This is a genomic window from Paractinoplanes rishiriensis, assembly GCF_016862375.1.
GTDB classification, from domain to species: domain Bacteria; phylum Actinomycetota; class Actinomycetes; order Mycobacteriales; family Micromonosporaceae; genus Actinoplanes; species Actinoplanes rishiriensis.
The window spans coordinates 164569-221950 of record NZ_BOMV01000069.1 but is presented as its reverse complement, the minus strand read 5'-3'; the positions used below and the strand labels follow the sequence as shown (position 1 = coordinate 221950).

Annotated in this window: 53 protein-coding genes and 1 pseudogene (2 of these 54 running past the window's edge); 36 read left to right on the top strand and 18 right to left on the bottom strand. The window is 70.8% G+C overall.

Going from position 1 to position 57382, the window contains the following annotated elements; all coding sequences use genetic code 11:
* A protein-coding gene (locus tag Ari01nite_RS33095; RefSeq protein WP_203786160.1) for a sulfate adenylyltransferase subunit 1 crosses the window boundary here: on the top strand, nt 1-793 show its 3' portion. It extends 506 nt beyond the left edge of the window; only the last 793 of its 1299 coding nucleotides appear in the window; its start codon lies beyond the left edge, outside the window; the stop codon is at nt 791-793.
* Here Ari01nite_RS33095 and Ari01nite_RS33090 read toward each other — a convergent pair.
* The 3 genes from Ari01nite_RS33090 to galE all read right to left on the bottom strand — a co-directional run bounded on the left by Ari01nite_RS33090 (nt 777) and on the right by galE (nt 3839).
* Nucleotides 777-1565 (bottom strand): ATP-binding protein, encoded by a 789-nt coding sequence (locus tag Ari01nite_RS33090; protein ID WP_203786159.1) that lies wholly within the window; start codon nt 1563-1565, stop codon nt 777-779. The two genes, Ari01nite_RS33095 and Ari01nite_RS33090, sit on opposite strands and share 17 nt — an antisense overlap.
* Nucleotides 1566-1652: 87 nt before the next feature.
* Nucleotides 1653-2822, bottom strand: coding sequence for a galactokinase (gene galK, locus Ari01nite_RS33085; protein ID WP_203786158.1), 1170 nt, complete (start codon nt 2820-2822; stop codon nt 1653-1655).
* A gap of 42 nt (nt 2823-2864) precedes the next feature.
* On the bottom strand, nt 2865-3839 hold the full coding sequence (galE, locus tag Ari01nite_RS33080; RefSeq protein WP_203786157.1) for a UDP-glucose 4-epimerase GalE: 975 nt from the start codon (nt 3837-3839) through the stop codon (nt 2865-2867).
* 132 nt (nt 3840-3971) lie between these two features.
* Between galE and trpS the strand changes: the two genes are divergently transcribed.
* Genes trpS through Ari01nite_RS33060 form a run of 4 tightly spaced genes read left to right on the top strand, consistent with a single transcriptional unit; the run spans nt 3972 to nt 6884 of the window.
* Nucleotides 3972-4994 carry a tryptophan--tRNA ligase gene (gene trpS / locus Ari01nite_RS33075; protein WP_203786156.1) on the top strand — a complete coding sequence of 341 codons (1023 nt, stop codon included), beginning with the start codon at nt 3972-3974 and terminating at the stop codon, nt 4992-4994.
* A gap of 6 nt (nt 4995-5000) precedes the next feature.
* Nucleotides 5001-5534, top strand: a complete 534-nt coding sequence (locus tag Ari01nite_RS33070) for a 2'-5' RNA ligase family protein (protein WP_203786155.1) — start codon at nt 5001-5003, stop codon at nt 5532-5534.
* 35 nt (nt 5535-5569) lie between these two features.
* A complete protein-coding gene (locus Ari01nite_RS33065; protein WP_203786154.1) occupies nt 5570-6481 on the top strand; it encodes a YihY/virulence factor BrkB family protein in 912 nt (303 codons plus the stop codon).
* Between the two features lie 7 nt (nt 6482-6488).
* Nucleotides 6489-6884, top strand: coding sequence for a hypothetical protein (locus Ari01nite_RS33060; RefSeq protein ID WP_203786153.1), 396 nt, complete (start codon nt 6489-6491; stop codon nt 6882-6884).
* On the opposite strand, the gene Ari01nite_RS33055 is transcribed toward Ari01nite_RS33060, so the two are convergent.
* Nucleotides 6881-7468 carry a TetR/AcrR family transcriptional regulator gene (locus tag Ari01nite_RS33055; protein ID WP_203786152.1) on the bottom strand — a complete coding sequence of 196 codons (588 nt, stop codon included), beginning with the start codon at nt 7466-7468 and terminating at the stop codon, nt 6881-6883. The genes Ari01nite_RS33060 and Ari01nite_RS33055 overlap by 4 nt on opposite strands.
* Before the next feature lie 100 nt (nt 7469-7568).
* Between Ari01nite_RS33055 and Ari01nite_RS33050 the strand changes: the two genes are divergently transcribed.
* From Ari01nite_RS33050 to Ari01nite_RS33010, 9 genes are all read left to right on the top strand, one after another.
* Complete coding sequence (locus Ari01nite_RS33050) at nt 7569-8555, top strand: hypothetical protein (RefSeq protein ID WP_203786151.1); 987 nt, start codon at nt 7569-7571, stop codon at nt 8553-8555.
* Nucleotides 8556-8585: 30 nt separating this feature from the next.
* Complete coding sequence (locus tag Ari01nite_RS33045; protein WP_203786150.1) at nt 8586-8864, top strand: SCO4848 family membrane protein; 279 nt, start codon at nt 8586-8588, stop codon at nt 8862-8864.
* A 197-nt stretch (nt 8865-9061) separates the two neighbouring features.
* Nucleotides 9062-10156 (top strand): BMP family lipoprotein, encoded by a 1095-nt coding sequence (locus tag Ari01nite_RS33040; protein ID WP_203786149.1) that lies wholly within the window; start codon nt 9062-9064, stop codon nt 10154-10156.
* A 141-nt stretch (nt 10157-10297) separates the two neighbouring features.
* A complete protein-coding gene (locus Ari01nite_RS33035; protein WP_307837802.1) occupies nt 10298-11797 on the top strand; it encodes an ABC transporter ATP-binding protein in 1500 nt (499 codons plus the stop codon).
* Nucleotides 11794-13056, top strand: a complete 1263-nt coding sequence (locus Ari01nite_RS33030) for an ABC transporter permease (RefSeq protein ID WP_203786148.1) — start codon at nt 11794-11796, stop codon at nt 13054-13056. Before Ari01nite_RS33035 ends, Ari01nite_RS33030 begins: the two co-directional genes overlap by 4 nt.
* A gap of 2 nt (nt 13057-13058) precedes the next feature.
* Entirely contained in the window at nt 13059-14318 is a 1260-nt protein-coding gene (locus Ari01nite_RS33025) for an ABC transporter permease (RefSeq protein WP_203786147.1), read from the top strand.
* A gap of 35 nt (nt 14319-14353) precedes the next feature.
* Nucleotides 14354-15067 carry a cytidine deaminase gene (locus tag Ari01nite_RS33020; protein WP_203786146.1) on the top strand — a complete coding sequence of 238 codons (714 nt, stop codon included), beginning with the start codon at nt 14354-14356 and terminating at the stop codon, nt 15065-15067.
* Nucleotides 15068-15079: 12 nt separating this feature from the next.
* Nucleotides 15080-16357 (top strand): thymidine phosphorylase, encoded by a 1278-nt coding sequence (locus Ari01nite_RS33015; protein ID WP_203786145.1) that lies wholly within the window; start codon nt 15080-15082, stop codon nt 16355-16357.
* 6 nt (nt 16358-16363) lie between these two features.
* Nucleotides 16364-17044: a DUF4272 domain-containing protein gene (locus Ari01nite_RS33010; protein WP_203786144.1), complete on the top strand. Its 681-nt coding sequence runs from the start codon at nt 16364-16366 to the stop codon at nt 17042-17044.
* Between the two features lie 4 nt (nt 17045-17048).
* Here the strand turns inward: Ari01nite_RS33010 and Ari01nite_RS33005 are convergent, their stop codons facing one another.
* Entirely contained in the window at nt 17049-17852 is an 804-nt protein-coding gene (locus Ari01nite_RS33005; protein ID WP_203786143.1) for a putative RNA methyltransferase, read from the bottom strand.
* 26 nt (nt 17853-17878) lie between these two features.
* Here Ari01nite_RS33005 and Ari01nite_RS33000 point away from each other — a divergent pair, with 26 nt between their 5' ends.
* The 5 genes from Ari01nite_RS33000 (at nt 17879) to Ari01nite_RS32980 (ending at nt 24387) form a co-directional block, all read left to right on the top strand.
* Nucleotides 17879-18961: an adenosine deaminase gene (locus Ari01nite_RS33000; protein ID WP_438872260.1), complete on the top strand. Its 1083-nt coding sequence runs from the start codon at nt 17879-17881 to the stop codon at nt 18959-18961.
* Nucleotides 18962-19365: 404 nt separating this feature from the next.
* Entirely contained in the window at nt 19366-22920 is a 3555-nt protein-coding gene (locus Ari01nite_RS32995; RefSeq protein ID WP_203786142.1) for a sensor histidine kinase, read from the top strand.
* Nucleotides 22917-23321, top strand: a complete 405-nt coding sequence (locus Ari01nite_RS32990) for a roadblock/LC7 domain-containing protein (protein WP_014447580.1) — start codon at nt 22917-22919, stop codon at nt 23319-23321. The genes Ari01nite_RS32995 and Ari01nite_RS32990 overlap by 4 nt, the downstream gene beginning before the upstream one ends.
* A gap of 99 nt (nt 23322-23420) precedes the next feature.
* Nucleotides 23421-23801, top strand: a complete 381-nt coding sequence (locus tag Ari01nite_RS32985; RefSeq protein WP_203786199.1) for a DUF742 domain-containing protein — start codon at nt 23421-23423, stop codon at nt 23799-23801.
* Nucleotides 23782-24387 (top strand): GTP-binding protein, encoded by a 606-nt coding sequence (locus Ari01nite_RS32980; protein ID WP_203786141.1) that lies wholly within the window; start codon nt 23782-23784, stop codon nt 24385-24387. The genes Ari01nite_RS32985 and Ari01nite_RS32980 overlap by 20 nt, the downstream gene beginning before the upstream one ends.
* Nucleotides 24388-24440: 53 nt before the next feature.
* On the opposite strand, the gene Ari01nite_RS50270 is transcribed toward Ari01nite_RS32980, so the two are convergent.
* Together Ari01nite_RS50270 and Ari01nite_RS51455 are read right to left on the bottom strand one after the other, a co-directional pair.
* Nucleotides 24441-24755 (bottom strand): HAD family hydrolase, encoded by a 315-nt coding sequence (locus Ari01nite_RS50270; protein WP_239163234.1) that lies wholly within the window; start codon nt 24753-24755, stop codon nt 24441-24443.
* Between the two features lie 83 nt (nt 24756-24838).
* A pseudogene (locus tag Ari01nite_RS51455) lies at nt 24839-25171 on the bottom strand (hypothetical protein); the annotation flags it as partial.
* Here Ari01nite_RS51455 and Ari01nite_RS32970 point away from each other — a divergent pair.
* A complete protein-coding gene (locus tag Ari01nite_RS32970; RefSeq protein WP_203786140.1) occupies nt 25170-25832 on the top strand; it encodes a 4a-hydroxytetrahydrobiopterin dehydratase in 663 nt (220 codons plus the stop codon). The pseudogene Ari01nite_RS51455 and the gene Ari01nite_RS32970 sit on opposite strands and share 2 nt — an antisense overlap.
* 220 nt (nt 25833-26052) lie before the next feature.
* On the opposite strand, the gene Ari01nite_RS32965 is transcribed toward Ari01nite_RS32970, so the two are convergent.
* From Ari01nite_RS32965 to deoC, 5 genes are all read right to left on the bottom strand, one after another.
* The gene (locus Ari01nite_RS32965) at nt 26053-28542 is read right to left on the bottom strand and encodes a transposase (protein WP_203786139.1); all 2490 of its coding nucleotides are present in this window, start codon (nt 28540-28542) and stop codon (nt 26053-26055) included.
* A 62-nt stretch (nt 28543-28604) separates the two neighbouring features.
* Entirely contained in the window at nt 28605-29474 is an 870-nt protein-coding gene (locus tag Ari01nite_RS32960) for a SatS C-terminal domain-containing protein (RefSeq protein ID WP_203786138.1), read from the bottom strand.
* Nucleotides 29475-29565: 91 nt separating this feature from the next.
* Nucleotides 29566-30381: an aldehyde dehydrogenase family protein gene (locus tag Ari01nite_RS32955; RefSeq protein ID WP_203786137.1), complete on the bottom strand. Its 816-nt coding sequence runs from the start codon at nt 30379-30381 to the stop codon at nt 29566-29568.
* On the bottom strand, nt 30374-31792 hold the full coding sequence (locus tag Ari01nite_RS32950; RefSeq protein WP_203786136.1) for an aldehyde dehydrogenase family protein: 1419 nt from the start codon (nt 31790-31792) through the stop codon (nt 30374-30376). Before Ari01nite_RS32950 ends, Ari01nite_RS32955 begins: the two co-directional genes overlap by 8 nt.
* Nucleotide 31793: 1 nt before the next feature.
* The gene (gene deoC / locus Ari01nite_RS32945) at nt 31794-32720 is read right to left on the bottom strand and encodes a deoxyribose-phosphate aldolase (protein ID WP_203786135.1); all 927 of its coding nucleotides are present in this window, start codon (nt 32718-32720) and stop codon (nt 31794-31796) included.
* A gap of 60 nt (nt 32721-32780) precedes the next feature.
* Here deoC and upp point away from each other — a divergent pair, with 60 nt between their 5' ends.
* The gene (upp, locus tag Ari01nite_RS32940; protein ID WP_203786134.1) at nt 32781-33413 is read left to right on the top strand and encodes a uracil phosphoribosyltransferase; all 633 of its coding nucleotides are present in this window, start codon (nt 32781-32783) and stop codon (nt 33411-33413) included.
* Here the strand turns inward: upp and Ari01nite_RS32935 are convergent.
* Nucleotides 33410-33895, bottom strand: coding sequence for an NUDIX hydrolase (locus tag Ari01nite_RS32935; protein WP_239163232.1), 486 nt, complete (start codon nt 33893-33895; stop codon nt 33410-33412). The genes upp and Ari01nite_RS32935 overlap by 4 nt on opposite strands.
* Nucleotides 33896-34120: 225 nt before the next feature.
* On the opposite strand from Ari01nite_RS32935, the gene Ari01nite_RS32930 reads away from it, so the two are divergent.
* The 4 genes from Ari01nite_RS32930 (at nt 34121) to Ari01nite_RS32915 (ending at nt 39821) form a co-directional block, all read left to right on the top strand.
* Nucleotides 34121-35719, top strand: coding sequence for a stealth family protein (locus Ari01nite_RS32930; protein WP_239163231.1), 1599 nt, complete (start codon nt 34121-34123; stop codon nt 35717-35719).
* Nucleotides 35720-37957, top strand: a complete 2238-nt coding sequence (locus Ari01nite_RS32925; protein WP_203786132.1) for a bifunctional glycosyltransferase/CDP-glycerol:glycerophosphate glycerophosphotransferase — start codon at nt 35720-35722, stop codon at nt 37955-37957. It abuts the gene before it with no gap.
* Nucleotides 37958-37962: 5 nt separating this feature from the next.
* Nucleotides 37963-39054, top strand: coding sequence for a non-hydrolyzing UDP-N-acetylglucosamine 2-epimerase (gene wecB / locus Ari01nite_RS32920; RefSeq protein WP_239163238.1), 1092 nt, complete (start codon nt 37963-37965; stop codon nt 39052-39054).
* Between the two features lie 83 nt (nt 39055-39137).
* Nucleotides 39138-39821, top strand: a complete 684-nt coding sequence (locus Ari01nite_RS32915) for a GOLPH3/VPS74 family protein (RefSeq protein WP_203786130.1) — start codon at nt 39138-39140, stop codon at nt 39819-39821.
* On the opposite strand, the gene Ari01nite_RS32910 is transcribed toward Ari01nite_RS32915, so the two are convergent.
* Both Ari01nite_RS32910 and Ari01nite_RS32905 read right to left on the bottom strand, forming a co-directional pair.
* A complete protein-coding gene (locus tag Ari01nite_RS32910) occupies nt 39818-41458 on the bottom strand; it encodes a phospho-sugar mutase (RefSeq protein ID WP_203786129.1) in 1641 nt (546 codons plus the stop codon). The two genes, Ari01nite_RS32915 and Ari01nite_RS32910, sit on opposite strands and share 4 nt — an antisense overlap.
* Nucleotides 41459-41486: 28 nt before the next feature.
* Complete coding sequence (locus tag Ari01nite_RS32905) at nt 41487-43391, bottom strand: serine/threonine-protein kinase (protein ID WP_203786128.1); 1905 nt, start codon at nt 43389-43391, stop codon at nt 41487-41489.
* 206 nt (nt 43392-43597) lie between these two features.
* On the opposite strand from Ari01nite_RS32905, the gene Ari01nite_RS32900 reads away from it, so the two are divergent.
* Nucleotides 43598-45163, top strand: coding sequence for an acyl-CoA mutase large subunit family protein (locus Ari01nite_RS32900; RefSeq protein WP_239163230.1), 1566 nt, complete (start codon nt 43598-43600; stop codon nt 45161-45163).
* 294 nt (nt 45164-45457) lie between these two features.
* A complete protein-coding gene (locus Ari01nite_RS32895) occupies nt 45458-46717 on the top strand; it encodes an amidohydrolase (protein WP_203786126.1) in 1260 nt (419 codons plus the stop codon).
* Between the two features lie 35 nt (nt 46718-46752).
* Here Ari01nite_RS32895 and Ari01nite_RS32890 read toward each other — a convergent pair whose 3' ends face one another.
* Nucleotides 46753-47718, bottom strand: coding sequence for a DUF4349 domain-containing protein (locus tag Ari01nite_RS32890; protein ID WP_203786125.1), 966 nt, complete (start codon nt 47716-47718; stop codon nt 46753-46755).
* A 144-nt stretch (nt 47719-47862) separates the two neighbouring features.
* Here Ari01nite_RS32890 and Ari01nite_RS32885 point away from each other — a divergent pair, with 144 nt between their 5' ends.
* The 6 genes from Ari01nite_RS32885 (at nt 47863) to Ari01nite_RS32855 (ending at nt 52706) form a co-directional block, all read left to right on the top strand.
* Nucleotides 47863-48168, top strand: a complete 306-nt coding sequence (locus tag Ari01nite_RS32885; RefSeq protein WP_203786124.1) for a hypothetical protein — start codon at nt 47863-47865, stop codon at nt 48166-48168.
* Nucleotides 48169-48369: 201 nt separating this feature from the next.
* On the top strand, nt 48370-49005 hold the full coding sequence (locus tag Ari01nite_RS32875; RefSeq protein WP_203786122.1) for an MBL fold metallo-hydrolase: 636 nt from the start codon (nt 48370-48372) through the stop codon (nt 49003-49005).
* 1 nt (nt 49006) lies between these two features.
* Nucleotides 49007-49915, top strand: a complete 909-nt coding sequence (locus Ari01nite_RS32870) for a hypothetical protein (RefSeq protein ID WP_203786121.1) — start codon at nt 49007-49009, stop codon at nt 49913-49915.
* 67 nt (nt 49916-49982) lie between these two features.
* Entirely contained in the window at nt 49983-50720 is a 738-nt protein-coding gene (locus Ari01nite_RS32865) for an SCO6745 family protein (protein WP_203786120.1), read from the top strand.
* 48 nt (nt 50721-50768) lie between these two features.
* On the top strand, nt 50769-51749 hold the full coding sequence (locus tag Ari01nite_RS32860; RefSeq protein WP_203786119.1) for a GNAT family N-acetyltransferase: 981 nt from the start codon (nt 50769-50771) through the stop codon (nt 51747-51749).
* Between the two features lie 3 nt (nt 51750-51752).
* Nucleotides 51753-52706 carry a GNAT family N-acetyltransferase gene (locus Ari01nite_RS32855; protein ID WP_203786118.1) on the top strand — a complete coding sequence of 318 codons (954 nt, stop codon included), beginning with the start codon at nt 51753-51755 and terminating at the stop codon, nt 52704-52706.
* Nucleotides 52707-52713: 7 nt separating this feature from the next.
* Here the strand turns inward: Ari01nite_RS32855 and Ari01nite_RS32850 are convergent, their stop codons facing one another.
* Nucleotides 52714-53175 carry a gamma-glutamylcyclotransferase gene (locus Ari01nite_RS32850; RefSeq protein WP_203786117.1) on the bottom strand — a complete coding sequence of 154 codons (462 nt, stop codon included), beginning with the start codon at nt 53173-53175 and terminating at the stop codon, nt 52714-52716.
* Nucleotides 53176-53258: 83 nt separating this feature from the next.
* Here Ari01nite_RS32850 and Ari01nite_RS32845 point away from each other — a divergent pair, with 83 nt between their 5' ends.
* Nucleotides 53259-54704 carry an NAD(P)H-quinone dehydrogenase gene (locus tag Ari01nite_RS32845; protein WP_203786116.1) on the top strand — a complete coding sequence of 482 codons (1446 nt, stop codon included), beginning with the start codon at nt 53259-53261 and terminating at the stop codon, nt 54702-54704.
* Here Ari01nite_RS32845 and Ari01nite_RS32840 read toward each other — a convergent pair.
* A complete protein-coding gene (locus Ari01nite_RS32840; RefSeq protein WP_203786115.1) occupies nt 54634-55392 on the bottom strand; it encodes a DedA family protein in 759 nt (252 codons plus the stop codon). The genes Ari01nite_RS32845 and Ari01nite_RS32840 overlap by 71 nt on opposite strands.
* Before the next feature lie 378 nt (nt 55393-55770).
* Here Ari01nite_RS32840 and Ari01nite_RS32835 point away from each other — a divergent pair, with 378 nt between their 5' ends.
* Nucleotides 55771-57360, top strand: a complete 1590-nt coding sequence (locus Ari01nite_RS32835) for a circularly permuted type 2 ATP-grasp protein (RefSeq protein ID WP_203786114.1) — start codon at nt 55771-55773, stop codon at nt 57358-57360.
* Nucleotides 57354-57382 carry the 5' portion of an alpha-E domain-containing protein gene (locus Ari01nite_RS32830; protein WP_203786113.1) on the top strand. The gene runs 910 nt beyond the window's last position, so 29 of the gene's 939 nt are visible here — the first part of the coding sequence; it begins with the start codon at nt 57354-57356; its stop codon lies beyond the right edge, outside the window. The genes Ari01nite_RS32835 and Ari01nite_RS32830 overlap by 7 nt, the downstream gene beginning before the upstream one ends.

Here is a 57382-nt window from a genome sequence, read left to right as displayed (position 1 = left end):
CGACAAGATCGCCGACGAGTTCACGTCGTTCGCGGCCAAGCTCGACGCCCCCGACCTCACGATCATCCCGATCTCCGCGCTGAACGGCGACAACATCGCCTCCCGGTCGGAGAACAGCCCGTGGTATGAGGGCCCGTCGCTGCTGCACCACCTGGAGCACGTGCACATCGCCTCGGACCGCAACCTGGTCGACGTCCGCTTCCCGGTGCAGTACGTGATCCGGCCGCAGTCGACCACGGTCACCGACTACCGCGGTTACGCCGGCCAGGTCGCCTCCGGCGTGCTCAAGCCCGGCGACGAGGTGATGGTGCTGCCGTCCGGGCTGACCAGCACGATCGCCGCGATCGACACCGCTGACGGTCCGGTCGACGAGGCGTTCCCGCCGATGTCGGTCACGGTCCGGCTGAACGACGAGATCGACATCTCCCGCGGTGACATGATCTGCCGGCCGCACAACGCGCCGGCCGTGGCCCAGGACCTCGAGGCGATGGTCTGCTGGATGGACGAGACCGCCCCACTGCGGGTGGGCGCCAAGTACGCCATCAAGCACACCACGCGCAGCGCCCGGACCGTGGTCCGCGGCCTGCAGTACCGCCTCGACGTGAACACCCTGCACCGCGACGAGGACGCGACCGACCTCCAGCTCAACGAGATCGGCCGGGTCCGTCTGCGCACCACCGTGCCGCTGCTCGCCGACGAGTACCGCCGCAACCGCACCACCGGCGGTTTCATCCTGATCGACGAGGGCACCAACCGCACGGTCGGCGCCGGCATGATCATCGAGGCCCAGTAAGCGTCGCCCAGACCACCTTTCCGGTACGCGTCGGCAGCGACCCCCACGCCGTGGCGGTCGCTGCCACGATCCGCATGCCCTGACCCCGGTCGTCCAGTGGACGGTTGCGCTGGGGCCGGATCGGCGGCAGCAGCCGCGGCGGCGTGTGCACCCCGTCCGACACGCTCAGGTGGACGCCTCCGCCGCGGCGGCAGACGCCGACCGTGACGGTCGTGCGGGCGTGCCCCACCGCGTTGGTGACCAGCTCGGACATCACCAGCCGGGCCCGGTGCAGCAGCTCCGGCAGCTCCCAGGCCAGGCAGGCGTCGCCGACCAGGTTGCGGGCGATGCTGGGCGAGTCCGGCTCGGGCGGCAGGGTCAGGGTCAGCCGCTCGGTGCCCGGCAGGCGGCCGGCGACGGCCACCCGGGCCTGTCGCACCCGGGCGAACACCGGCAGCTGGCCACGCCCGCAGAGCCGCTGCATCCGGTCGGCCAGGGGCAGGCCCGGCGGGATGCACAGGGCCACCGGCAGGACCGGCTCCACGCCGGCCGCGGCCTGCTGCGCGGCCACCCAGGTGGGGGCGCTCTCCGACCGCGGGTCGGTCAGGTCGGAAAGATCGACGATCAGCGCCTCGGGGTGCTCGGCGAGGCACTTGTGCAGGGCAGTGGTGACCACCTGCCGCAGCGCCCAGCTCCAGGCGCCGTGCACGGACATGAGGGCCACCGCGGCGTCGAGGTCGCCCTCGACGTGGACACAATCCTGCAGCGGTGGGCAGGCGGCGCTAACGGACATGACGTCACGGTAATAGCGCCCGGTGGCTCCGTAGCGTGACCTTAGCTCGCCCGGGTGATCGGACGTAAGTACTGCATCGTTGGAAAGCTAACGATCCGGCTCGTCCGAAAGCCGTCCGGCGCCCGGCCCCGCGGTGACCGTCCAGGCGGTCGGCGGGGTGAAGGACCTTTGCGCGTACGCGGCCTCGACCGCCTCGGTCGTGGCGCCCGCCCGGTCTGCGTCGATCAGGGCCAGCACGCAGCCGCCGAAGCCGCCGCCGGTCATCCGGGCACCGTGCGCGCCGGCCGCCAGCGCCGTCTCGACGGCCACGTCCACCTGGGCCACCGTGATCTCGAAGTCGTCCCGCATCGAGGCGTGCGAGGCGGTCAGCAGCGGGCCGATCTCGCGGAGCCGGCCGGTCCGCAGCAGCTCCACGGTGTCCAGCACACGCTGGTTCTCGGTGACGATGTGCCGCACCCGCCGCCGGATCACGGCGTCGTCCAGCCGCTCCAGCGCCGCCGCCAGACCGTCGGCCGGCACGTCCCGCAGGGCCGGCACGCCCAGTTGGCGGGCCGCCTCCTCGCAGGACTTGCGGCGGGCGCCGTACTCGCCGTCGACGTGCTGGTGCGGGGCGTTGCTGTTGATCACCAGGATGGCCAGGCCGGCCGCGGCCAGGTCGAACGGGATCTGCTCGACCTCCAGCGTGCGGCAGTCCAGGAACAACGCGTGGCCCGCCCGGCAGCGGATCGACGCGGACTGGTCGAGGATGCCGGTGGGTGCTCCGACGTAGACGTTCTCGGCGCGCTGGGCGAGCGCCGGGCGGCGGTCCACCGGCAGGTCCAGGCCACCGAGGTCGACCAGGGCGGTGAGCACCGCCGACTCGAGCGCGGCCGACGAGGAGAGCCCGGAGCCGACCGGCACCTCGGAGGTCAGCGCGATCCGGGCGCCCGGCACGTCGAAACCGGCGTCCCGCAGCGACCACACCACGCCGGCCACGTACCCGGCCCAGCCGGTCACCTCGCCCGGCGCGGTGGCGCCGAACGAGACCGGCTCGTCGGCGAACGCGGAGCACACCGTCCACTCGCCGGCCGGTGCCGGACCGGCCGCCGCGACGGTGCGCTGCGGCAGGGCGAACGGCAGCACGAAGCCGTCGTTGTAGTCGGTGTGCTCGCCGATCAGGTTGACCCGTCCCGGCGCGGTCCAGAGGCCGGCGGGGTCGGAACCGAACTGGCGGCGGTAAAGGGCGGCGGCGTCAGAGGCAGCCTTCAGGCCGGTCATGGGCGGTGGGTGGGGCGGTTGGATGGCATGGCGATGATCAGATCACGCGACGTGCGCGCGGTAGAACTGCCAGGCGTCCCCGATCATCGCCTGCAGCGTGTTCTTTTCCGGCACCCAGCCGAGGTCGGCCCGGGCCCGCTCGGACGACGCCACCAGCGTGGCCGGGTCACCCTCGCGCCGCGGGGCGACCTCGACCGGCAGTGCGGCGCCGGTGACCTCGCGGGCCACCTCGATCACCTGCCGGTTGGAGAAGCCGTTGCCGTTGCCCAGGTTGTAGATGCGGTGCTCGCCCGGGGTCGCCGCGTCCAGCGCGAGCAGGTGCGCGCGGGCCAGGTCTTCCACGTGGATGTAGTCGCGGACGCAGGTGCCGTCGGCGGTCGGGTAGTCGTCGCCGAACAGCTGGAGCTTCTCCCGCTTGCCGGCCGCCACCTGCAGGGCGATCGGGATGAGGTGAGTCTCCGGGTCGTGCCGCTCGCCGATCTCGTGCCCGTCCCGGATGTAGGCTCCCGCGACGTTGAAGTAGCGCAGCGAGACCGCGGCCAGCCGGTGGGCGAACGTCTCCGAGGTGAGGGCGTGGTCGAAGGTGAGCTTGGTGGCACCGTACGTGTTGGTCGGCGCCTTCACCGCGGACTCGGTGATCGGCAGTTCGACCGGGTTGCCGTAGACGGCGGCCGTGGACGAGAAGATGAACCGCGGCACCCGGGCGGCCCGCACCGCGTCCAGCAGGGTCAGCGACTTGACCACGTTGTCCTGCCAGTACAGCTCCGGCTTGACCATCGACTCGCCGGCCGCGATCAGGCCGGCGAAGTGCAGCACCGCGTCGAACCCGGCGTCCGGGGTGAGCACCTCGGCGGCGTCGCGAATGTCGCGCTGCACGAAGGTCGCGTCCGGCGCGACCGCCTCGCGGAAGCCGGTGCTCAGGTTGTCGAGCACCACGACCTCGTGCCCGGCGTCGAGCAGCAGCCTGCTGGTGACGCTGCCGACGTAGCCGGCGCCCCCGGTGACGAGCAGTTTCACGTGACTTCCCCTTCGCAGAATCGTCACTCCTAGAATCCACCAGAAACGCTCACGAGTCAACAGTTTCAAACATCAGACCCGCGGGGGCAGGTGGTTCGCCGACCGCCCTACGAGACTGACACAATGGCGCTCATGTCCGACGCCGCCCGCCGACCCCGTGTGCTCTCCGGCATCCAGCCGACCGCCGATTCGTTCCACCTCGGCAACTACCTGGGCGCGGTGCGTAACTGGGTGGCCATGCAGGACACGCACGACGCCTTCTACTGTGTGGTCGACCTGCATGCGATCACCATGGGCCACGATCCGCTCGCGCTGCGCAACCGCACCCGCATCTCGGCCGCTCAGTTGCTGGCCCTGGGGCTCGACCCGGAGCGGTGCACGCTGTTCGTCCAGTCGCACGTGCCCGAGCACGCCCAGCTCGGCTGGGTGATGAGCTGCATCACCGGCTTCGGCGAGGCCGGGCGCATGGTCCAGTTCAAGGACAAGTCGGCCAAGGCCGCCGACACCACGACCGTGGGCCTGTTCACCTACCCGGTGCTGCAGGCCGCCGACATCCTGCTCTACCAGGCCGACCAGGTGCCGGTCGGCGAGGACCAGCGGCAGCACCTCGAGCTGACCCGTGACCTGGCACAGCGTTTCAACACCAGGTTCGGCCGTACGTTCACGGTCCCGTCGGCTTACATCGTGCGCGACACCGCGAAGATCACCGACCTGCAGGACCCGACGGCCAAGATGTCGAAGTCTGCCTCGTCGCCGAACGGCATCATCGAGCTGCTCGAGGACCCGGCCCGTTCGGCCAAGAAGATCAAATCGGCGGTCACCGACACCGGCCGCGAGATCCTCTACGACGAGGAGAACAAGCCCGGCGTCAGCAACCTGCTGACCATCTATGCGGCGCTGACCCAGCGGACCATAGACGAACTGCTGGAGCAGTACGAGGGACGCGGCTACGGCGACCTCAAGAAGGACCTCGCCGAGATCGTGGTGGACTTCGTCCGGCCGGTCCAGGAGCGCACCCGCGCCTACCTGGAGGACCCGGGCTACCTCGACAAGGTGCTCGCGATCGGCGCCGAGAAGGCCCGCGCGGTCGCCGCGGTCACGCTCGCCAACGCGTACCACAACGTGGGTTTTCTCAGCCCGGCCCGCGAGGCCTGACCCGACGTGGTCCACGGTGCCCCGACGACGCGGATCGGCGTCGCCATCGACATCCCCGAGCCGTGGGGCAGTGCGCTGACCCGCCGGCGGGCCGAGGCCGGTGATCCGCAGGCGGCCTACACGCCGGCGCACGTCACGCTGCTCGGTCCCACCGAGGTGGCCACCGAGGCGCTGCCCGCCGTCGAGAAACACCTTGAGGCGGTGGCCGCCGGGCAGCAGCCGTTCACCATTAACCTGCGCGGCACCGGCACGTTCCGGCCGATCACCGAGGTGGTGTTCGTGACCCTCGCGGTCGGCATCAGCGAGTGCGAGTTGCTGGCCGAGGCGATCGCCGCGGCCGCGGACGTCAACCGGGACGCGCGGTTCCCCTACCACCCCCACGTCACGGTGGCGCAGGACGTGCCGGCCGATGCGCTGGACGCGGTCTTCGAGGATCTGGCCGGCTTCTCGGCGAAGTTCCACGTCACCGCGTTCACGTTGTTCTCGCACGGCGGCGAGGGCCCGTGGCGTCCCCGCCGCGACTTCCCGCTGGGCGCCTGAGCCACCTTCGTCGTAAATTCGGTTACGGTCGCCGCGTGAATGCGATCGATCGGGCCTATGACGCCGCCGAGTCGCGGATCATGCGCCTGCGGCATCGATCGCGCTACTTCGACCACTTCTGCCGCGCCGTGCTGCGCTACACCGATCTCCAGGGCGGACGACTCGCCGCGGCGATCGCGTACTACGGCTTCTTCGCGGTCTTCGCGCTGCTGCTGATCGGCTACTCGATCTTCGGCATCCTGCTCACCAACAACGACGAGTTGTTCGACATCGTCCGCGACTTCCTCCGGCAGAACCTGCCGTTCCTGGACCTGCAGGCGATCCTGGACAGCGGCCGGACGGTCGGCATCGTGGGCATCATCGGCCTGACCTTCACCGGCATCGCCTGGGTCGAGGCGATCCGCTCCTCGCAGCGGCTGATCTGGCAGGTCCCCGAGCAGCCCGGCTACATCGGCATCCGGCAGGCGCTCGACCTGCTGGTGCTGATCGGCATCCTGCTGCTGCTGACCCTGTCCCAACTCGCCGTGTACGGCCTGGAACTGCTGGCGACCTGGCTGGCCGAGGGCGCCATTCAGTCGCTGATCAGCCTGCTGCTCACCGCGGCGGTGAACATGATCCTGGCCGCCGCGCTGCTGGCCGCCGTGCCCCGGCTGCGGATGACGGTGCGCCGGCTGGCCCCGCCGGTGCTCCAGGTCGGCCTCGGCATCACCCTGCTGAACACGGTGGGTAAGTCGTTCGTCGGCCTGGTGCAGCGCAACCCGGCCTACGGTCTGGTGGGCTCGGCCGTCGGCGTGTTGGTCTACCTGTACGTCTTCAATCAACTTCTGCTGTTCGGCGCGGCCTGGGCGGCGACCAGTCCGCACGGCCGCGTGGTGGATCTCTCAGCTGACGATAAAAATACCCCGGTGGGGCAAAACACCTGGATTCGGCACAGCCGCCCGGAATGATGGGCGCGTGGGCACACTCGTGACGTTGGACCTGCCGGTCGATTCGCCGGTGGCCGACCTTCCCTGGGTCATCACGATCGGGTCGCTGGGCGACGAGGAGGACTGGGAGCCGGTGGTCTGCGGACCGTACGAGCGGGCCCACGCTCTCGCGCTCGCCCAGGCGGTTGTCGCCGACGAGGACCTCATGGCGGTGGTCGAGCCGCTGCTGCCGAGGGCCGACGCGGAGGCGATAAGAGACGAGGTGGAACTGGCCCGGGCTGCGGCCGAGGACCAGGTGGAGGACCCGGACGGCGACGACGACTACGAGACCAGGCGGGTACGCCCGGGCCGGGCACCCACCGAGGCCGAGGTGCGCGCCGGCTGGGCCCGGATCGCGGCCCGGCTGGTAGCCGAGCCGGCTTAGGCGCGGCCGATCAGGGCACGCACCCCGGCGAGGTAGGTGGCCCGGTCGGGCACGCCGGTCAGCAGTCGCTGCAGCGCATAGCCGGGAATCAGGGAGAAGAACGCCGTGGTGACGGCGTCCACGTCCGTGCCGGCGGGCAGTTCGCCGTCCTCCACCGCGTGCGCCACGAGCGTCCGCACGCTGTTCCGCAAGCCCGAGTAGCGCTCCTTGACGATCTCGCCGATCGTCGGGTCGAGCGTCGCCTCGCCCCACATCTGGAGCGCGATCGGCAGGTTCCCGCCCCCGATGATCTGGGTCTCGATCGCGATGAGGATCGCGTCGAGCGAGTCGACCATCGGCAGCCGCCGCTCGGCCACCTCGTCGATGTGCTGGGTGATGCCGCCCACCACGGTGTCCGCGATGGCGTTGATGATCTCGTTCTTGGATTTGAAGTAGCGATAGACCGCGCCCACCGACAGCCCGGCCTCCTGGATGAGGTCCTGCATCGAGGTGTTGTGCAGACCCTTGGCCAGAAAGCACGTGCGGGCCGCGGTCAGGATCTGCTCGCGGCGGGCGAGGAGATGGTCTTCGGATACGCGTGGCACGGGGCACAGTGTAAAACGAACGCTCGTTCTTGACGAAGCTGTGGCCCATGGCGCACTCTGATGTCAATAAAGAACGAACATTCGTTTTAAGGAGTACGAGATGCGCCGCACCCCAGTGGCCCTCGGTGTCCTCATCGCCGTCGCGGTGGTCGCCGTGCAGGCCCTGCTCATCCCGCTGTTCGCGGGGCCGGCCGCCAATCTGGCCCCGCGGGACCTGCCGGTCGCGGTGGCCGGCCCGCCGCAGGTCGCGGCCCAGGTTGCGGCGCAGCTGGCCGCCGCCCACCCGGGCGCGTTCGTGATCACCACGGTGGCCGACCCGGCCGCGGCCGACGCCTCCATCCGCGACCGCGCGGTGTACGGGGCGATCGTGGTCACGCCGGCCGGTCCCGAGGTGCATGTGGCCTCGGCCGCCAGTCCCACCGTGGCCCAGCTGCTGACCCAGGCCGCCGCCGGCCTCGGCCCGGATGTCGCGGTCCGCGACGTCGTCCCGGTCGACCCGGACGACGCGCGCGGTGCCGGGTTCGGTGCCGGCTTCCTGCCGCTGGCGATCACCAGCCTGCTGGCCGGGGTGCTGGTCTTCCTCCTGGTGTCGCGGCGGGCGGCCCGGCTGGCCGCGCTGCTCGCCTACGCCGGGCTGGCCGGGCTGGCCGGCGCCGCCGTGCTGATCTACTGGCTGGGCGTTCTGCCCGGTGCCTACCTCGCGGTGGCCGGCGCGCTGGCACTGACCACGTTGGCCGTTGCGGCCGCCATGACCGGGCTGGCCGCGGTGCTCGACCGGGGCGGGCTGGCCCTCGGTGCGGTGGTGATGTTCCTGGTCGGCAATGCGCTGTCCGGCATTCCGGCGGCGCCCGAGCTGCTGCCCCAGCCGTGGGGCGAGGTCGGACAGTGGCTGCCGATCGGTGCGGGCGGCACGCTGCTGCGGTCGGTGGCCTATTTCGACGGTCAGGGCGCGGCGGCCGCGGTGACGGTGCTCTCGGCGTACGCCCTCGGTGGTTTGGTCTTGGTCCTGGCCGGACGCCGCGGTCTGAGCCCGCGCCCGGCGGTTGTGGCGGCGGAGGTCGCGCCGGAGCTGGTGCCGGCGCGCTGAGCCGGCGGACTGGGCTGGGATAGTGGTCCGATGGTGATCACGCGGCGATGGGCGGTCTTCCTGACGGCGGTCGGGGTGTGGACGTGGCTGATCTGGCCCCGGTTCGCGCTGGCGATCTATCGGGACGACCGCTCCTTCGTCGACGGAGCCCCGGCCGCGTTCTTCTGGATCCATGCCCTGCTGATCGCCGCGTCGCTGACCATAGGAACCGTGGTGGGCGTGCTCGGAGTGCGAGCCTGGCGGGCCTCGGGCCGGCGGCGAATCGCCGAAGAATCCGTGGCCGGTACGCCTTCGAGGCCGCAAGATTAACGGCATGTTACGTCCCCAGCAGGGCAATTCACTCGTAGATTGACCTAAACCGACGTTCAAGGCGAGTCCCGGTTGCGGCGAGATAACGGTGCGCCAACAGTCCGGGACAAACCTCCGCCGCCGTTCTGGCCTGCGGCTACGCTCCCGATTCTGAAGACTCACCGACGCCGGTCGGTGTGCATTGGAAGGAGGGCGTTTTGCGCCCAGTACGTGGGAAGCGAATCGTTGCGATTCTCGCGGCGGGTGGGCTGACGCTCGCCGCCGCCGCCTGTGGCGACGCCCCGGCCGAAACTCCCAGCGGTGGCTCCTCGAGCGCTGCCGCCGCCGCTTACCAGGCGTGCATGGTCACCGACACCGGCGGCATCGACGACAAGTCCTTCAACGCGTCCGCGTGGGCGGGTCTGCAGGCCGCCAAGGCCCAGGCGCCCAACGTCGACCCGAAGTACGTGGCGTCCACCGCCGAGGCCGACTACGAGCCCAACCTGCGCGGTTTCGTGACCAAGAAGTGCAACTTCATCCTGTCGGTCGGCGGCCTCATGGGCGACGCCACCAAGGCGGTCGCCACGGCCAACCCGACCCAGCAGTTCGGCATCGTGGACAGCGGCAGCAGCGGCTCCAATGTCTACCCGATGCAGTTCGCCACCCACCAGGCCGCCTTCCTCGCCGGCTACCTGGCCGCGGGCTACTCGAAGTCGCAGAAGGTCGCGACCTACGGCGGCCTGAAGATCCCGCCGGTCACCATCTTCATGGACGGCTTCGCCGACGGCGTGGCGCACTACAACAAGACCAAGAGCAAGAGCGTGCAGGTGCTCGGCTGGGACAAGGCCAAGCAGGCCGGCAGCTTCACCGACGACTTCGCCAGCCCGGCCAAGGGCAAGGCGCTGACCAACACGTTCGTGGCACAGGGCGCCGACATCATCTTCCCGGTCGCCGGCGGCACCGGCCTGGGCGCGGCCGACGTGGCCAAGGGCTCCTCCGGCAAGGTCTCGGTCATCTGGGTCGACCTGGACGGCTGCCAGAGCGCCGCGCAGTACTGCGACGTGTTCCTGACCACGGTCGTCAAGAACATCACCGACGCGGTGGAGCAGGCGGTCGTCGCCGGCGCCACCGGTCAGCCGCTCGCCGCCAGCCCCGGCTACCTGGGCACGCTGGACAACGAGGGCGTCTCGCTGGCCCCGTACAACCAGTTCGAGAGCAAGGTCGACGCGGGTCTCAAGGCCGAGGTCGAGAAGCTCAAGGACGACATCATCGCGGGCACCGTGAAAGTCGAGTCCGCCAACGCTCCCAAGTGAGCATTTACTAGGTAACATCCTGGCCGCCGCGCGGCCGCGAGAATCTCTCGCGGCCGGGCGGCGGTTCCCCATGTCCGCCCGAGCTGAGGAGATCCGCTGAGACTCGAACTGCGCGGCATCACCAAGCGCTTCGGCGACCTGGTGGCCAACGATCACATCGACATCACGGTCGAGCCGGGCGAGGTGCACGCGCTGCTCGGCGAGAACGGTGCCGGCAAGTCGACCCTGATGAACCAGCTGTACGGCCTGCTCCAGCCGGACGAGGGCGAGATCCTGGTGGACGGCGAGGCCAAGGTCTTCCGCAGCCCCCGGGACGCCATCGCGGCCGGCATCGGCATGGTCCACCAGCACTTCATGCTGGTACCGGTCTTCACCGTGGCGGAGAACATCGCGCTCGGCGCCGAGGAGGTCCGCGGCGGCCCGCTCGGCATCCTCGACCGCCGCCGCAACCGCCGCGACGTGCTGGAGACCTCCAGGAAGTACGGGCTGCCGGTCGATCCGGACGCCCTGGTGGAAAACCTCCCGGTCGGCGCGCAGCAGCGGGTCGAGATCGTCAAGGCCCTGACCCGCGACGTCGACCTGCTGATCCTGGACGAGCCGACCGCGGTGCTCACCCCGCAGGAGACCGACGAGCTGCTCAGCGTGATGCGGTCGCTGGCCGAGACCGGCAAGTCGATCGTCTTCATCACCCACAAGCTGCGCGAGGTCAAGGCCATCGCCGACCGGATCACCGTGATCCGCCGGGGCAGAACAGTGGGAACCGCGGCCCCGGACACCTCGGAGGACGAGCTCGCGGCGCTGATGGTCGGCCGGGACGTCAGCCTCGAGGTCAGCAAGGGCCCGGCCGAACCCGGACGCGAGGTGCTCAAGGTCGCGGGCCTGGTGGTCGACGACGACCGCGGGGTCCGGGCGATCGACGGCGTCGACCTGGAGGTGCGGGCCGGCGAGGTGCTCGGCATCGCCGGCGTGCAGGGCAACGGGCAGACCGAGCTGGTCGAGGCGATCATGGGGCTGCGCCCGATCCGGGCCGGCGCGATGGCGCTGGACGGCGAGAGCCTGGTCGGCATGGGCACCAAGAGGATCCTGCGCTCCGGCGTCGGCTACGTGCCCGAGGACCGCAGCCTCGACGGGGTGGTGAAGGAGTTCACCGTCGCGGAAAACCTGGTTCTGGACATGTACGACCGGCCGCCGTTCGGCAACGCGGTGCGGCTCAACCCTAAGGCGATCGTCGAGTCGGCCCGGGAACGGGTGACCCAGTTCGACATCCGTACCTCGTCACCCGAGGCCACGGTCGGCACCCTGTCCGGCGGCAACCAGCAGAAGGTCGTGGTGGCCCGGGAGATGTCCCGCCCGCTGCGCCTGATGATCGCCAGCCAGCCCACCCGCGGCGTGGACGTCGGCTCGATCGAGTTCATCCACAGCCAGATCATCCGCGAGCGGGACAACGGCACCGCGGTGCTCGTGGTCTCCAGCGAGCTGGACGAGGTGGTCGGCCTGGCCGACCGGATCGCGGTGATGTACCGCGGCCGCGTCCTCGCCACGGTCTCGCCCGACATGCCCCGCGAGGAGATCGGCCTGCTGATGGCCGGCATCACGGAAAGCCCGACCGCCGCCGCCCCGCAGGAAGAAGACCCCCAGTGAGCACCGACACCGAGGCGCCACCGGCCAAGGACGACAAGAAGCCGGACGACGCGTTCCTGAGCCTCTTCCTCCGCAACCTCTGGTCGGCCAACACCGTGACGGTCACCGTCCTGTCGATCTTCCTGGCGCTGGTCATCGGCGCCGTGCTGATCGCGCTCTCGGACCCGAACGTGCTGGCCACGTTCGCCTACTTCACGGCCCGGCCGAGCGACGCCGTGGAAGCCAGCTGGACGCTGATCAGCGCGGCTTACGCCGACCTGTTCAAGGGCGCCATCTTCGACCCGGCCGCGGTGCAGGCCTGGGCCAACGGCACCGGCACCTGGCAGGCGGCGCTCAACCCGATCTCGGAGACCCTCACCTACGCGGCGCCGCTGGTCTTCACCGGCCTGTCGGTGGCGATCGCGTTCCGCGGCGGCCTGTTCAACATCGGTGGCCAGGGCCAGGCGATCCTGGGCTGCGTCGTGGCCGGGGTGGCCGGTTTCGCGTTCGGCCTGCCGCCGGTCGTGCACATGCTGGTGGCCCTGCTCGGCGGCGCGATCGGCGGTGCGCTCTGGGGTTTCCTACCCGGCCTGCTCAAGGCCCGCACCGGCGCGCACGAGGTGATCACCACGATCATGCTCAACTACACCGCGCTGCTGTTCCTGAGCTGGCTCATCCTCCAGCCCGGCGTGCAGGACCCGGAGCGGTCCGACGCGATCAGCAAGACCATCGACAGCTCGGCCGCGCTGACCTCGATGCCGGCGCCGCTGCGGATGCACCTCGGCATCGTGTTCGCGGTGCTGGCCACGGCCGGGGTGGCCTGGCTGATCAACCGGTCGGCGTTCGGCTTCGAGCTGCGCGCGGTGGGCGTCAACCCGCCGGCCGCCAAGACCGCCGGAATTAGCGTCGCCAAGACGTACACCCTCCTCATGGTTGTCGCCGGCGCCCTCGCCGGCCTGGGCGGCGCCACCCAGGTGCTGGGCACCGCCGACAAGCTCACCGCCCAGGTGGCCGGCAACATCGGCTTCGACGGGCTGCTGGTCGCCCTGCTCGGTCGCAACCGGCCGTGGGGCACGCTGTTCGCCGCGATCCTGTACGGGGCGCTGCGAGCCGGTGGCAACCTCATGCAGGTCGACGTGGGCATCTCGCTCGAACTGGTGACCGTGCTGCAGGCCCTCATCGTCATCTTCATCGCCGCCCCCGCTCTGGTGAAGGCGATCTTCCAGCTCCGCGCCGCCCGGTCCGCACGGCTCGGCGCCTCGATGGCGAAGGGCTGGTGACCATGTCGACCACGACGACCGTTGAGGTTGCGGCGCCGGACCGGTTCTGGAACCGGGAACGCCGCCTCGGCGCCGGCATCGCCGCCATCGGCCTGTTGGCGACCCTGGTGTTCGGCTCGGTGGCCGAGTCCGCGACGGCCCGCTTCACGCTGAGCACGGACGCCAGCGGCGCCGCCCTGTCGATCAACGGGCAGGTCGGCACCATCATCTTCGGCCTGCTCACCGTGGTGCTGGGCGTGATCATGCTGATCGGCCGGGCGCCGCGCTGGCAGACCGCGCTGCTCAGCTGCGGCATCGCGTCGTTCGTGCTCTCCTTCCTGTGCTGGCAGGTGGCCGGCAAGTTCCTGCCGCTGGTCGACACCATGAGCGGCAGCCTCGAGTACGCGCTGCCGCTGATCCTCGGCGCGCTGGCCGGCGTGCTGGGCGAGCGCTCCGGCGTGGTGAACGTCGCCATCGAGGGCCAGTTCCTGATGGGCGCGTTCGGCGCCGCGCTGATCGGCACGCTCGCCACCAGCGTCTGGGCCGGCCTGGTCAGCGCGATGGTGGGCGGCGTGATCATCGCCGCCATGCTGGCCGTGCTGGCCATCCGCTTCCTGGTCGACCAGGTGGTGGTCGGCATCGTGCTCAACCTGTTCGCGCTCGGCGTGACCGGGTTCCTGTACGAGCGCCTGATGCAGCCGGACGCGCTGAAGTACAACCAGCCGCCGCCGCTGCCCCGGTGGGAGGTGCCGCTGCTGTCCGACATCCCGGTCATCGGCCCGGTGCTGTTCCACACCCACCTGCTGGTCTGGGCCGCCCTGATTCTGGTGGTGGTGATCCACTTCGCGCTGAAGTGGACCCGCTGGGGCCTGCGTACCCGCGCGGTCGGCGAGCACCCCACGGCGGCCGACACGGTCGGCGTCCGGGTGCGCGGCCTGCGCTACGTCAACGTGCTGCTGGGCGGCCTGATCGCGGGTGCCGGCGGTGCCTACTTCACGCTGGTCTCGACCGGTGCCTTCAACAAGAACATGACTGCGGGCGCCGGCTTCATCGCGCTGGCCGCGCTCATCTTCGGGCGGTGGACCCCGTTCGGGGCGCTGGGCGCGGCGCTGTTCTTCGGGTTCGCCCAGAAGCTGGCGTTCTATCTGAGCGTGGCCGGCAGCCCGGTGCCCAACCAGTTCCTCAACATGCTGCCGTACATCGCCACCATCATCGCGGTGGCCGGCCTGGTGGGCCGGGTGCGTGCGCCGGCGGCGGACGGCGTGCCGTACACCAAGAGCTGACCGGCCCGCGGGTGGAGTGGGGCAGAATCGGCGGCATGGAGATCGACTGGGCCGCCTTGCGGGCGGCCGCCATCGAGGCCATGCGGCACGCGTACGCGCCGTACTCCGACTTCCCGGTCGGGGTGGCGGGGCTGGTGGACGACGGCCGGGTGGTCGTCGGCTGCAACGTGGAGAACGCCTCCTACGGCGTCGGGCTGTGCGCCGAGTGCGGGCTGGTCAGCTCGCTCGCGGCGACCGGTGGCGGGCGGCTGGTGGCGGTCTCCTGCGTGGACGCCAACGGCAACCCGCTGATGCCGTGCGGGCGCTGCCGTCAGCTGCTCTGGGAGCACGGCGGCGCGGACTGCCTGGTCGAGGCCGTGCCGCGGCCGCTCACCATGGCCGAGTTGCTGCCACACGCGTTCGGCCCGGAGGACCTCGACAAGGTGAACGGGCCGGCGTCCGGGCCCGAGGTGCCGGCCGCGCTGGCCAAGTGGCGCGGCCGGGGGACGGTTTTCGTGCACCCGGACCTGTCCGGCGGCGCGACGGTCTGGACCGGGTACTGGGAGCGGTCCGGCGGCAGCCCGCAGGAGAGCGACGTCGCCAAGGGCGTGCTCGAGGAGGGCCCGAACTTCCCGACCGCGGCGGAGGCGGTGGCCTGGGGGCAGGTGCGCACCCCGCGGATCGTGGTGGTGGCCGCGGACGGCGGCCTGACCTGGGCCGGCGAGGGAGAACCGCCGGAGGGCATCCCCGACCGGTGGCAGCAGGACTGACGAGAGGCCCCGATGACCGAGTTCGCAGCAGTTGACGTAATCCGGGCCAAGCGGGACGGCCACCGGCTCAGCGACGCCCAGATCGACTGGGTGGTGGACGCGTACACCCGCGGTGTGGTGGCCGACGAGCAGATGTCGGCCCTGGCCATGGCGATCCTGCTGCGCGGCATGGAGGCCGGCGAGATCGCCCGGTGGACCGCCGCGATGATCGCCAGCGGGGAGCGGCTCGACCTGTCGACGGTGACCCGGCCGACCGCCGACAAGCATTCCACCGGCGGCGTCGGCGACAAGATCACCCTGCCGCTCACCCCGCTGGTGGCGGCCTGCGGCGCGGCCGTGCCGCAGCTGTCCGGGCGCGGGCTCGGGCACACCGGCGGCACCCTGGACAAGCTCGAGTCGATCCCGGGCTGGCGGGCGTCGCTGGCCAACGACGAGTTCAAGCGGCAGCTCGACGACGTCGGCGCGGTGATCTGCGCGGCCGGCGAGGGCCTGGCGCCGGCCGACCGCAAGCTGTACGCCCTGCGCGACGTGACCGGCACGGTCGAGGCCATTCCGCTGATCGCCAGCTCGATCATGAGCAAGAAGATCGCCGAGGGCACCGGGGCGCTGGTCCTCGACGTCAAGGTCGGCTCCGGCGCGTTCATGAAGGACCTGACCGCCGCCCGCGAGCTGGCCGCCACCATGGTGCAGCTCGGCAAGGACAGCGGCGTCACCACGATCGCCCTGCTCACCGACATGAACACCCCGCTCGGGCTGGCGGTCGGCAATGCGGTCGAGGTGGCCGAGTCGGTCGAGGTGCTGGCCGGCGGCGGTCCGGCCGACGTGGTGGAGCTGACCCTGGCGCTGGCCCGGGAGATGCTGGCCGCGGCCGGGCTGGACGCCGATCCCGCCCAGGTGCTGGCGTCCGGTGCCGCCATGGACACCTGGCGGCGGATGATCCGGGCGCAGGGTGGCGACCCGAACGCGCCGCTGCCGGTGGCGCGCGAGACCGAGGTGGTGCGGGCGGCGGCGGACGGCGTGGTGACCGCGGTGGACGCGTACGGCATCGGGGTGGCCGCCTGGCGCCTGGGCGCCGGCCGGGCCCGTAAGGAGGATCCGGTCAGCTTCGGTGCCGGGGTCGTGTTGAAGGTCAAACCAGGGGATCCGGTACGCGCCGGCGACGCGCTGTTCGAGCTGCGCACCGATGATCCGGCCCGGCTCGCCCCGGCCCGGGAAACCGCAGCTCAGGCAGTGACGGTCGGCGATGCCCCGCCCGCCCTTACACAGCTGGTACTGGACCGCATAGCCTGACGCACCATGACGAAGGCCGCACCCGACCCGCGCGCGGTCCGCGAGGCCAGCCTCGACGAAGTCGCGCGCCTGGGCCTGCCGGTGCCACCGCCCGGATTCCCGCTGATCTGGGAGCTGGGCGACACGGTGGAGCTGCGCCCGACCGCCGACCTGGAGGCGCGGGCCGCGGTGCTGCACGTGGTCGTGGCGCGGTGCTTCGGCATGCCCACCGAGATCGCGATGAGCTGGCTGCTGGCCGCGCACCTGGTCGATCTGGTCACACCGCCCGAGTGGCAGTTCGTGATCGGGGCCAAGGGCGATCACCGGTCCTTCGTGCTGCACCACGACGCGGTCTTCGCGCTGGCCTGGCTGCTCGGCCTGAGCCGGCACCTCGACCCCACGGCCCCGCCGGAGGGCCGGATGATGTCGCAGATGCCCGATCTGCCGGCCGGTGAGACGTTCGTGAGCTGGCGCTCCCGGTCGCTGATGTCGCCGCGCGACCCGGTCGAGGCGGCCGTCCTGCTCGACCTCTACTACTGCCTGGACTGGGCGTTCCAGGAGTCGGAACGCGTCGGCATGCGGTTGCCGGGCGAGATCAACGCGAACGCGATCGGCCAGCGCCGGTGGGCCCTGGAGTGGGCGGTGATCTTCCACGGCCCGTACCACGACAAGCCCCCGGAGTGGGAAGAGGTGGACCTGTCGGTCTAGCTGGTCAGCGCGGCCGATAGACGGTCAGGTCGACCGCGGCGGTCACCTTGACCGCGGCGGTGGGCAGCGTCGCCACCGGGACGTGGTGCGCGCTCGGCGTCATGCCGATCAGCGTGCGGGCCTCGGCGGCGCTCAGGTCGAGGCTGTGTTCCAGGGCGGTGACCGACTCCACCGCGAAGTGGTCGTCGAGCGCCTCGCGGACCCGGGCCGCCTTGTCCGGTGCGACCCGGATCAGCCCGTGCGCCGCCACCAGTTCGTGCAGGTGCCCGGCTGCGGGCGTGACCACCAGCAGGCGGCCGTCCGGGCGCAGGACGCGGCGGAACTCGGCGCCGTTGCGCGGGGCGAACACGTCCAGGATCACCGCGGCCGCCCCGTCCACGATCGGCAGCGGGCGCCACAGGTCGGCCAGCACCGCACCGGCCCGGGGGTGGCAGCGGGCGGCCCGGCGCAGTGCCGGTTTCGACACGTCCAGCCCCAGCCCGGTCGCCGCTGGTGCGGCCGCCAGCACCCGGGCCAGGTAGTCACCGGTGCCGGTGCCGGCGTCCACCACCAGGCCGTCGGTGGCGGCCGCCGCGGCCAGCGCCGACCCGATGAAGTCGTAGTGCCCGGCGGCCAGGAACGCGGCCCGGTCGGCCACCATGTCGGCGGTGTCGCCGACGTGCGGCAGCCGGCCAGCGCTCAGGTCCGCGTACCCCTGCCTGGCCAGGTCGAAATTGTGCCCGCGGGGGCAGCGCAGTGCCCGTTCGGCGCGAGCCAGCGACTGTTCGCAAACCGGGCACCGCAGATACGGGATTGCTCCATCGATCATTCGGTCCGGCCCCCTAAGCTCGGCTGATGGCCGCACTCATGCACTCCGACATCGTCAAGGCACCGAAGGCGCTGCTGCACGACCACCTGGACGGTGGTCTGCGCCCCGCGACCATCCTCGAACTGGCCGACGCGATAGGACACCCCCTGCCCGCCGGCGATCCGCAGGCGCTCGGTGAGTGGTTCGTGGCGGCGGCCGACTCGGGCTCGCTGGAACGGTACCTGGAGACGTTCGCGCACACGGTGGCGGTCATGCAGACCGAGGCGGGGCTGCATCGGGTGGCCAAGGAGTGCGCGCTCGACCTGTCCGCCGACGGCGTCGTGTACGCCGAGGTCCGCTACGCCCCGGAACAGCACCTGGAGCGCGGCCTCACCCTGGATCGGGTGGTCGACGCGGTGAACTCCGGGTTCGTCGACGGCGCCGCCGAGGCGGCCGCGCAGGGCCGGCCGATCCGGGTCGGTGTGCTGCTGACCGCGATGCGGCACGCGGCCCGCTCGCAGGAGATCGCCGAGTTGGCCGTGCGCTACCGGGACCAGGGCGTGGTGGGCTTCGACATCGCCGGCGCCGAGGCCGGTTTCCCGCCCACCCGGCACCTGGACGCGTTCGAGTACCTCCAGCGGGAGAACTTCCACTTCACCATCCACGCCGGCGAGGCGTTCGGGCTGCCGTCGATCTGGCAGGCCATCCAGTGGTGCGGGGCCGACCGGCTGGGGCACGGCGTGCGCCTGGTGGACGACATCACCGGCCACCGCGGCGAGGGTGCGGTGCTGGGCCGGCTGTCCGCCTACGTCCGGGACAAGCGGATCCCGCTCGAGCTGTGCCCCTCGTCGAACGTGCAGACCGGTGCCGCCCGCTCGATCGCCGAGCACCCCATCGGCCTGCTGCACGACCTCCGGTTCCGGGTCACGGTCAACACCGACAACCGGCTCATGAGCGGCACCTCGATGTCCCGCGAGATGGCACTGCTCTGCGAGGCGTTCGGCTGGGGCTGGGCGGAACTGCGCTGGCTGACCATCAACGCGATGAAGTCCGCCTTCATCCCGTTCGACGAGCGGCTCGCGATCATCGACGAGGTGATCAAGCCGGCATATGCCAAGTTGCTCGCCTGACTCCCCGCCGGGCCTGGCGGTTCGGTGGGGCCGATCATCCGTTCGGTCAGAATGGTCCCTACAAACACTGCAAAATCCGGCATCTCACCTTGCTCTGGAGCCGGGACCGCGCCATCGTCTGTCCTGCCGCGATCCATTACGATCGGGCCCGATCGGCTGGCGACACCCCCGAGCCGCGCCGATCGGCGGAGTGACACAGAGAGATACATGCCTGCACAGGTAGTGATATCGAACCGGCGAAGTCCAACTGCGACGGAGCAACATTCCGTCACACAACCGGTCCGTGTCCGCCTGCTCTTTCTCTTTGACACTCGTCGTGATGGAATCTCGGGGGCCCGACGCGGCAGTCGGCCGTGCGGTGTCCGGCGACCCGAAGGCCGGGCCCGAATCAGGAGGACGGTGACGTGAGCAAGCGCCCCAAGACGGCGACCGGCGTCATGTCGCGTCTCCGTCGGCCGGCCGATCGGCTGCGAGACCTGCCGATCTGGTCGAAGCTCGGCCTCATCATGCTGGTGCCCACCCTGGCGACGATCATCGTCGGCGTCAGCGGCCTGGTCGACCACATCGAAGAGGCCAGCAACGCGGAGCGCGCGCGAAACCTGTCGGTGCTGTCCGAGGCCGCCGGCGGTCTCGTCGACCACCTGCAGAACGAACGCGCTTTCGGCGTGATGCTCGTGACGAATGACCCGAAGAGTCCGGTCCGTGCGGCTTCGCTCAAGGCTTACAACGAGGAGCACGCACAGGTCGACCAGGCCAAGGTGCCCTATTCCCAGCAGAAGGCCGCGCTCGACGACGTACCGGCCAAAGTTGGCACGCTGCTGCTGCGGCTCGACCGCAACCTCGAGGACCTGCCGGCCAAGCGCAGCCAGATCGCCAACGGCAAGCTCAAGGTCGACGACGTCGAGGACACCTACAACAACCTGATCGACGACCTTCTCTCGGTCCGCGACGCCTCGGCCCAGCTGGCCGCCGACACCTCGCTGAGCGATCACCTGCGCGCCGTGGCCGCCGTGGCCCGCGCCAAGGAGTACGCCGCCCAGCAGCGCAACGTCGGCCACGAGGTGCTCGGCGACGGCGACTTCAACGCCACCCTGCGCCGCAAGTTCCTGCTCACCGACACCGGTTTCCAGCTGGCCGGCACCACGCTCCAGACGGTCGGCACCGACAGCGAGAAGCAGCTCTTCGAGCGGATCAAGGACGTTCCGGACGGCCGCGCCGCGACCAACCTGACCGGTCAGCTCCAGTCCCTGCAGGGCGCCAACACCAGCAACATCCCGTTCGACTCCCAGTCCTGGGAGGCGGCGATGACCGGCTACAACAAGCTCTTCCGCCAGGTCGAGCAAAAGATGGACGCCGACATCGTGGCCCAGGCGACCGAGCTGCGTAACAACGTGAACCGCCGGGTCTTCGTCGAGACCAGCGTGCTGCTCGCGATGCTGCTGCTGGCCATCCTGTTCGCCTGGCTGGTGGCCCGGTCGATGGCCCGCTCGCTGCGCGAGTTGCGGCAGGGCGCGCTCTCGGTGGCCCAGTTCGGCCTGCCGCACGCGGTGAGCCGGCTGCGTGACCCGGCGCTGTCCAGCTCGCTCACCCCGGCCCAGGTGGCCGACCAGATCGCCGAGCCGCTGCCGGTACGCAGCCGGGACGAGTTCGGCCAGGTGACCGAGGCGTTCAACGCGGTCCACCTGGAGGCGGTACGCACCGCGGCCGAGCAGGCCGCGCTCCGCTCCTCGGTCGCCACGATGTTCGTCAACCTGGCCCGTCGTTCGCAGATCCTGGTCGACCGGCTCATCGGTCACCTCGACCGGCTGGAGCGCGGCGAGGAAGACCCGGACCGCCTGGCCGAGCTGTTCCAGCTCGACCACCTGGCCACCCGGATGCGCCGTAACGACGAAAACCTCCTGGTTCTCGCCGGCGCCGACTCCACCCGTGTGCAGCGCGAGCCGGCCGCCCTGATCGACGTGCTCCGTGCCGCGCAGTCCGAGGTCGAGCACTACACCCGCATCGAGTTCGGCATGATCGACCGGGACATCGAGGTGGCGGCGCACGCCGTCAACGACATGGTCCACCTGGTCGCCGAGCTGTTCGACAACGCGACCGCGTTCTCCCCGCCCAACTCGACGGTCATCGTCGAGGCCCGGCGGCTGGGCGACGGCGCGCTGCTCTCGGTCGAGGACCGCGGCATCGGCATCAGCCGCGAGCAACTGCGCGACCTCAACGAGCGGCTCGCCAACCCGCCCATGGTGGACGTGGCCGTCTCCCGGATGATGGGCCTGGTCGTGGTCGCCCGGCTGGCCAACCGGCACGGTGTCAAGGTCGAGCTCCGGCCGGCCGACGCCGAGCGCGGCACGGTGGCCGAGGTCAGCATGCCGGTCCAGGTCCTGATCGCGGGCGCCGCGGTCGGTGGCCGGCCGCCGCAGCCGGCGGTGGCCAACCCGCCCGCCCGCCCGGCCATGCCCGAGCCGCTCGCCCTGGAGAGTGGTCGCGGTGGCTACCCCGGTGGCCGCCCGTTCGACCCCAACCCGCCGATGAACAACGGTGGCATGCTCGGCACCGGCGGTGGCCGCGCGGTGCCGGCCTGGTCCGACCTCACCGGCGCGCCGGGCTCCAACGGCAACGGTTTCGGCCCTAACGGCCTGCTCAACGGCGGCAGCAACGGCACCGGTGGCAACAACACCAACGGTGCCAACGGCTTCTACGGCCCGCGCAGCAACGAGCCGATCCCGCCGCTGCCGTCCGGTCCGGTGTCGCCGTCCGGCCCGCAGGGCTTCGCCGGCCCGGACGGGCTGCCGCGCCGCACCACCGAGACCCGTGAGGGCGACGGCGGCTTCGGCGCCAGCATCCCGCGCCAGCTTCCGGCCAACCCGGAAAACCAGGGCCGCGGCACGTTCGTCCCGCCGGTGTCGGCCCCGCCGGTACCGCCGGTCTCCGCGCCGCCGGTGCCGTCCGCGCCGCCGTACGCCCGGCCGACCTCGGTGCCGCCGTCCGCCGAGACCCCGGTCTCCGGCGCTCCGACGTCGCCGTCCGCGCCGCCGGCCTGGCCGCCGGCTCCGGAGCGCGACCCGAACGCGGCACCGCACGTGCCGGAGAGTCTGGCCGCGGCGCTCGACATGACCGCCGAGATCCCGCGGTACCGGCCCGACGCGACCCAGCAGCAGCCGCAGGTGGAGCGCCCGACCAACCCGCAGACCGCGCCGATCCCGTCGTCCGCGCCGGTGTCCGGCATGCCCACCTCGGGCGGGCCGCAGACCGAGGCGCAGCGGGCTGCCGCCGCGGCCAAGGCCGCGCACGAGGCGGCCGCCGCCGAGGCTGCCGCGGCACAGGCCACGGCCGCCGCGCAGATCGCCGCGGCGCAGGCCGCCCGGCAGCGCGAGGCCCAGGGCCAGTACACCGACGAGACGATGGAACTGCCGATCTTCCGCGAGTTGGAGTCGGCCTGGTTCACCACCACGACCGCCCAGCCGGCCGATCGGGCCACCACCGGTGCCGGCGACGAAACGGTGACCACACAGCGGATTTCGACCGGTGAGCCGGCTCGTACGGTTGGCGTGCCACACCAGGCCGGTTCGCCCGAAACCCGCGAAATGGACCCCGCGACGGTGGGCGTCGGCGCGGCGAACGGCTACGGTTCGAATGGCTCGGCAGGTGGCGTGGCGACCAACCCATGGCGCACCGCGGCCGACGAGGGCTGGGAGGCTGCTGCGGCGGCCGCCGAGCGCTCGGTCGAGTCGACCACGAACGCAGGGCTGCCCAAGCGCACCCCCATGGCGCAGCTCGTACCCGGCGGTGTCGACCGGGGCGGTAACTCCGTCCAGCGTCGTACCCCCGAGGGTGTCCGCGGACTCCTGTCCGCGTACCACCGGGGTGTGCAGCGCGGTCGCACCAAGGAACAATCGACCAACCCGGAGGAGACTCCGGGAGGGCAGCAGTCCTCGCAGGCTGGCAAGGAGCATGAGGCATGACATCTACGCAGGATCTCGGTTGGCTTCTGGCCAACTTCGCCGACCGCGTTCCCGGAGTCGCACATGCGATCGCGGTCTCCGCCGATGGTCTGCTCCTGGCAGCATCGCGGGACCTACCGCGTGACCGTGCCGACCAGCTGGCGGCTATCGCCTCCGGCCTGGTCAGCCTCACCCAGGGCGCCGCGCGGTGCTTCGAGGGCGGCGCGGTTCTCCAGACGGTCGTCGAGATGGACAACGGATTCCTTTTCCTGATGTCGATCTCCGACGGTTCGTCGTTCGCGGTGCTTGCGGCGCGCAGCTGTGACGTCGGCCAGGTGGGCTACGAGATGGCCCTCCTCGTCGACCGGGTCGGCGAGGCACTCACCCCGGCGCCGCGGTCGGCGGCCGGGGTCCTCGGCTGAACGGGCGGTGGACCGGCCTCGACAGCTCGGCCGGCGACTGTCCAAAACATTGACGACAAGAGACACTTCTAGGGTTCGAGGAAGGGGTGAGCTGTGACGATGCCCGAGCGCGATGAGCCGACCGGCGCGCTGGTCAGGCCGTACGCCGTGACCCGCGGTCGGACCCGGCCGAAGCTTGAGATAGCGCTGGAAGCGCTGGTCGAGACAACCGTGCGCGGTCGATCAGGAATGATCCGCGGCGGGCAGGGTGGAAGCGAGCATCAGTACATCGCGGCTATGTGCGACGGCGGCCGTGTGCAGTCGCTCGCCGAGATCGCCGCACGCATGCAACTGCCGCTCGGTGTGGCTCGAGTGCTCGTCGCCGACATGGCCCACGACGGCCTTGTCGCGGTGTATGAGCCCACCTCGCTGGAAGACGAGACCGACGCGGTAGGCACGGAACTGCTGGAAAGGGTGCTGAGTGGACTTCGCAGGCTCTGAGTCGCACCGTCCCGCTGCGGGGCGCGTGACATCGGCGAAGATTGTCATCGCCGGTGGGTTCGGCGTCGGTAAAACGACGCTCGTCGGGTCGGTCTCGGAGATCACCCCGCTGACCACCGAGGCCATCATGACCTCGGCCGGTGTGGGTGTCGACGACAACCGGCAGGTTCCGGGCAAGATGACGACCACCGTCGCCATGGACTTCGGCCGAATCAGCATCGACCGTGATCTGATCCTCTACCTGTTCGGCACGCCGGGCCAGACGCGGTTCTGGTTCATGTGGGACGAACTGGTGCGGGGTGCGATCGGTGCCGTGGTCATGGTGGACACGCGTCGTCTCGCCGACTGCTTCGCCGCCATCGACTTCTTCGAGCATCGTCGCCTCCCATACCTGGTGGCGATCAACTGCTTCGACGGCATGCAGTACCACAACGCCCAAGACGTCCGGGACGCTCTCGCGATCTCCAGTGACGTGCCGGTGGTGAGCTGTGACGCCCGTAACCGCGAGTCGACCAAAAACGTCCTCATCTCGCTCGTCGAGTATGTGCTGACGATGCGTCGCTCGCGCGCGGTAGCGCCCGCCTGACCTTCGGTAGAAGCCCCGCTCCGACCGGCCGGAGCGGGGCTTCTGCGCGCCCGTCAACGGCCGATGAGGGCCGGCAGCCCGGCGAGATCGTCGATCACCAGCTCCGGACGGTAGGTGTCGGGGTCGGCGCGCAGGCCGGCGGCCCCCGGGTAGGCCGCGTTGGTGACCAGCACCGGGCGCATCCCGGCCCGGCGGGCGCCGTCGTGTTCCCGGCTCCCGCCGTCGCCGACATACCAGCACTCGGTGGGGGAGACCCCGAGACGCCCGCTGACAGCCGCGTAGAGCCGCGAATCGGGCTTGCGGTACCCCCCTCTTGCCAGGAGAACACCGCGGCGTCGATTCTGGCGGCGTACGGCGTCTGCGGCCACGCCTCGCAGAGTTCGCTGGAGCAGTCGCTGAGCAGCCCGATCCGGTAGCCGTCCCGGCGCAGGCGGTCGAGCAGGTCGAGAACCCCCGGCCGGGGCGGCCGGACCCGCTCGGCGGCGGCCAGATGCAGAGCCAGCGCCGCGTCCAACTGGCCGGCCGTGGGTTCGGCGCCGCATTGCCGGGCCATCGCCAGCAGTGTCTCCCGGGTGCCGCCGTGGCGACCCACGATCCGGTCCGCGAAGCTGCCGCCCATCACCTGCCAAAACCGATGACCTGGTATGCCGAGGGCCGCGCCGGTCGCCTCGTAGAGTTGCTGCCGGCCGGCCTCGGCGCCCGGATCGGTAAGCGTTCCGAAGAAGTCGAAGACCACCGCGCGCACCGCGTCATGATGCCAAGCGGAGGGGCAGGATGGTGACATGACCAAGCTCACTGGACCGCAGATCGCCGCCGAGGGCCTGACCGGCTGGGCGCTTCTGATCAACGGCCTGCAGACGCGCCTCGAGACGAGGGACTTCACGACCGGCCTGACCCTGGTCAACGCGATCGGCGCGGCCGCCGAGGAGATGAACCACCACCCCGATGTCGACCTGCGCTACGCCCACGTCGACGTGCGCCTCACCAGCCACGACGCGGGCGGGGTCACCGAACGCGACATCCGCCTGGCCCGTGCCATAGCCGAGATCGCGGCGGGCGCCGGGGTGCCGCTGACGCTGACCGGGGTGGCCCGCCTGGAATTGGCCCTGGACACACCGGCCGCCAAGTCGGTGCTGCCGTTCTGGGCCGCGGTGTGGGCCGCCGAACCAGCCAGCGGCCCGGACTTCGACGACGAACTGCGGGACCGGGCCGGCCTGTTGCCCACCATCTGGTTCCAGGAGTCCGGCAGCGAGGAGCCCCGCCAGCGCTGGCACCCGGACATCTGGGTCGACCCGGCCGAGGCGCAGCCCCGCATCGACGCGGCCCTCGCGGCCGGCGGCACGCTGGTCAGCGACGAGGAGGCACCGAGCTTCTGGGTACTGGCCGACCCGGAGGGCAACCGCGTCTGCCTGTGCACCTGGCAGGACCGCGCTCCCGCGTCCTGATCATCGCGCCGGCGCTGGGAGACCCGGAGGTTTGCACGCCAGGACGCCGCGTCGGAGCGGAAGTCCCTGGACGCCAGATCGACGTCAAGCAGCGTCTGCGAGACCTGCTGTGCGAGGCCGGTGTCGAGCCGGAGCCCGCGCGGGTCGCCGGCGATGGCCTGCGCGAGAACGGTGCCGGCCCGCCTCGCGTGGGGCGAGACGAGCCGGTTTCGGACCCTGGTCAGCGGGTGCTGTAGCCCGCGTTGTCGTTGCGGTATTCGTCGGCGCCTTGGCCGTCGCGGGTGAAGTCCCAGCCGCCGGCGGACTCGCGGCCCGGACGGCCGCCCATGGCGAAGCCGCCGATTTCCTGGCCTCGCCGCCAGCCGCGGAAGTAGCCCGTGGTGTGTGCGGCGATGCTGGCCGCGTCGCGGACGATGCGCAGCGGGCGTTCGTCGCGCAGCGGGGAGCCGGGCACCAGGTTGGCCTGCGGGACGCGCTTGGGCAGGCCGGCCGGGGTCTCGGCGGCGATCGACGGGGTGGCGGCGCGCTGGGCCGCCTTCCAGCCGCTGTCGTTCGGGTTGGTCCAGTCCAGGTTGGACGACGAGGAGTCGTCGTGGCCGGTGAACCAGGCCGAGCGGGCGGCCGCGAAGATCAGCAGGTCGCCGTCGTTGCCGTCGGCGGGCACCGGCGGCGTGGTGCTGCGGTCCAGGGCAGTCAGCGTGGTGGTGCTGGTGCCCGGCGCGGTGCCGTTGCGCCGCGGCATGGCGCCGGGACGGCGGCTGTCGCCGTCGATCAGGCGCAGCGGGGGCGTGCCGCTGATCGCCGGCAGGTCGGTGACCGTGGCGTCCAGGCTGCTGGCACCGCGCAGCTGCGAGTCGACCAGGCGCAGGGCCGGCGGCTCCTTGGGCATGTCCTGCCACGGCGGCTTGACCCGGCCGTTGTCACCGGGCGGCGAGCTGACCGAGGCGGCCGGGGCGGCGCCCGGGTCGTCGCCGCCGGTGTTGAGAAGCGGCCAGTTGGCCCGCGAGCCGGGCTCGGGCGTCGGCTCGGGCATCTGCCGTGGGGCCGGCATCGGCAGCGAGTAGTCGGTGGCGCTGCCACCGGCCGGCGACGACGAGGCCAGCGAGGAGGGTGCCATCGACGACGAGCCCCTCGACGAGGAGCCCATTGTTGACGAGCCCATTGTTGACGAGCCCAGCGAGGACGAGCCCAGCGAGGACGGGGGCGACGACGACGGGGCCGCCGGCCGGTTGGAGCGGGGCGGGATCACCGTGCGCTGGCGTTCGGCGCGGGCGCTGTTGATCGCCGCGTTGGTGAGCGTGGCCCGGAACGGCTGACCGCTCTCGGCGGGGGACACGGACGCCGGCGAGAGGGAAGCGGCCGGCGACCTCGTGGGCGGCGGCGGCATCGACGCCGGCGACAGCGGGGCCGGCGGCATCATCGACGGCGCGGCCGAGGCGGCCGGCGCGGACGATGCCGGTGCCGACGGCATCGGAGCGCGCGACCCCGGCATCGGCCGGGAGCCGGGCGTGATCGGCGTCATGCCGGGCGGAGGCGGCGGCACCGACACCGGGCGGTTGCTCGGTGCGGGTGCGCGGTTGGGGAAGGCCGCGGCGGCCGCCGGAGCGGACGGCTGCGCGGCGGCCGGCCGGGTGCTGACCGGCCGGGGTGCCAGCGGGGGCGCGTTCAGCGGGTCCGGAGCGACCGGCGGCGTGGTCATCGGGCGCGGCATGACCGGGCCGTTGCCGGCGCTGACCGGCTCGCGGCGGCCGCGGCGTCCGCGGTCACCGTGGGCGACCGGCTGGAGCGGCGCCGGCTCGACCGGGCGGCGGCGGGTGGCCGTGCCGGTGGCGGACATGCCGCTGCGGGCCGCGATGGTGCCGATGAGCGAGGCGCAGGCGGCGTCGCAGGAACGGACCGCGGCGATCGCCTGGCGGACCGTGTTGGCGGCGGCGGGCGCGAGCGACTTGTTGACGCCGCCGCGCCGGGGCGACTCGCTGATCGCCACGTGCAGGGCGGTGACCGCGGAGATGATCTCGTCGTCGCTGCCGGCCCCGGACCGGATCAGGTCGGCGGCGATCTGCTCGGCCATCCGCTCGGTGTCGTTGCCGGCCACGGTGAGGCGGCCCGGCTCGGGCAGGGCGTCGAGCACGGCGAGGGCGAGCGGGTGCGCGGGGTCGGGGTATGCCCGCAGGGCCGCGGGATAGAGCTCGCGGAGCACCTCGCGCAGCGCCACCGCGGAGGCGTGCCGGCCGCCGAGCAGCGCCACGTGGGCGGCCAGCACCGGTTTGTAGCTCACCAGGTCGCGCGGGGTGGGGAGGGTGACCGCGGCGATGGCGCCGGCCTGGAGTGCCCGGGCCAGGCCGACCGCCCGGCGGGCGGCCGGCGGGGCCTGCATCTCCTCGACCGAGTCGTCGTCGGCGAAGCGCTCGGCGAAGTCGTCGGTGGTGTCGTCATCGGTCACCACCAGCGGCCGTCCCGCCGCGGTCAGCAGCGACGTGACCAGATGGTCGTCGCTGTCGGCGGCCACCGCGGCGTCGGTGAACCCGCTCGTCCGTTCCACGAGCAGCATCCCCAGCTCGGCATAGCCGCCCGGGTCGTCGCTGATCTCGTGAACGCCGAGCAGCCGGCCTGCGTCATCCACCACGGCGATGGTCAGGAACGCGGGTGAACCCCCGCGGACCGAATCATCAGCCGACGCCAGACCGCAGTACACGCGCACGAGCGCCACGGCGTCGTCCTCCTCCCCGGGAGAGCTGTTTTGGCCAAGCACTGATGGTCCCTGGTGAGGGGTCAGTCGCGCCAGTCCACAGCAGCAGAGATCTTGCCGATTACGGAGCGCCACCCGAGACTTGCCTGTTGTGCCCCGATTTTCTTCAAGCGGCGCCGACCGAAGAATCCACCCATGCCACCGCTCTCCGCGGATCGGAGGGACTCGTCCAGGTCATCGAGCGGCGAGCCGGGCGACAGGGCGAGGATCACGGGCTTGAGCCGGAGCGCAAATCCCAGGTCGCGGGCCACCTCACCGGCGGCGATGAGCAACGGCAGGTCCCAGGTGTCGTGCCCGCCGCGCAGATTTTCCACCACGAGGTCGAGCTCGTAGCGGTCCTCTGCCTGCGGGTCGATGTCGGTCGACTGTATCCGCTCGGCCAGGGTGTCCCAGGTGTCGAGTTGTGCGAGATCGTGCGGTGCACCCGAACGAATGAAGGAGACGAGCGACTCGGGCGTCTTGAAGGCGAGCAGACGGCCCTTGTGGCTGAGGAACATGGGTACTTCCTCATCGGCCGGCTTCTTGTCGGCCTCGTCCTTCTCGTCCTCGAACTCTGCCGGGTCGGGCTCGTCGGCCGCCTTGGCGTCGGGGTCGTCCTCGCCCTCGGCGAGCAACGCCTGGTATTCCTCGTCGACGATGACCTCTTCCTCGTCATCGTCGACGGCGCCGCGCTTGCGGGCGTCGAACAGGTCCTCCTCTTCGGCGTCGATCTCGGTCGGGGTGAGCTCGGACGACATCCGGTAGGCGCGCAGGGTGAGCCCGACGCCGCCGGGCAGTGCGATCTCGACCGGTTCGATCCGGACGTCGTCCCAGAGGTCTGTCCCGGAGAGCCCGGCAGCGGACTTCTCGGCCACGGGCGTGGACGCCTCGGGCTCGTCGGACTGGCTGGTCACGGTGACCTCCGGGGATGATTCGGGCGCGGTTGACGGTGATTCTGCCGACACACCCTAGTGGGCGAGCCTGAAAGCAAACCGGAAGGGTGGGTCAGAAACCCTTCGGATGCCAAACCGTCTTGGTCTCGAGGAAGGCCGTCATCGGGCCCAGACCGGGGTCGGCGCCGAAGTCGATCTCGTCGGCCGGCGGCCGCAGCACCCGCTTGAGCGTGCCGGCGGCGGCCCGTTCCAGCTCGGTGGCCAGCTCCGGATCGGCGACGCCGGTCAGGTCGAGGCCGTTGACGTCGTCGTGCGAGGCGAGCCAGGGCGCGGTCTCGGCGGGTCGTCCGGTCAGGATGTTGACCACCCCGCCGGGTACGTCCGCGGTGGCCAGCGCCTCGGCCAGGGTGATCGCGGCCTGCGGGGCGGTGGCCAGCACCACCACCGTGTTGCCGGTGACGACGGCCGGGGCGATCACGCTGACCAGGCCGAGGAACGAGGGCGGGGCCACCACGCCGACCACGCCGGTGGGCTCGGGCGCCGAGATGTTGAAGAACGGACCGGCCACCGGGTTGGCGCCGCCGGCCACCTGGGCGATCTTGTCGGACCAGCCCGCATACCAGACCAGGCGATCGACCGCGGCGTCCACCTCGTCACCGGGGACGCCGAGCGCCTTGAACTCGCGGCGCCGGGCCTCCACCATCTCGGCGATCCGGTAGAGCACCTGGCCACGGTTGTACGCGGTGGCACCGGCCCACTTCGGCTGGGCCTTGCGGGCCGCCACCACCGCGTCCCGGGCGTCCTTGCGGGAGGCGAGGGCCACGTTGTCGCCGTCCACCAGATAGGTCCGTCCTGACTCGCTGCGCGGGAACGCCCCGCCCACGTACAGCTTGTAGGTCTTGCGCACGGAAAGACGAGACTCAGGCAAGGTACGCCTCCAGACCGTGCCGGCCACCCTCGCGGCCGTAACCGGATTCCTTGTAGCCGCCGAACGGCGACGTCGGATCGAACTTGTTGAACGTGTTGGCCCACACCACGCCGGCTCGCAGCTGGTCGGCGACGGCCAGGATCCGGGAGCCCTTCTCGGTCCAGATGCCGGCCGACAACCCGTACGGCGTGTTGTTTGCTTTTTCGATGGCCTCGTCGGGCGTGCGGAACGTCAGCACCGAGAGCACCGGTCCGAAGATCTCTTCCCGGGCGATCCGGTGCGCCTGGGTCACGCCCGTGAAGATTGTCGGCGCGAACCAGAAGCCCTTGGACGGCAGCTCGCACGGCGGCGACCATCGCTCCGCACCTTCCGAGCCACCTATTTCCGACAATTCAGTAATCCGGGCGAGCTGTGCCGCCGAGTTGATCGCGCCGATGTCGGTGTTCTTGTCGAGCGGGTCGCCCACCCGCAGCGTGGCCATCCGCCGCTTGAGCGAGGCCAGCAACTCCTCGGCGATCGACTCCTGCACCAGCAGCCGGGACCCGGCGCAGCACACGTGGCCCTGGTTGAAGAAGATGCCGTTGACGATGCCCTCGACCGCCTGGTCGATCGGCGCGTCGTCGAAGACGATGTTGGCCGCCTTGCCGCCCAGCTCGAGGGTGAGCCGCTTGCCGGTACCGGCCACCGCGCGGGCGATCTGCCGGCCCACCTCGGTCGAACCGGTGAACGCCACCTTGTTGATGTCCGGGTGCTCGACCAGGTACCGGCCGGTGTCGCCGGCACCGGTGACGATGTTGACCACGCCGGGCGGCAGGTCGGCCTGGCGGCAGACGTCGGCGAAGAACAGCGCGGACAGCGGGGTGGTCTCGGCCGGCTTGAGCACCACCGTGTTGCCGGCCGCCAGCGCGGGCGCGATCTTCCAGGCCAGCATCAGCAGCGGGAAGTTCCACGGGATGACCTGGCCGGCGACGCCCAGCGGGCGCGGGTCGGGGCCGAAGCCCGCGTACTGCAGCTTGTCGGCCCAGCCGGCGTAGTAGAAGAAGTGTGCGGCGACCAGCGGCAGGTCGACGTCGCGGGACTCCTTGATCGGCTTGCCGTTGTCGAGCGACTCCAGCACGGCCAGTTCGCGTGAGCGCTCCTGGATGATCCGGGCGATCCGGAACAGATACTTCGCGCGTTCCGCGCCGGCCAGCGCGGACCAGCGGCCGAACGCCTTGCAAGCGGCGGCCACGGCGCGGTCGACGTCCTCGGGTGCGCCCAGGGCGACCTCGGACAGAACCTCCTCGGACGCCGGGTTGACCGTCTTGAAAACGTCCTTGCCGGGAGTGAAGTCGCCGTCGATGAACAGGCCGTAGGAGGGCGCGATCTCGACGATCGAGCGGGATTCGGGGGCCGGCGCGTACTCGAACATCTCAATCCACCGTGAAGTAGTCGGGGCCGGCGTAGTGCCCGGTGGTCAGCTTGGTGCGCTGCATCAGCAGGTCGTTGAGCAGCGACGAGGCGCCGAACCGGAACCAGTCCGGGTCGAGCCAGTCGTCGCCCACGGTCTCGTTGATCAGCACCAGGTACTTGATGGCGTCCTTGGTGGTCCGGATGCCGCCGGCCGGCTTGACGCCGACCTGTCGCCCGTACCTCTCCCGGAAATCACGGACCGCCTCCAGCATCACCAGCGTGACCGGGAGCGTGGCGGCCACCGGGACCTTGCCGGTGGAGGTCTTGATGAAGTCGGCGCCGGCCAGCATGGCCAGCCAGGAGGCGCGGCGGACGTTGTCGTACGTGATCAGCTCGCCGGTCTCCAGGATGACCTTGAGATGGGCCGGGCCGCACGCCTCCTTGACCGCGACGATCTCGTCGAACACCTTGGCGTAGTCGCCGGCCAGGAACGCGCCCCGGCTGATCACCATGTCGATCTCGTCGGCGCCGCCGGCCACCGCGTCACGGGTGTCGGCGAGCTTGACCTCGAGCGGCGCCTGCCCGGACGGGAACGCGGTGGCCACGCTGGCCAGGTGGACGCCCGAGCCGCCCAACACCGCGGCGGCTACCGGGACCATCGACGGATAGACGCAGACCGCGGCGACCGCGGGACAGCTCGGGTCGGCCGGGTCGGGGCGCAGCGCCTTGGTGGCGAGCGCGCGGACCTTGCCGGGCGTGTCGGCGCCCTCGAGCGTGGTGAGGTCGACCATCCGGATCGCCAGGTCGATGGCTTGGGCCTTGGCCGTCGTCTTTACCGAGCGGGTGCCGAGCGCCGCGGCCCGTGCCTCGACGCCCACCTTGTCGACCCCCGGCAGCCCGTGCAGGAACGCACGGAGGTCGGGCTTCGACATCGCTGTCGCAGTCATGAAATGGATTCTACGCGCGGGGTTTACAGATGATCTTGGCTGACCGGTAGGTTGACCCCCGTGGACGTACTGGTCGTAGATCACCCGCTGGCGCAGACCCGGCTCACCGCGATGCGCAACGCGGACACCGACTCCGGTGTCTTCCGCGCCGCGCTGCACGAGCTGACCACCATGGTGGTCTATGAGGCGGCCCGCTCGTTCGCCGTCGAGCAGTACCCGATCACCACCCCGGTGGCGCCGGCACAGGGCACCCGGCTGGCCAATCCGCCGCTGATCGTCCCGGTGCTGCGCGCCGGACTCGGCATGGCCGACTCGGCGCTGGCCCTGCTGCCCGAGTCGTCGATGGGCTTCGTGGGCCTGGCCCGCGACGAGCACACGTTCGAACCCCGGGCGTACATGGAGTCGCTGCCCGGCGACCTGTCCGGGCAGCCGGTGCTGGTGCTCGACCCGATGCTGGCCACCGGCGGCTCGCTGCTGCACTGCTGCCAGCTGCTGGCCGACCGGGGCTGCACCGACGTGATCGTCTGCTGCGTGCTGGCCGCGCCCGAGGGCATCGAGCGGCTGAGCCGGTCCGGCCTGCCGCTGCGCCTGGTGACCGCCGCGATCGACCAGGGGCTGAACGAGAAGGCGTACATCGTGCCCGGCCTGGGCGACGCCGGCGACCGGCAGTTCGGCGGCATGCGCCGCTTCTAGGCGGTGTAGGACCAGCTCTGCGCGACGCCCCGCACGAACGGCATCACGCCGTGGAACAAGCGCGGCCGGTCGGCGAAGACCAGCGGCAGGAAGTGCCGGTCGGACTCCCACATCGGCACCCGGCCGGCCAGGATGTCGGCCCGGTCCACCCAGTGCAGGGTGCCCTCGTCGTTCTTCGCCAGCGGGGTGCCGGTCCATTCGGGCACCCGGAACAGGAATCCGAACCAGTTTTCGCCGTTGCGCCCGAAGCCCGGCCACGAGATGGTGCCGGCCAGGTCGAGCGGGCCGCAGGCGAGGCCGGCCTCCTCGGCGATCTCCCGCCGCATGCCGGACGCGACGTCCTCGCTCGGTTCGACCTTGCCGCCGAGTCCGTTGTAGTACCCGAAGTGCACATCGTCCGGCCGGGCGTCCCGGCGGATCATCAGCACCCGCTGCCGATCGGCCGACAGCACGTAGCCGAGTGTGGCGAGAATTGCCTGCACAGAGACCTCCGCTCGGTTGCGGTGCGACGTCATGATGGACAAGGGGCCGGGCCCGGCAGGGCGTCCAGATGACGGTCATGCGGCCGTTTGGTGAATTTCCAAGGTGGTAACCTAGCCGCCCGATCGCGCTGTCCGAGCAGCGCGCCAGCGTGCTGTGCGGCTCACGGCCGCCAAAACCCAGACATCTTATGGATCCCGGTGCGGTCGGGCGGAAAGGATTGCGGCGTGTCCCCCCTGCGTCTCGTGCGGAAGGCCGTACCCCGGCCGGTCCGCCGGCTCGTGTTCACCGCACTGCCGGCGCCGGTGCGGGACGCGCTGGCGAAGCGCAAGGAGCGACGGGATCCGCTGGTCCAGGAGCGGAACGTGGCCGGCATCGACCCGGACGCCTCACCCCTTTCGGTACGCACCCGCAACCTCGACCGGGTGGTTGACGCCCTGGACGAGGCCGGGGTGGGCTACTTCCGGGTGCCCCCGGTGCAATGGCAGCGGACCGCGCTGGCCGTGCCCGAGTCGGCCCGTCCCGGGGTGGAGCGCGTCCTGGCCCGTCTGGCCCGGGCCGGCGCCACCGTCGCGCCGGTCGTCGATGACAAGGCCGGGCTGCCGGTGGCCACGGCGGTCTACTGGCCGATCACCGACCCCGGCCGGCACCTGCTGCTCGGGGTGGAGCACGCCTGCGAGATCGAGTTCTGGCGCGAGGAGGCCGACCGGCTGGTCGCACCCCGGTTCAACCTCTCGGTCGACGTGGTGCTGCACACCGATGCCGAGGTCGAGGCCGACGAGAGCGCGTTCGGTGACTTCCGGGCCGCCGCCCCCGGGCGTACGTACCGCACCCGCCAGCCGTTCCTGCTGCCCGCCCTGGAGCACGTCGACTTCCCGATCGACGTCGTCTACACCTGGGTGGACGGCGCCGACCCGGCCTGGGTGGCGCGCAAGAACGCGGCCCTGGTCGAGAACGGCTGGGTGAGCGTCAACGAGGAGGCCGCGAACGCGTCGCGCTACGTCTCCCGGGACGAACTGCGCTACTCGCTGCGCTCGCTGCACGCGTACGCGCCCTGGGTCCGCCGGATCTTCCTGGTCACCGACGACCAGGTGCCGGAGTGGCTGAACGTGGACCACCCGCAGGTCACGGTGGTCAGCCACAAGGAGATCTTCGGGACCGAGGGCCGCCTGCCGACGTTCAACTCGATGGCCATCGAGACGCGGCTGCACCACATCGAAGGACTTTCCGAGCATTTCCTGTACGTGAACGACGACGTCTTCTTCGGCCAGGCGTTGCCGCCGGGCTTCTTCTTCACCGCGTCCGGGCAGACCCGGGTGTTCCTGTCCCGGATCCGGGTGGACTGTGGCCCGCCGACGGCCGACGAGCCGCCGGTGATGTCGGCCGGCAAGAACAACCGCGCGCTGATCGAGCGGGAGTTCGGCCGGTTCCTCGGATTCAAGATCAAGCACACCCCGCACGCGGCCCGGCGCAGCGTGCTCGCCGAGATCGTGGAGCGGTACCCGGAGCAGATCGCGGCCACCGCGGCGCACCAGTTCCGGCACCCCGAGGACATCTCGCTCACCTCGTCGCTGCAGCAGCACTGGTCGTACCTGACCGGCCGGGCCGTGCTCGGCGACGTGCAGTACATGTACCGCGACCTGGCCGACCCGTTGACGCCCCAGCGCCTGGCCACCACGCTGCGCCGGCGACACCATCAATTGTTCTGCCTGAACGACACCAATTCGACTGGTGCCGAGGCTCAGGCGCAGGCCGCGATGCTGGCGAGCTTCCTGCCCGCGTATTACCCCTTCCGCTCGCCGTACGAGCTGTCCGGAGGAGTTTAGTTGTTCAGGGTTTCGATCATTTTGGCGTGTTACAACGTCGAAGCCTTCATCGATGACGCGTTCCAGTCGATCGTCAAGCAGTCGGAGTTCGCCAATTTCGAGGTGATCCCGGTCGACGACGGCTCCACCGACGGCACCTGGGAGATCATCGAGCGGTACCGCCGCCAGTACCCGGACAACTTCTTCCCGCTCCGGTTCGACAAGGGCTCCGGCGGGCCCGGCCGGCCCCGCAACGCCGGCCTCGACCGGGCGCGTGGCGAGTACGTCATCTTCATGGACCCGGACGACCGGATCCACAAGGACGGCTACAGCAAGCTGTTCAAGACCATCGAGAAGCACCAGAGCGACGTGGTGATCGCCACCCGCTACGGGGTCAAGGAGAAGCAGGGCCCGGAGAGCAAGGTCTGGGTCGACTGGATCGCCGACAAGCCGTACGTCAACCAGGACAACTATGCGATCAAGCTGGACCTGCTCTCGCAGCGCCCGGTCATCCTCAAGACGATCTACCGGCGGGATCTGATCGAGGAGTACGGGCTGCGCTTCCTGGAGGGCGTCAGCAGCAGTGAGGACGAGATCTTCGACAAGAAGTTCCTGTTCCTGTGCCGCAAGATCACCAAGATCAACGACGTCGTCTACCTCTACACGGTGGCCCGCACCGGCAGCATCACCAGCAAGATCAGACTGAAGGTGTACGAGGATCTCGAGCCCATTTTCGCGGGCCTCGACGACGCGCTCTCGGTGTACTTCAGCGAGGCGATCGTGGCGTACCGGGTCGCGGCGCTGCTGCGTACCTTCTATTTCCCGAAGTTGCTCTTGCTCGACCCCGAGCTCACCGACTCCGCGCTCGACCTGACCCGCAAGGCGTGCGAGTCGTTCGGGTTCGACCGGCTGCTGCTCACCACGAACGCCACCGACCACCGCATCATCGAGTTGCTGCGGGACCGCAAGTACAGCCAGCTGATGCTGTTCTTCATGGACCACCGGGCCCGCGGCCTGGCCCGGCGCAACCGCCTCCAGGCCAAGGAGCTCAAGATCCTCGAGGCCCGGCCGGTCAAGCTGGGCATGAAGGCCACCCGGGCGATCGGTCTGGGCCGCCGGGTGGTGCGCGAGCGCGGTCTCGGCAAGGTCTGGGCCAGCCGGGTCCGCAAAAATCTGTCCGGTACGGCGAACGGCTACTGGGTCTTCATGGACCGCCGGGACAAGGCGTCGGACAACGCCGAGGCGCTCTACCGCTACGTCCGGGCCAACAAGATCCACGACAAGATCGCGTTCGTGATCCGGCGGGACTGCCCGGACTGGGACCGGCTGGTGGCCGACGGCTTCAACGTCGTGGAGTACAACACCGTCGCCCAGTGGCGGCTGCTCTACAACTGCGAGCACTTCTTCGCCTCGCATGTGGACGACGTCATCATCACGCCGTGGACCGAGTTCGGCGGCGACACCGGCAAGCCGCGCTACAAGCTGAACTTCCTCCAGCACGGCATCATCCGCTCCGATCTGTCCGGCTGGCTGGGTGCGAAGAAGTACCACACCTTCTGCTCGTCGGCGCAGCGCGAGTACGACGGCCTGCTCAACAACGTGCGGTACAACCTGACCCCGCAGGCGCTCAAGCTCACCGGCCTGGCCCGGCACGACCGGCTGGAGCGGCGGGCCGGCGACTACATCCTGGTCAGCCCCACCTGGCGCAACTTCCTCGCGGAGGTCGACGAGCAGGAGTTCCGCACCTCCGAGTTCTTCATCAACTGGCAGAAACTGATCTACGACCCACGGCTGCACGAGACGCTCGCCGCGGCCGGCCTGCACCTCAAGTTCGTGCTGCACTCCAGCCTCAGCCAGTTCGCGAACTGCTTCCGCGAGACCGAGCAGGTCAAGGTGATCCGGTACGAGGACGTGATCAGCTTCGCCGACCTGCTGTCCGAGGCGCAGATGCTGGTCACCGACTACTCGTCGATCTCGTTCGACGTCCTCTACCTGCGCCGCCCGGTGGTCTACTTCACCTTCCCGGAGACCCGCAAGCACAGCACCAACTCCGGTGCCGACCTCGACCTGTACGGCGAACTCGGCTACCGGGTGGAGACCCCGGAAGCGGTCGTCGACGCGGTGTTGGCGGCGGCCGGCCGGGAGTTCCGGTCCGAGCCGGAGAAGCTCGAGCAGGCCGACGCGTTCTTCGCGTTCGGCGACGACGGGCAGAACTGCAAGCGGATCATCGAGGCGGTCCTGGAGAGGAACACCAAGTGAGCAGGATGATGTTCGTCTTCGGGACCCGTCCCGAGTTCATCAAGCTGTACCCGGTGATCATGGAGGCGCAGCGCCGGCAGCACGACGTGACGATCGTGAACACCGGCCAGCACCGCGAGATGCTCGACCAGTTGCTGGACGAGATGGGCGTGACGGTCGACTTCGACCTCAAGGTCATGACCCATCAGCAGAGCCTCGCCGAGATCCTGGCCCGCACCCTGGGCCCGCTGGACGAGGTGGTGGACCGGGTCCGGCCCGATCACCTCTTCGTGCACGGCGACACCTCGACCACGCTGGCCGGCAGCCTGATCTCGCTGTACCGGCAGGTGCCGCTGTCGCACGTCGAGGCCGGCCTGCGTACGTACAACAAGTTCTCCCCGTTCCCCGAGGAGATGAACCGGCAGATCACCGGCGTGCTGGCCGACTACCACTTCACCCCCACCGAGGTGACCCGGGCCAACCTGGAGCGCGAGGGCAAAAACCCGGAGCGCATCTTCGTGGTCGGCAACACCGCGATCGACATGCTCAAGTACACGATCAAGGACGACTTCCGGCACCCGGTGCTCGACGAGGCGGGCGATCGCAAGCTGATCCTGATCACCGTGCACCGCCGGGAGAACATCTCCGAGCTCAGCCAGATCTTCGCGGCGATCAACGACGTGGCGATCAAGTACGGCGACACCCACCGGCTGGTCTACCCGATCCACATGAACCCGGTGGTCCGGCAGGCCGCCGACCAGTACCTCACCGCCGACGCGATCCGGATCATCGAGCCGCTCGGCACCACCGACTTCCACAACATGCTGGCCCACTCGTACCTGGTGATGACCGACAGCGGCGGCATCCAGGAGGAGGCACCCAGCCTGGGCAAGCCGGTGCTGGTGCTGCGGGACACCACCGAGCGGCCGGAGGGCGTCGACGCGGGCACCCTGCGGCTGGTGGGCACCGGCCGGGACGACATCGTGCGGGAGGCCTGCCGGCTGCTCGACGACGAGGTCGAGTACCGGCGGATGGCAGCGATCGCCAACCCGTACGGCGACGGCACCACGGCCCCGCAGATCATGGATGTGATGGCCGGCCTGAGCACGCGTTCCTGACATTAGCGCCGGGTGGGCGCGAAGCGGAATTAGCCGACCTGGCGATCGGCGAGATGTGCGCGGGCGCACTATCGTTGCGAGCCATGACCTCCATTCCGCTCGCGGAGGAGTTACTCCTCCTCGCCTACGACGACCAGACCGGTAAGGCGACCGGTTCCCGCATCGGACTCGACCTCGGCATGTCCGCGGCCGTGCTGGTCGATCTTGCCTTGGCGGGACGCGTGGCCTATGTCGACGGCTACCTCAAGATCATTGACGCGACCCCGATCGGTGAGCCGATCGCCGACGCGGTCCTGGCCAAGGCCGCCGAGGACGAACCGCACACGCCGGCGCAGTGGCTTCAGCGCCTGCGGCACCGGCTGCGCAGCCGGGTCCTGGAAGATCTGGTGGCCCGCGGCGTGGTGCAGGACGTGGACGAGACCCAGCTCGGGCATATCCACGTGCACCGCTACCCCACCACCGACCCGGCGTTCGAGGCCGAGATCCGGCAGCGGCTGGCCGAGGCGCTGACCGCCGACGGCCTCTGTGACGAGCGGACGGCTGCGCTGGCCACCCTGCTCTGCGCCACCCGGATGGAACCGGCGCTGCGGCTGTCCGAGGAGGAGGCGGCCAAGGCGCACGAGCGGCTCGAGCAGATCGCGGCCGGGGCGGGCTTCTCCGGCAACGCCAACCTGGAGGACTCGATCGTGCGCCCCAGCGTGGCTCTGGTGGTCGCCACCCTGGGCAAGGCCATCCAGGCCGCCCTGGGCAATCCCAAGACCGTTTAAAGACCCAACGCGGCGGCGATCTCCGGTCGGAGGCCCTCGTCGAGAGCGGCCCCGGCCCGGAGGCGGGCCGCGGCGACATCGCCGTCGCGCACCGGCTCGACCACCTCGAGGTACGCCTTGAGCTTCGGCTCGGTGCCGGACGGGCGGATCACCACCCGCGCCCGGCCGGTGCGCAGGGTGAGCACGTCGGCCTCGGGCAACCGGTCCTGGACCGCGGTGACCTCGTCGCCGAGCAGCCGGTCCGGCGGGTTGTCCCGCACCCGGTGCATGGCCCGGGTGATCTCGGCGAGATCGTCCACCCGGACCGACAGCTGGCTGGTGCGGAACACCCCGAACTCGGCGTAGATCTCGTCGAGCCGGTCGCCGAGCGAGCGGCCCTCGGCCTTCAGCGCCGCGGCCAGTTCGGCGATCAGCAGCGCCGCGGTGATGCCGTCCTTGTCGCGCACCAGGTCGGGCGCCACGCAGTAGCCGAGCGCCTCCTCGTAGCCGAAGGCCAGGTCGGCCGCGCCCCGGACGATCCACTTGAACCCGGTGAGGGTCTCGGCGTACGGCACCTCGCGGGCCGCGCACATGACGCCGAGCAGCGACGACGACACGATCGTGGTGGTGAAGACGCCGGGCCGGCCGCGCCGCATCAGGTGGTCGGCGAGCAGCACGCCCAGCTCGTCGCCGGTGGCCGGGCGCCAGTCACCGGCCGGGGCCGGGAACATGATCGCGCAGCGATCGGCGTCCGGGTCGTTGGCGATCGCCAGGTCGGCGCCCGTTTCGGTGGCCAGCGCCACCAGCCGGTCCAGCGCGCCGGGCTCCTCCGGGTTGGGGAACGAGACGGTGGGGAAGGCCGGGTCGGGTTCGGCCTGGTCGACGACCACGGCCGGGGCGCCGAAGCCGGCCCGCTCGAACGCGGCGGCCAGCACCTGCCCGCCGACGCCGTGCAGCGGCGTGTACGCGATCCGCAGGTCGCGCGGGCCGTCCCCGATCACCCCCGCGGCCCGGTCGACGTAGTCATCGGCGACCTTGGGGTCGAGCACCGTGCCCGGGTCGCCGAGCGGCACCTCGGCAAGCGTGCCGACCGCCCGGATGGCGGCCTCGATCCCGGTGTCGGCCGGCGGGACGATCTGCGCGCCGTCGCCGGCCGGGCCACCCAACTGCCGGCCCAGATAGACCTTGTACCCGTTGTCCTGCGGCGGGTTGTGGCTCGCGGTCACCATCACGCCGGCCACCGCGTCCAGCGCGCGCACCGCGTACGCCAGCACGGGCGTGGGCAGCACGCCGGGCAGGACCAGGGCCTCCCGGCCGGCGCCGGTGGTCACCCGCGCGGTCTGCTCGGCGAACGCCCGGGAACCGTGCCGGGCGTCGTATCCGATCACCAGCGGGCCGGTGCCGCCCTGCTCGGCCAGCCAGCCGACCAGCCCCGCCGCGGCCCGGGTGACCACCGCGAGGTTCATCCCGTTGGGCCCGGCCCGCAGCCGTCCGCGCAGCCCGGCGGTGCCGAAGGTGAGCGGCCCGGCGAACCGGTCACGCAGTTCGCCGGCGGTGCCGGGCAACCCGTCGAGCAACGCACGAAGCTCGGCCCGGGACGCCGGATCGGGATCGTCGGCCAGCCACGCTTCGGCCGCTTCCACCAAGTCAGGTGCCATCAGGGATTGATAGCACGGCGCCGGCGGGTCAGGCGGCCTGGAGCGTGTAAGTCTTGATCATCTGGTCGAAGATGGGCTTGCTCTCCTCGAACTGCGCCTCGGTGGCGGTGAGGTAGAACGAGTACGCCTTGCCGTTGGTCACCACGGCGCCCCACAGGCCGTGCCGGGCGCTGTCGCCGGTGCCGCAGGTGTATTCCAGGACGGCGCCCTCGCGGTCCGCGATGGTGGTCTCGGCGAGCGCCACCTGCCGGTACGGCTTCGGGCAGTTCGCCGACCGGTTGATCAGGCCGTCCTCGGCGATCTTGAGGAACGACGAGGGCGTGGCGCGGGAGTTTTCCACCAGGATGCGGACCTTGTGCTTGGCGTCGTCCGGGTCGGAGTAGTCCACCCAGGAACCGGAGGCCTTGCGGGTCCAGCCCTTGGGCACCTCCACCGAAATGCCGCGGTCGTTGTATTCCTGGGTCTCGAACGGCGGCTGGGCGGCAGCCTCGGTGGGCTGCTCCTGCGCGGTCGGCGGGGGCGGCGTGGGGTCGCTGCCCATCATCGAGAAGACCAGGACCAGCACCAGGACCGTGGCGAGCGCGCCGCCACCGGCGATCAACTGCTTGTTGCGCGGCCAGCGCTGGACCGTCTCGGCCGCCCGGCCGGTGCCGTCGCGGACCGTGGCCACGGCCTTGGCGAGCACCGCCTTGCGCTTGGCGCCCGGGCTCATCACCACGGTGCCGCCGGGCATCGGGTCGCGGGCCGCGCGGGCGCCGTTCCAAACCTCGCGCGGCGGCACCACGGCGGTCGGATCGGCACCCAGCGGCGGCAGGTAACCGCCCGCCATGGTCTCGTCCGGCTCGGCCGCGCGCCGGCGGCCGCCGCCCGGGTGGTTCTGCTGCTGGAGCTTGGCCAGGTGGTCGGTGAGCGACTCGCCCGGCGCCAGCATGGCCCGGCCGCCGATCTGGCCGCTCGGCGTGGGCGGGATCGGCTGGGTCTCGGCCGGTGCGGCACCGAGACGCTGCGACGGGACCACCGAGTAGGGGTCGGTCATCATGTGCGGCGGGGCCTTGCTGGCCAGCGGGCCGGCCAGTTGCTGGCGCAGGATCGTGCGCGCGGTCGGCACGTCCATCCGGCGGGCCGGGTCCTTTTCCAGCAGGCCCATCAGCACCATGGTGAGTGAGCCGGCCCGGACCGCGGGTGCGGGCGGGTCCTCGACCACGGCGTGCATGGTCTCGATCGGGTCGCCCTTGTCGAACGGGGGCCGGCCCTCGACCGCGGTGTAGAGCGTGACGCCCAGCGAGAACAGGTCGCTGGGCGGGCCGAACTCGCTGCCCATGGCCCGCTCGGGCGAGATGAAGTGCGGCGAGCCGAGCACCATGCCGGGGGTGGTCAGCTGGACGTCGGTGGGCATCCGGGCGACGCCGAAGTCGGTCAGCACGCAGCGGCCGTCGGAGCAGATCAGCACGTTGGCCGGCTTGACGTCGCGGTGCAGCACGCCGTGCGCGTGCGCCACCTCGAGCGCGCCCAGCAGGGCGATGCCGATCTTGGCAACCACCCGGGGCGTGACCGGCCCGTCCTCGATCACCATGTCGGCCAGGCTGCGGGCGTCCAGCAGCTCCATCACGATCCACGGCCGGCCGTTCTCGTGCACCACGTCGTAGACCTGCACGACGGCGGGGTGCTGGAGGGCGGCGGCGGCGCGGGCCTCGCGCATGGTCCGCTCGTACATCGAGTCGCGGTCGCTGGGGGCCAGACCCGGTGGCAGGACAACTTCCTTGATCGCCACGTCCCGGCGTAGCAAGGTGTCCGCCGCGCGCCAGACTGTGCCCATGCCGCCGTGACCCACCGCGGCACGCAGTGTGTACCGCCCGCCGATGAGCGTGCCCGGGGCTGCGCGTCCGTTGGTGGGAGCGGTGTTACCACTGCTCCACGTCGGAATCTGAGTCACTGAGGATGCCACCGAGGGGGAAGTAGGGGCCGTCGACCAACCACGCTATCTTGCCCGCTGCGCCCCCTGATTTGAAAGCCGCGCGGCCGGTGTTGTCCCGAACTCGACGTACCGTGATGGCTTCTTCGCCCTGCGTACGCCTGATCGGACTCTCTGTGCAAAAGGCCTCACGCTATTCGGCTGAACGGCGATTTAGGATCAGGGTCGTGAACGCAGAGTCGGGTTTCGAGATCAAGCCGGTTTACGGTCCGGCGGACGTGACGGGCGACGGGGCGATCGGAACGCCCGGCGAATTCCCGTACACCCGCGGCGTATACCCGACGATGTACACGAAACGCCCGTGGACCATGCGGCAGTACGCGGGCTTCGGCACCGCGGCCGAGTCCAACGCGCGCTATCACCAGCTGCTCGCGGCCGGCACCATGGGCCTCTCGGTGGCGTTCGACCTGCCCACCCAGATGGGGTATGACTCGGACGACCCGATCGCGCACGGCGAGGTGGGCAAGGTCGGCGTCGCCATCGACTCGATCGACGACATGCGGCAGCTGTTCGCCGGCATCCCGCTCGACCAGGTGTCCACCTCGATGACGATCAACGCGCCCGGTTCGGTCCTGCTCCTGCTCTATCAGCTGGTGGCCGAGGAGCACGGGGTGCCCGGCGCGGCCCTGCAGGGCACGATCCAGAACGACATCCTGAAGGAGTACATCGCCCGCGGCACGTACATCTTCCCGCCGAAACCCTCGCTGCGGCTGGTGGCCGACACGTTCGCCTACTGCCGGTCCGAGATCCCGAAGTGGAACACCATTTCGATCTCCGGCTACCACATGGCCGAGGCCGGTGCGTCGCCCGCGCAGGAGATCGCGTTCACCCTGGCCAACGGCATGGAGTACGTCCGGGCCGCGCTGGCCGCCGGGCTCGCGGTCGACGATTTCGCGCCCCGGCTCTCGTTCTTCTTCGTGGCCCGCACGACCCTGCTCGAGGAGATCGCCAAGTTCCGCGCGGCCCGCCGGATGTGGGCCCGGATCATGCGCGACGAGTTCGGCGCCAAGGACCCGAAATCGCTGATGCTCCGCTTCCACACGCAGACCGCGGGGGTGCAGCTGACCGCCCAGCAGCCCGAGGTCAACCTGGTCCGGGTGGCGATACAGGCGCTCGGCGCGGTGGCCGGCGGCACCCAGTCACTGCACACCAACGCGTACGACGAGGCGATCGCGCTGCCCACCGAGAAGTCGGCCCGGCTGGCCCTGCGCACCCAGCAGGTGCTCGCCTACGAGAGCGGCCTGACCGGCACGGTCGACCCGTTCGCCGGCTCGTACGCGATCGAGGCGATGACCGACGAGGTGGAGCGCCAGGCGACCGGGCTGATCGAGCGGGTGTTCGGGTACGGCTCGGCGGTCGACGCGATCGAGCAGGGCTTCCAGAAGCAGGAGATCGAGTCCTCGGCGTACCAGATCGCCAACGAGATCGACGCGGGCGACCGGGTGGTGGTGGGCGTCAACCGCTTCGCCGCCGACGAGGAGGAGCGGTACGAGCCGCTGCGGGTCGACCCGGCGATCGAGGCCGCGCAGGTGGCCCGGCTGGCCGAGTTGCGGGCGAATCGCGACGGTTCGGCGGTCGAGGTCGCGCTGGCTGATTTGGCGAAGGCCGCACAGGGAACAGAGAACGTCTTACCGTTGATGAAAGAAGCGTTGCGTGCACATGCCACCGTGGGCGAGGTATGCCACACGTTGCGTGGCGTGTGGGGCGTCTACCACCCGGTGGAGCGTTTCTGAGGTAAGACCCGAATCGGACTCGTGGTGTGTTAGCTGTTTTGTAACCTGTGTGAACGTGGAAAGCATCACCTCCGAGATCAGTTACCCGTTGTAGGAGGTGATGGGCGAGATGCTCCGTTGGGACGACACCCCGAGCATCACAACGCCCCCACCGAGCGCTCTTATCGGGGCATTCGTGACCCGGCGCAACTCGGCGTACACGGGAATGACGTTGCACAGCGTCACCGAAATGGGTCTAAGCTGTCGCGCGTCCAGAAAACCCGACAAACCTTCGAGAGCGATACGGAAACCGACGTGACTACTACTCTGACGGAGCCTGCAGAAGAGGCCCAGACGGAGTGGCCCGGGCCGCTGCCCGGCGCCGAGCCCCTGCCCGGCCAGCTCGACCGCTGGCTCGCCTCGCACGGCGCGGAGCTCGTAGCGATTCGTCGGCACATTCACGCTCACCCCGAGCGCTCGCACCACGAGTTCGAGACCGCGGCGCTGGTCGCCCGCGAGCTCGCGGTGGCCGGGCTGTCCCCGCGGCTGCTGCCCAAGGGCAACGGGGTCATCTGCGACATCGGCGAGGGCGACCGGGTCATCGCGTTCCGGGCCGACCTGGACGCGCTGCCGCTGCAGGACACCAAGGACGTGCCGTACCGCTCGACGGTCGACGGCGTGGCCCACGCCTGCGGGCACGACGTGCACACCACCGTGCTGCTCGGGCTGGGGCTGGCCCTGGCCCAACTGGCCGAACGCGGCGAGCTGTCCGGCCGGGTCCGGCTGATCTTCCAGCCGGCCGAGGAGCACATCCCGTCGAGCGTGCCCGAGGTGATCGAGGCCGGCGCGCTCAAGGACGTCGCGGGGATCTACGCGCTGCACTGCTTCCCGCAGCTGCCGGCCGGCCTCGTGGGGGTCCGCTCCGGGCCGTTCACGGCCGCCGCCGACACCATCGAGGTGCGGCTCAGCGGTCCCGGCGGGCACACCGCCCGCCCGCACCTGACCGCCGACCTGGTGTCCGCGCTGGGCCGGGTGATCGTGGACGTTCCGGCGCTGCTGGACCGCCGGATCGACCCGCGGGCCGGCGTCTCGCTGGTCTGGGGCGCGGTGCACGCGGGGGAGGCCTTCAACGCGATCCCGGCCGGCGGCGAGCTGCGCGGCACGGTCCGCATCCTGAGCCGCGACGCCTGGCGCGAGGCACCCGAGCTGATCACCAAGCTGATCCACGACGTGGTGGCGCCGACCGGTGCCCGGGCCGAGGTCGGCTACGTGCGCGGCGTGCCGCCGGTGATCAACGACCGGATGGCGGCCGCCGTGGTGGCCGGCGCGGCCGGTGCGGCCCTCGGCGCCGAACGGGTGGTCGAGGCCGAGATCAGCATGGGCGGCGAGGACTTCGCCTTCTACCTCGAACACGTGCCGGGCGCCATGATCCGGCTGGGCACCGGCCGGCCGGGCTCGGCCGAGCGGCACGACCTGCACCAGGGCGGCTTCGACGTGGACGAGAGCTGCATCGGGTACGGCGTCCGGGTCATGGTGCACACCGCGCTCGCGGCGCTGGCCACCGGCGCGTTCTGAGAGAGCCCGCGGAGGTTTCTCCGCGGGCCCTTCCGTCATTCCTTGGGGGCGGTGCTCTCCGTGGTGTCCGGCGTGGCCGACGGGGTTGCCGCCACCAGGGCCGGCCGGCCGAGCCGGCCCCGCCCGAGCCGCCGGTAGAGATAGAGCAGACCCCAGATCGGCAGCCCCAGCGCGATCACCCAGGGCAGCAGCGCGCCGAGCACGGTCAGCAGCACCTTGAGCGACGCCAGCAGCGCGTCCCAGCCGGCAGCCAGACCGGACAGGAAGCCCGGCGGCTCCTCCGGCGCGACCGCGGCGGCGTCCGGGCCGAGGAACGTGACGGTGATCGTGGACAGTGCGGTGAGGTCGGCCAGCCGGCGCTTCTTGCCCTGCAACGAAGCCAGGTCGGCCTCCCGGGTGGCCACCTCCTTCTCCAGCATCACCAGTTCGTTCAGCGACTTGGCCTGAGCCAGCAGCTTGCGGCCGCTGTCCACCCGGGCCTGCTGCACCGCGATCCGGGCGTCCAGGTCGACCGTCTCCTCGGTGACGTCCTCGGTGTTGATCTCGCGGTGCTCCTCGGTGCCCAGCTTGGACAGTTGGTCCACCGTGGTGCCGAACTTGTCGGCCGGGATCCGCAGCATCAGCGTCGCGGTGCCGGCGCCGTTGGTGGTACTGGTGCGGTTGTCCGAGCCGATGAAGCCGCCGGCCGTGGTGGCGATGCCGGTGGCCTGCCCGGTCGCGGCGTTCACGTCCTTGACCCGCACCGTGACCGAGCCCCGGTAGATGATGGACCGCTGGTCGACGCGCAGATCAGGGGCCTGCGCGGGGGTGTCCTTGCCCTGGGCGGCGCTGCCGTCGGCCTGATCTCGCGCGGCTTCGGGCGCCGCCAGCTGGGCGCCGCCGGCGTCGTTCTGAGCGGCCACGCTGCCGGACTCGGTGTCCGAGCCGCTCATCCCGCAGCCGCTGAAGAGAAGTCCCGCGCCGAGCGCGGTGATCAGTAGTAGTGAGGATCGTGCACGCATTGGTTTCTCCCGTCCCCGTTGGGCGTGCCACCTGGGACGTGCGGCGCACGCCCCCCGGTTCCGGCAGACTGCGTGATGAGCGATTACGTTTCGGCAGCGAAGGAGTTGCGATTGGTCTTGTAGCGTTAACCCGACCGGACGTTCGTGGAACGTATCGGCCGTTCCGTCGGCATTGTCCGCGGGTGGGATTCGGAGGGCGGCCACCGTGAAACGCGCGTTCTCCAGCTGTGGAACGGTTGGCCGGCTGTGAAGGTGACCCGGATTGCCTATTCACACCGGATCAACACCGGTAAGTACGCCAAACTGGTTGAGCAGGCGGCCCGGCTTGGGCGGGTCCGCTCCGAGGTGTGGCAGCGCTACGACCTTAAGGCCGATCGGTGGGCCTCGGGCGTCGTGCTGGAGACCGGCTTCACTGCACCTCGTGCGGGGTGGTGTGGCCGGCCGACGTGAACGCCGCGATCAACATCCTGCATCGAGCCGCCGACTCCGACATCGGCCTGCACACCCCGCACCGCGTAGTGAGGCAGATCTTGCAAGAGCGGACCGATCGCCGCCGGACCAGACTGCCGGTCCCGGACTCCAGCCGGCCTGCCGGGCGGAGAGCGAATTATCCAATCTGCTCAGCAACGAGCAGTGAAAGGAAGCAGTCCCGTGCGGATTACGAAGTTCACCCATTCCTGCCTGCGGATCGAGGGTGCCGGGGTGCTGGTGGTCGATCCGGGTGAGTTCAGCGAGGAGTCGGCGCTGGCCGGCGCGGACGCGCTGCTGATCACGCACGAGCACTTCGACCACCTCGACCTCGCCAAGGTGGCCGGCGCGCTGGCCCGGCAACCGGGACTGCGGGTGTACGCGCACGCCGACGTGGTGGCCAAGCTGTCCCAGTTCGGTGACGTGGCCACCGCGGTCGAGCCGGGCCAGGAGTTCGAGGCGGCGGGATACCGGGTGCGGGCGTACGGCGGGCAGCACGCGGTCATCCACCCGGACATCCCGCGGATCGCCAACCTCGGCTATCTGGTGGCCGACGACGAGACGAACGTCTACACCCCCGGTGACTCGTTCACCGTCCCGGAGGACACGGTCGTGGACACCTTGTTCGTCCCGTTGAATGCTCCTTGGATGAAGCTCATGGAGTCGATCGACTTCGTCCGGGCGGTCAAACCCGGGCGGGCGTACGCGCTGCACGACGCCCTGCTGAACCCGACCGGGGCCAAGGTGTCCGACGGCCACCTGGAACGCCTGTCCGGCACCGCCTACGCGCACGTGGCGCCCGAGACGACGATCTCCTGACGTGCCGCCCGCCACCGACGAGCTCATCCAGCGGCTCTACGAGAACCCGCCGGACGGTTTCGTGGCGGCCCGGACCGCCGCGATCAACGAGGCCCGGCAGTCCGGCGACAAGGACACCGCCAAGCGCCTGGCCGCGCTCAAGAAGCCGACCGTCGCGGCCTGGGTGGTCAACCTGCTCGCGCTGCGCCGCCCCGACCTGATCGCCGAACTGGTCGAGCTGTCCACCGCGCTGCGCGAGGCCCAGCGCGGCCTGGACGGCGACTCGCTGCGGGAGCTGACCGCGCAGCGCCGGCAGGTGGTCTCGGCGCTGGTCGGCGCGGCCCGCCGGCTGGCGCTGGCGGCCGAGCCGGGCGCCAAGCTGCCGCTCGGCGAGGTGGAGGCGACGCTGACCGCGGCGCTGGCCGAGCCCGAGATCGCCGCCCAGGTCCGCACCGGCCGGCTGATCCGGGCGGCCAGCTACGCCGGGTTCGGCGAGGTGCCCCGCCCCCGGCTGCGCCTGGTCACCGACGACACCGACATCGACGACGAGCCGGCGGAGGACGAGGGCGAGGTCGTCGAGTTCCCGCAGCAGTCGTCCCGGGAGCGGGCCGCCGCCGAGCGCCGTCGCCGCGAGTACGAGCAGCGCCACCGGGACCTCACCCGGGAACTGTCCGCCGCGCAGGCCGCCGAGCGTCGCGCAGATGAGCAACTGGCCCGGGCCGAGGCCGCCGAACGTGACGCGGGTCACCTTGTGGAGGACCTGGACGCGGAACTGGCCGAGTTGGAGCGGCGCCGCACCGAGGCGCAGGCCGACGTGGCCCGGCGCAAGCAGGCCCGACGTACCGCCGAGCGGGAGACCGCCGCGGCCCGCCGTCAGGTCGGCGACGTACAGGCCGCGCTGGAGGATCTTGAAGGAGACCCACCCGAGTAAGAGGCCCGAGTAAGAGGAACGGGAAGAACGTTTTCCAATACCGGTCAGGGAGAGCACAATCGGGCGCGTGACCCCCGAACAGGCTGCCGCCAACGCCAAGACGGGACTCGCCTCGCTCGTCGGTGCCTTTGCCGAGTCGCCGCAGACGCTGCGCCGGGCGCGGCTGCTGGGCCTGTCCGGCTGGGCCTACCACGTGTCGGCGCGGGCCGGAGCGCTCGGCGACGTACGCCCCGAGACCGTGGCCGCGGCGATCGGTTTCATCGCGCCGGAGGCCGTGATCGACGGCTGGGAGGCGACTGCCAAGACCTCGGCCCCCATGGAGGTGGCCACCTGGCACCTGCACGAGCTGTGCAAGTGGGGCACCGAGCAGCTGGGCGGCTTCCCGCGCCTCAACCGGCTGCTGGAGCTGGCCGGCCGGGTGGTCGAGGCGGTCGACTACGCGGGTCTGCCGCTGTTCGCCGCGTGGCGGGCCATGCCGGTGCCCGACCAGGAACCGGGTGCCCGGGCCGCGGTGCGCCTGCACCTGCTGCACGAGCACCGGCTCGGCGTGCACCTGGTGGCGATCCGGGCCAGCGGCCTCACCCCGCTCCAGGCGATCATCGCGGGCCCGGAGGGCGAGACCGGCGCGGTGGCGTTCGGCTGGCAGCCGCCCTATCCGCCGGCCGGGCCGATCGTCCGGCGGCTGATGTGGGCCGACTCGGTGGCCGACTCACTGGCCGGGCAGGCGTACGCGACCCTCGAGATGCCGGAGCGGATCGAGCTGGTCGGCCTGCTGGAGTCGCTCAGCCAGCGCCTGACCAGGTAAGAGTAAAACGGTCGCGCCCGGCAGCGCCGGTGTGGTCCGATGCCGGGCATGACCGCCGTTACCACCGCGCTGCCCGAGGGCTGGACCCTCCGTCGTCCCACCCTCGACGACGTCACCGAGATCCTCGCTCTGGCCCACGCCAGCGACGTCGCGTCCGTGGGCGCGCCCGACTACACGGCCGAGGAGGTGCGCGAGGCGCTCACCGAGCCGAACACGGACATGACCCGGGACAGCTGGGTGGCGCTGGACGGCGACGGCGCGATCGTGGGCTGGGCCTACCCGCACAACGCGGACGGCGGCCCCCGCGACTTCGCCGACATCTACGTCTGGCCGGAGCGCGGGTTGCCCGCGATGCGGCCGCTGCTCGCGCTGATGATGGATCGGATGTCCGAGCGGGCCGCCGAGTTGGGCCACGACCCGTACGAGGTGCGGGCCGGCGCCATCCCCACCGAGCAGCCGTACATCGACGCGCTCACCGACGCCGGCTTCGTCTTTCTCAAGCAGCACGCCCGGATGCAGATGTCGCTGGCCGGGGTGTCGCCGACGCCGCCCGCACCGCCGCCGGGGGTGACCGTACGCACGGTGCGCAGCGACGACGAGACCGAGATGCGCCGGTTCCACGAGGTGATCGCGACGGCCTTCCGGGACAGCGACCACCAGGCCCCCGGCTACGACGACTGGCGCAAACAGGTCGACAACGCCACCAGCAACTCGTTCGACGAGTGGTTCGTCGCCGAGGTGGACGGCGAGGTCGTCGGCGCGCTGCAGTCGTCCGACTCCGGCGCCGAGGACAACGAGGGTTGGGTCACCCGGCTCGCGACCCTCCGGGCGTACCGCAAAAAGGGTGTTGGTGCGGCCCTGCTGCGTCAGGCCTTCGCGGTCTATGCCGGAAAGGGCCGGATCCATGCGGGGCTCGGGGTCGACCTGGCCAACCCCACCGAGGCGGCCCGGCTCTACTACGCGGTCGGGATGACCCCGCTGTACCGCGCGAACGTCTACCGCACCTACGTAGCGGCGAAGGCGGTGTAGGCCGTGCTGCCCGCTGGCTGGACCACCCGCCGGCCCACGCTCGACGACGTCGCCGGGATCCTCGCGCTGACCGAGGCCAGCGACATCGCCGCCGTCGGCCGGCCCGACTACACAGCCGACGAGGTGCACGAGACCCTCATCGCGCCGAACACGGACCTGAGCCGGGACAGCTGGCTGGCCCTGGACGGCGACGGCACGATCGTCGGCTGGGCCTATCCGCAGAACGCCGCCGCCGGCCCGCGCGACTTCGCCGACGTGTTCGTCTGGCCGGAGCGCGGCCTGCCGGCAATGCGCCCGCTGCTCGCGCTGATCATGGAGCGGATGGCGGAGCGCGCCGCGGAGTTCGGCCACGACCGCTACGAGGTGCGAGCCGCCGCGATTCCGGCGCAGCAGGCGTACATCGACGCCCTGACCGACGCCGGCTTCGCGTTTTTCAAACAGCAGGCCCGGATGCAGATGTCGCTGGCCGGCGTCTCCGCGAAGCCGCCCGAGCCGCCGCCCGGGGTGACCATCCGCGAGGTGCGCCCCGACGACATGCCCCGTTTCCACACGGTGATCGAGACGGCCTTCCGGGACAGCGACCACCAGATTCCCGGCTACGAGGCCTGGCAGCAACAGATCAAAAACCAAACCAGCATCTCGTACGACGAATGGTTCGTCGCCGAGGTGCACGGCGAGATCGCCGGCGTGCTGCAGTCGTCCGACTTCGGGGTGGCCGACCAGGAGGGCTGGGTGGCCGACCTCGGAACGCTGCGGGCGTACCGCAACCGGGGCATCGGTTCGGCGCTGCTGCGCCGGGCCTTCGCGGTGTACGCCGCCAAGGGCCGCACCCACGTCGGCCTGAGCGTCGACCTGCAGAACCCGACCGGAGCGGCCCGCCTCTACGAGGCTGTCGGCATGACCCCGCTCTACCTGGCAAACGTCTACCGCACCTACGTAACGGCGGCCGCCGGCTGATCCGGGTCTAGATCTCCGGGATCGAGGTGCGGCTGGGGCGCCGGCGCAAGTCTTCGACGTAGTCGTCGGGAGCACCGGCCTTCTCGGCCGCGTTGGCGATCTCGGAGAGGTACCACGCCGTGGGCAGGCCGCCCTCGTAGCCGTCGTAGACGTACACCCAGGCGCTGAACTCGCCCTCCAGCGTCGAAACACGCACGGTGAGCTTCTGGTAGGCGCCGGCGGCTACCCCCTCGACCTCGTCGAGTTGGGCCGCGTCCCACGGGTGCACGTCGTACAGCGACACGAAGACCCGGTCGCCCTCCGACTCGACGATCGTGGTGACCGCGCCCTCCCAGCCCATTTCCCCCTCACCGGCGAAGGTCAGGCGCCAGCCTTCTATCCACCCCACGCCGACCATCGGCGAGTGCGGACAGTAGGCCCGCATGCGGGCCGGGTCCAGGTTTGAGCCATACGCGGCGTAATGACGCACGGCGATGACGATAGCCGGACCGGACGGTGGGGGAGAATACAACCAGTGCGTGTCGGCACAAGAACCACAGGAGGCGGAGCGTCGTGAGCCGGATCGTGATCATCGGTGGGGGCCCGGGCGGGTATGAGGCGGCGCTGGTCGCCGCACAACTCGACGCGGACGTCACCCTCGTCGAGGCGGAGGGACCCGGCGGCGCCTGCGTGCTCACCGACTGCGTGCCGTCCAAGACTTTCATCGCCAGTTCCGAGGTGATGACCGGTTATCGGCACAATGAGCGGTTCGGTATCCGGTCGGCCGGTCTCGAGGGTGTCTCGGTCGACGCGGTGGCGGTCAACTCCCGGGTCAAGAAGCTGGCCCTGGCCCAGTCGGCCGACATCCAGGCCAAGCTGGTCAAGGCCGGCGTCGACGTGGTGCAGGGCCGGGCGCAGCTGGGCGAGGACACGCTCGGTCACACCCATCAGGTGCTGATCACCCCAGACAAAAGGGAGACTTCAGTCCGGTCTAGGGCGATGGCGGGGCGGTCGGACGGGCAGGCGTACGCGGTGGACGCGTCGATGGTGCTGCTGGCCACCGGCGCCACCCCGCGGGTGCTGGCCAGCGCCCGGCCGGACGGCGAGCGGGTGCTCGACTGGCGCCAGGTCTACGACCTCACCGAACTGCCCGAGCACCTGGTGGTGGTCGGTTCCGGCGTGACCGGCGCCGAGTTCGCCAGCGCCTATCTGGCGATGGGTGCCAAGGTGACCCTGGTCTCCAGCCGCGAGCGGGTCATGCCGCACGAGGACGCCGACGCCGCGATGGCCATCGAGCGGGTGTTCCGCGAGCGCGGCATGACGATCCTCAACCAGTCCCGGGCCGAGTCGGTGGTCAACACCGGCTCCGGCGTGCTGGTCACGCTCGCCGACGGGAGAACCGTGGCGGGCTCGCACGCGCTAATGGCGGTCGGCGCCATCCCCAACACGGCCGAACTGGGCCTGCGCGAGTACGGCGTCGACGTCGCGGACGGCGGCTACGTGACCGTCGACCGGGTGTCGCGCACCAACGTGCCGGGCATCTACGCGGCCGGCGACTGCACCGGCGTCCTGCCGCTGGCCAGCGTGGCCGCCATGCAGGGCCGGATCGCGATCTGGCACGCGATGGGCGAGGCGGTGGCCCCGCTGCGGCTGCGCACCGTGTCGGCCAACGTCTTCACCGACCCCGAGTTGGCCACCGTCGGCGTCTCGCAGAACGACGTGGACGCCGGCCGGGTGCAGGCCCGTCAGGTGATGCTGCCGCTCAGCGGAAACGCCCGGGCCAAGATGGCCGATCTGCACGACGGTTTCGTCAAGCTGTTCTGCCGGCCGGCCACCGCGCAGATCATCGGCGGCGTGGTGGTGGCGCCCAAGGCGAGCGAGCTGATCCTGCCGATCACCATGGCGATCGAGAACAACCTGACCGTGGACCAGCTGGCCCACACCATCACTATCTACCCGTCATTGTCCGGGTCGATCGCCGAGGCGGCGCGTCAGCTGATGCAGCACGAGCTGCAGTGACGTCGGCGGCGCCGGCCGACCGGGCGGCGGCCGCGACCGCGTTCCCGTCCGCCGGCTTGCCGCCGAACAGGGCGAGGATCCAGCCGGCGGTGCCGAAGACCAGGGCCGCGGTGGCGGCGATCGCGAACAGCCGCCACGCCGACTGGGTCACCGCGGTGCCGCCGACGTGACCGACCAGGCCGCCGTAGCTCGCCCAGCCGATCGCGGCGGCCCCGTCGTAGAGCAGGAAGAGTTTGATCGGGTAACCGGTGCGGCCGGCGTGGAAGCCGGCCGCCATCCGCCCGCCCGGCACGAATCGGCAGAGCAGCAGCACCAGGGGACCGGGCCGGCGCAGGCCGCGGGTGAAGCGGACCGCGGCGCGCCGGGTGCGGGACTCCGCGCGGTCGTCGTCGTTGCGCGGGGCGTACCGGTTGCGCAACTCGCCGAGCCGGCCGGTGAGCCAGCCGCGGCCGACGGTACCGGTGGAGCGGCCCAGCGCGAACGCGATCGAGTCGCCCAGCAGCATGCCGAACGCGCCGATCGCGATCACCAGCGCCAGGTTGAGGTTGCCGTAAACGGTCAGCGCCCCGGACGTGATCATGATGGCCTGGATCGGGATCACCGGGATCAGCGCGTCGACGGTGAGGAAGCCGAACAGCGCCAGATAGGCCCACACCGGGGTAGCCACCATGGTCAACAATTCGGTCATCAGATCGGCCACCTCACGGCGTCGGGCTCACCACATTGTCGACGGGCATACCTGAGAAAGTGCTGTGTTCAAGCATGCGCCCTGGCCAGGCCCCCTGGGCGGTGATGCCGGACACGGTATTGTCTCGGTCCCGGTCTTGGAAAGGGGTTTACCCGCGCCGGTTTTATTCCCATATTTCCCCACGCCTGGGCGAACCGATTTTTCGCGCAGGCGGCCTCGGCGTACCGTGAAGTTGCCGGAGACGCCGGGTCCCCCGTTCTCGGTGCTCCGGCCCGGGCCGTCGGTAGGTCCCGTACCGACGGCCCGCCCCCGGTGCCGGCCTGTTTCCTCTGTTACGCGTGTTACGCGCACGCAATGAGCCGTGCGTAGATTCACCGCATGGCGGATCTTTTCGAGGAGTACCGCCTCGGCCCCGGCTGGGACGAGATGTTCAGCGCCCTCGGCATGCCCCGCGAGAGCTACGAGGCGCTGCACGCCACCCTCCAGCCCCTGTCCAGCGCCGAGCTGGGCGTACGCGCCGAGGTGCTGGCCCGGGCGTTCCTCGATCAGGGCATCACGTTCGCCCTCAAGGGCGTCGAACGCCCGTTCCCGCTCGACATCGTCCCGCGGATCATCGCGGCCGCCGAGTGGCGCTCGGTCGAGCGCGGCGTGGCCCAGCGGATCCGGGCACTCGAGGCGTTCCTCGCCGACGTGTACGGCGCCGGTCAGGTGCTCGCCGACGGCGTGGTGCCCCGGCGGATCATCGCGACCAGCGCCCACTTCCTGCGCGCGGCGGCCGGCATCAACCCGCCCAACGGGGTCCGCATCCACGTCGCCGGCGTCGACCTGATCCGGGACGAGGAGGGCGCGTTCCGGGTCCTCGAGGACAACGTGCGCATCCCGTCCGGGGTGAGCTACGTCATGGAAAACCGGCGGGCCATGGCCCAGGTGCTGCCCGAGGTCTTCGCGTCCACCCGGATACTGCCGGTCGAGTCGTATCCCGCGATGCTGCTGCGGGCGCTGCGGGCGGCCGCGCCGGTCGGGGTGCCCGATCCCGCGGTGGTGGTGCTCAGCCCCGGCGTCTACAACTCGGCATACTTCGAGCACGCGCTGATCGCCCGGGAGATGGGCGTCGAGTTGGTCGAGGGGCGAGACCTGGTCTGCGTGGGCAACGACGTGGCGATGCGCACCACGGCCGGCGAGCAGCGGGTCGACGTGATCTACCGGCGGATCGACGACGACTTCCTCGATCCGGTGCACTTCCGGGCCGACTCGGTGATCGGGGTGGCGGGCCTGCTCAACGCGGCCCGGGCCGGTCGGGTCACGATCGCCAACGCGGTGGGCAACGGGGTGGCCGACGACAAGCTGCTGTACACGTACGTGCCCGACCTGATCCGGTATTACCTGAACGAGGAGCCGCTGCTCCCGAACGTCGACACCTACCGGCTGGACGAACCGGGGGTGCTCGACGAGGTGCTGCCGCAACTCGACCGGCTGGTCCTCAAGCCGGTCGACGGCGCGGGCGGCGCGGGCATCGTGATCGGCTCACAGGCAACTGAAAAAGACCTTTCAGACGTACGGGAAAAGGTCCTGGAAAATCCCCGAGGATGGATCGCGCAGCGCGAGGTCAAGCTCTCCATGGTCCCGACCCTGATCGGCAATCGGCTCCGCGGCCGGCATGTCGACCTGCGGCCGTTCGCGGTGAACGACGGCGACAAGATCTGGGTGTTGCCGGGCGGGCTGACCCGGGTGGCGCTGCCCGAGGGCGCGCTGGTCGTCAACTCGAGCCAGGGCGGCGGCTCCAAGGACACCTGGGTGCTGGCCGGCGCCGACGACGTGGTCCCGTTCGAGGTGCCGCACCTGCCGGCCGACCCGGCGCCGCTGCCGCCGGCCGCCAGCCCCGACCTGGGCCCGGGCGTATCCGGCACCGAGGAACAGCAACAGCAGCAGCAACAGGGCCGGCAACAACAGGGCAGGTGCACATGCTGAGCCGCATCGCCGAGTCGCTGTA

Coding starts and splice junctions, on each gene's coding strand:
- Ari01nite_RS32835 (WP_203786114.1), top strand. CDS start 55,771: ATGGCGGATCTTTTCGAGGAGTACCGCCTCGGCCCCGGCTGGGACGAG.
- Ari01nite_RS32985 (WP_203786199.1), top strand. CDS start 23,421: ATGCCCGAGCGCGATGAGCCGACCGGCGCGCTGGTCAGGCCGTACGCC.
- Ari01nite_RS33015 (WP_203786145.1), top strand. CDS start 15,080: ATGACCGAGTTCGCAGCAGTTGACGTAATCCGGGCCAAGCGGGACGGC.
- galK (WP_203786158.1), bottom strand. CDS start 2,822: ATGACCGGCCTGAAGGCTGCCTCTGACGCCGCCGCCCTTTACCGCCGC.
- trpS (WP_203786156.1), top strand. CDS start 3,972: ATGTCCGACGCCGCCCGCCGACCCCGTGTGCTCTCCGGCATCCAGCCG.
- wecB (WP_239163238.1), top strand. CDS start 37,963: ATGATGTTCGTCTTCGGGACCCGTCCCGAGTTCATCAAGCTGTACCCG.
- Ari01nite_RS32950 (WP_203786136.1), bottom strand. CDS start 31,792: ATGTTCGAGTACGCGCCGGCCCCCGAATCCCGCTCGATCGTCGAGATC.
- Ari01nite_RS32890 (WP_203786125.1), bottom strand. CDS start 47,718: ATGCGTGCACGATCCTCACTACTACTGATCACCGCGCTCGGCGCGGGA.
- Ari01nite_RS33000 (WP_438872260.1), top strand. CDS start 17,879: ATGGCCGCACTCATGCACTCCGACATCGTCAAGGCACCGAAGGCGCTG.
- Ari01nite_RS33090 (WP_203786159.1), bottom strand. CDS start 1,565: ATGTCCGTTAGCGCCGCCTGCCCACCGCTGCAGGATTGTGTCCACGTC.
- deoC (WP_203786135.1), bottom strand. CDS start 32,720: ATGACTGCGACAGCGATGTCGAAGCCCGACCTCCGTGCGTTCCTGCAC.
- Ari01nite_RS32910 (WP_203786129.1), bottom strand. CDS start 41,458: ATGGCACCTGACTTGGTGGAAGCGGCCGAAGCGTGGCTGGCCGACGAT.
- Ari01nite_RS33020 (WP_203786146.1), top strand. CDS start 14,354: ATGGAGATCGACTGGGCCGCCTTGCGGGCGGCCGCCATCGAGGCCATG.
- Ari01nite_RS32860 (WP_203786119.1), top strand. CDS start 50,769: ATGACCGCCGTTACCACCGCGCTGCCCGAGGGCTGGACCCTCCGTCGT.
- Ari01nite_RS33010 (WP_203786144.1), top strand. CDS start 16,364: ATGACGAAGGCCGCACCCGACCCGCGCGCGGTCCGCGAGGCCAGCCTC.
- Ari01nite_RS32990 (WP_014447580.1), top strand. CDS start 22,917: ATGACATCTACGCAGGATCTCGGTTGGCTTCTGGCCAACTTCGCCGAC.
- Ari01nite_RS33045 (WP_203786150.1), top strand. CDS start 8,586: ATGGTGATCACGCGGCGATGGGCGGTCTTCCTGACGGCGGTCGGGGTG.
- Ari01nite_RS33005 (WP_203786143.1), bottom strand. CDS start 17,852: ATGATCGATGGAGCAATCCCGTATCTGCGGTGCCCGGTTTGCGAACAG.
- Ari01nite_RS32915 (WP_203786130.1), top strand. CDS start 39,138: ATGACCTCCATTCCGCTCGCGGAGGAGTTACTCCTCCTCGCCTACGAC.
- Ari01nite_RS32970 (WP_203786140.1), top strand. CDS start 25,170: ATGACCAAGCTCACTGGACCGCAGATCGCCGCCGAGGGCCTGACCGGC.
- Ari01nite_RS33050 (WP_203786151.1), top strand. CDS start 7,569: ATGCGCCGCACCCCAGTGGCCCTCGGTGTCCTCATCGCCGTCGCGGTG.
- Ari01nite_RS33025 (WP_203786147.1), top strand. CDS start 13,059: ATGTCGACCACGACGACCGTTGAGGTTGCGGCGCCGGACCGGTTCTGG.
- Ari01nite_RS32840 (WP_203786115.1), bottom strand. CDS start 55,392: ATGACCGAATTGTTGACCATGGTGGCTACCCCGGTGTGGGCCTATCTG.